Here is a 54,890-nt window from a genome sequence, read left to right on the forward strand (position 1 = left end):
ACGCGCCTGCACACGCCGCGCGCGGCCAGCGCCGCCATCCCCGCAGCCGCCATCTAGACTTGCCGGCACGCGTCCCGCTGACGGGACGCCCCCCAGGCAAGCAAGAGAGGCTTTGCAGGCATGGCCAATCCCGCCGACAGAAAGCAGGAACTCATCGAGCGTGTCGCCACGCGCCTCGAAGAGCGGCTGGTGCAGGGCGGTGCAGTCGCCGCGGCGTTTGCCCGCGAGTACTACGCCCGGGTGCCGCCGGACGACCTGCTCGACGACAATCTCGAAGATCTCTACGGCGCCGTGCTCGCGCACTGGAACTTCCTGCATTCGATCCCGCTCGGCGAGACCGGGCTGCGCGTCTACAACCCGACACACGACGAATACGGCTGGCGCTCGACGCACACGGTCATCGAGCTGATCGTCACCGACATGCCGTTCCTGGTCGACTCGATCAGCATGGCGCTGAACCGTCACGGCTTTACCGTGCACCGCCTGATCCATCCGGTGATGGCGATCCGCACCGACGAGGCCGGCACCATCGTCGCCATCCACGAAGCGCGCGAGGCCGAGGGCCTGCAGCTGGCGGTGATGCACTTCGAGATCGACCGCGAAACCGACACGGCGACGCTGACGGCACTGCGCGGCGAGCTCGAACGCGTACTCAGCGACGTGCGCGCGGCGGTCGAGGACTGGCCGCGAATGCTGGCACGGCTGCACGAGATCGCCGACGAGATGGACCCGGAGCGGCTGCCGCTGCCGCAGGCCGAAGTCGAAGAGGCGCGCGCCTTTCTCGACTGGGTTGCCGACAACCACTTCACGCTGCTCGGCTTCTGCGCCTACCGCCTGACCGAGGAAGCCGGCGAAACCTACCTGCGCCCGGAGGTCGGCACCGGACTTGGCCTGCGCCGCAGCATCAACAGCAATCCGCCGACGCACATCAGCGCACTGCCGCCGCGCCACCGCGCGCTGGCGCTGGCGCCGCATCCGCTGGTGCTGACCAAGGCCAACGCCCGCTCCACCGTGCACCGTCCGGCCCAGCTCGACTACCTCGGCGTGCGCCGCTTCGACGAAAGCGGCCAGGTGGTCGGCGAGTGGCGCTTCATCGGCCTGTATACCTCCAGCGCCTACCACAGCTCGCCGTTCGACATCCCGCTGCTGCGCGCCAAGGCCGATGCGGTGATCGAGCGCGCCGGCCTGCCGCGCCTGAGCCACTCCGGCAAGGCGCTGATGCACGTGCTGACCACCTTCCCGCGCGATGAACTGATCCAGGCCAACGACGACGAGCTGTTCCACACCGCCATCGGCATCCTCCACCTCGAAGAGCGCCAGCGCCTGCGCCTGTTCCTGCGCACCGACCCGTTCGAGCGCTTCGTCTCGGCGCTGGTCTACGCGCCGCGCGACCGCTACAACACCGAGATGCGGCTGAAGATGCAGTCGATCCTGGCGGCGGCGCTGAATGGCGAGGCGATCGATTTTTCGACCGAGTTCGGCGAATCGGTGCTCGCCCGCGTGCACATCACCATCAGCACCACGCCCGGCCAGATCCCCGCCTACAACGCCGACGAGCTCGAAGCGCGCCTGCGCGAGACGATGCTGTCCTGGGAGGACGACTTCAAGGCGGCACTGGTCGAAGCCCTCGGCGAAGGCCACGGCAATGCGCTGTTCAACCGCTACGCCGGCGCCTTCAGCGCCGCCTACAAGGAAGACTTCGCGCCGCGCAGCGCGGTCGGGGACATCGAACGGCTGGAGGCGGTGCGCGCCGGCTCACCGCTGGCGCTGTACCTGTACCAGCCGCCGGAGTCACCGGCCGGCTGGCTGCGCTTCAAGCTCTGCGGCCGGGCGCCGATGGTGCCGCTGTCCGAGGTGCTGCCGATGCTCGAACGCATGGGCCTGGCGGTGCTGGAAACCCACCCCTACGACGTCGAGCCGCGCGACGGCGAGCCGCTGTGGGTGCTCGACTTCGACCTGCGTGAAGCGCCCGGCGTGCGCGTCGACGTCGAGCGCGCCCGCACCACCTTCGAGGAAGCCTTCGCCCACGTCTGGGACGGGCGCATCGAGAACGACGGCTTCAACCGCCTGGTGCTCGGCGCCGGCATCGACTGGCGCGACGTGGTGATGCTGCGCGCCTACGGCAAATACCTGCTGCAGACACGGGTGCCGTTCTCGCAGAGCTACATGGAAGAGACACTGGCCAAGCACGCCGGCATCAGCGCACGGCTGGCGGCGCTGTTCCACGCCCGCTTCGACGCCGACCACCCGGACGAGGCACAGGCCGACTACCTGGTGCGCACCGTCGAAGACGAGCTGGAAAAAGTCGCCGTCCTCGACGAGGACCGCATCCTGCGCCGCTTCCTGGCGGTGATCCTGGCGACGCTGCGCACCAACTACTTCCAGCCCGACGCCCAGGGCCTGCCCAAGGAATACCTGTCGTTCAAGTTCGACCCGGCGAAGATCCCCGAGCTGCCGCTGCCGCGGCCGATGTTCGAGATCTGGGTCTACTCGCCACGCGCCGAGGCCATCCACCTGCGCGGCGGCAAGGTCGCCCGCGGCGGCATCCGCTGGTCGGACCGCCGCGAGGACTTCCGCACCGAGGTGCTCGGTCTGGTCAAGGCGCAGCAGGTGAAGAACGCCGTCATCGTGCCGGTCGGCTCCAAGGGCGGCTTCGTCGTCAAGCGGCCACCGGCCGAGCGCGAGGCGCTGATGCAGGAGGTGGTGCACTGCTACCAGACGCTGATGCGCGGCATGCTCGACATCACCGACAACCTGCTCGGCGGCCAGGTGGTGGCGCCGCTGCGGGTGGTGCGCTACGACGCCGACGACCCCTATCTGGTGGTCGCCGCCGACAAGGGCACGGCGACCTTCTCCGACATCGCCAACGGCCTGGCGCAGGAATACGGCTTCTGGCTCGGCGACGCCTTCGCCTCCGGCGGTTCAGCCGGCTATGACCACAAGAAGATGGGCATCACCGCGCGCGGCGCCTGGGAATCGGTCAAGCGCCACTTCCGTGAACTCGGCAAGGACATCCAGAACGAGGACTTCAGCGTCGTCGGCATCGGCGACATGAGCGGCGACGTGTTCGGCAACGGCATGCTGCTGTCGCGCCACATCCGCCTGCTCGCCGCCTTCGACCACCGCCACATCTTCATCGACCCCGAGCCCGACGCCGAGCGCAGCTATGCCGAGCGCGAGCGGCTGTTCGCGCTGCCGCGCTCCTCCTGGGCCGATTACGACGCCAGCCTGATCTCGGCCGGCGGCGGCGTGTTCCCGCGCACGGCGAAGTCGATCGTGCTGTCAGCGCAGACGCGGGCCGCCTTCGGCATCGAGGCCACGCGGCTGGCACCGACCGAACTGATCAGCGCACTGCTGCGCGCGCCGGTCGAGCTGCTGTGGAACGGCGGCATCGGCACCTACGTCAAGGCCGCCGGCGAGTCGCACGCCGACGCCGGCGATCGCGCCAACGACGGCCTGCGCGTCAACGGCAGCGAGCTGCGCTGCAAGGTCGTCGGCGAGGGCGGCAACCTCGGCTTCACCCAGCGCGGGCGCATCGAATACGCCCGCGCCGGCGGCCGCATCCTCACCGATGCCATCGACAACTCCGCCGGCGTCAACTGCTCGGATCACGAGGTCAACATCAAGATCCTGCTCAATCATGTCGTCGCCGACGGCGACATGACGCTCAAGCAGCGCAACGAGCTGCTGGTGGCGATGACCGACGAAGTCGCCAGCCTGGTGCTGCGTCAGAACGTGCTGCAGCCGCAGACCATCGCCATCGCCGTGCGCGAGGCGCCGGAACTGCTCGGCGACCACGCCCGCGTCATCCGTCAGCTGGAAAAGGCCGGCCGCCTCAACCGCCGCATCGAGTTCCTGCCGGCCGACGACGAGATCGCCGAGCGCGAGGCCGCCGGCAGCGGCCTGACGGCGCCGGAAATCGCCGTGCTGCTGGCCTACTCGAAGATCGCGCTCTACGACGAGCTGCTCGCCTCCGATGTGCCCGAGGACCGCCACCTGCGCGACACGCTGCACACCTACTTCCCGCAGCCGCTGCGCCAGCGCTACGCCGAGGCGATGGACCGCCACCCGCTCAAGCGCGAGATCATCGCCACCGTCATCACCAATTCCATGCTCAACCGCATGGGCTCGACCTTCATCTTCCGCGTCAACGAGCAGTGCGGCGCCACCAGCTCGGCGATCGCCCGCGCCTATGCCGCGGCACGCGACATGTTCGACATGCCGCGGCTGTGGGACGCGATCGAGGCGCTCGACAACCGCGTGCCGGCGACGCTGCAGATGGACATGATCTCGGCCAGCCAGTCGCTGCTGACGCGGGCCTGCCTGTGGCTGCTGCGCAACCGCCGCCCGCCACTCGACATCGCGCCGACCGTCGAATACTTCGCGCCGCACATCGCCCTGCTGCTGTCGATGAAGGGGCTGATGCCGGGCCGCGCCGGCGAAGCGCTGCACACCGAGACCGCGCAGCTGCAGAGTGCCGGCGTGCCCGACGAGATCGCCGAGTGGGTCGCCAGCCTCGATCCGCTGTATTCCACGCTCGACATCATCGAGGTCGCCGCGCAGACCGGCGTGCCGGCACAGCGGGTGGCACTGGTCTACTTCTCGCTGATCGACGCGCTCGAACTCGACTGGCTGCGCCAGGCGCTCGATCACCTCGGCGCCAACAACCACTGGCAGCACCGCGCCCGCACCGCACTGCTCGATGCGCTGTACACGCAGCAGCGGCGGCTGACCAAGGACGTGCTGCGCAGCGTCGATCCGGCCGACGAAACGCACACGCCGTCGCAGTGGCTCGAAGCCTGGTACACGCCGAACCGCGCCGCCCTCGACCGCTTCGCCGGCGTGCTCGCCGAGCTCAAGACCAATCCGCGGGTCGACCTGTCGATGCTGATGGTGGCGCTGGGCGAGGTCGGCGCGGTGAGCTGAGCGCGGGAAACCCGCGGCCGGACCGTCGGTCACAACGGGCACCGCCGCCTGCAGCGTGCAGGCGGCCGTCGCCCGTGCGAGCATGTGCCCGATGAAACCACCCCGTCCCCGCCTGTACCCGCTGCTCGCGCTGTTCAGCGCGCTGCTGCTGCTCAGTCTCGGTGTCGCCCCGGCGACCGGGCCGAGTCACTGGACCCAGGTCAACGGTCACCCGCTGCACTACCTGCGCTACGGCAGCGGCACGCCGGTACTGCTGCTGCACGGCGGCGGTGACTCCGGCGCGCACTCCTTTGCCCGCCAGCTCGACGAGCTGGTCGCCGCCGGCCACGAAGTGATCGCCCCCGATCAGGTCGGCCAGGGTGAAACACCGGCGCTGCCGGGGCCGCTCAGCTACACGGCGATGATGGAAGACACCGCCGCGCTGCTCGGCCAGCTCGATCTCGGCCCGGTCGATGCCGTCGGCTTCAGCGACGGCGGCATCCTCGCGCTGATGCTCGCCGTGCATCACCCGCGGCTGCTGCGCCGGCTGGTGGTCAGCGGCGTCAATATCTCGCCGGCCGGCCTGCCGAAGTCCGACCTCGATGACATGCGCGAGGACAGTGCCGCGGCGGCGGATTCCGATGCCCCGCCGACGCTCGCCGACAAGCTGCGCGAGCTGTGGCTGAACGCGCCGACCGCGCGGGAGCTCAGTCCGCAGCTGCTCGCCGGCATCCAGCAGCCGGTGCTGGTGATGGCCGGTGACCACGACGCGGTGCGCCTCGATCACATCCTGGCGATTTTCCACGCGCTGCCGCATGGCGAGCTGTTCATCGTGCCGGGCACCGGCCACGGCACCTTCCGCAGCCGCCCGGACTGGGTCAACCCGGTGCTGCTGAACTTCCTCGACCGCGTCTGAGCCTTCAGACCGGCGCTCCCAGCGCCTTGACCAGCGCATTGCGCTGGCCGACGACGCCGCTGCCGGCCAGGGCGAAACCGGCCAGCGTGCCGTCGGCGGCAACGCCGCGCGCGATCAGACCGCCGGCGAGCTCTTCATAGCGCCAGTCGACCGCGAGCCCGGCGGCCGGCGGCTCGACGACGATCGGGCAGGCCGGCGTTTTCACCACCACCGGCATCGGCGGGAAAGCGACGTGGCTCGGCGTGCCGGCCAGCGTCTGCGCCAGTGCCCGCGCCGTCTGCATGATCGGCATGACGTAGGCACGCACCCGGCCCTCGATCTCGGCGCAGTCACCGAGCGCGTACACCGCCGGCGCCGAGCTGCGCAGCCCGCCATCGACGACGATGCCGCGCGCCGTGGCCAGCCCGGCCGCCTGCGCCAGCTGCGTGCGCGGACGCAGACCGACCGCCGACAGCACGACATCGGCGAACAGCTCGCTGCCGTCGTCGAGCGTCAGCCGGTAGCCCGTGGCGGCGTGCTCGACGGCGCGCAGCGCGCGGCCGGGGCGCCAGTCGACGCCGTGGGCGACCAGCGCCGCGGCCAGCCGCTCACCGACCGCGGCCGGCGCCAGGCTCGCCAGCGGTCGCGGCGCCGGATCGAGCAGCGTCACCGCCAGACCGGCGCCGGCGAAATCGTTGGCGAACTCGCAGCCGATCAGGCCGCCACCGAGGATCGCCACCCGCGCCGCGGGCTTCAGCAGCCCCCGCAGCCGGCGATAGTCATCGAGATCGTTGACCGACAGCACCGCCGCCGCGGCATCGCCGGCGAGCGGCAGACGGATCGGATCGGCGCCGAGCGCCAGCACCAGCGCGCCGTATTCGAGCGTCCCGGCCGCCGTGGTGATGCGCTGCGCGGCGATGTCGAGCGCCTCGACACGGGTTTCGCTGAGCAGGCGGGCGCCGAGCTGCTCGGCCATCTGCGCCGCCGGCGCATTGATCAGCCGCTCGGGCTCCTTGTGCTGGGCGAAGGCGTTGGACAGCATCGGCTTGGCGTAGAAATCGCCGTGATCGGCACAGACCAGCGTCAGCGGGCTGTGCGCATCGTGTTTGCGCCATTCACGCGCGAGGGTATAGCCGGCGAGGCCGGCGCCGATGATGACGAGCGGCTGCATGCAGTGATCTCCGGGCAGGCGGCGGCGCGGGGCTGCCCCCGCCGCCGGATCAGGTTTTTTCAGACTTCGACCATCTCGAAATCGGCCTTGGAGACGCCGCAGTCGGGGCAGCACCAGTCATCCGGCACGTCTTCCCAGGCCGTGCCGGGCGCAATGCCGTGCTCCGGGTCGCCCGAGGCTTCGTCGTAGATGTAACCGCAGACGACGCATTGCCAGACTTTCATGATCTCGACTCCTGACTTGAATGATGTGATTGGTGTATTGACGCGGACCTGATGGGTTTACGCAGCCAGGCCTCAGACGGACTCAGCGTCGACGCGCGCGAGCTGTTCGCGATAGTGCGCGGCATGCCGCTCCTCGACCTTGGCCAGCGCGGCGAAGCGCTTGGCCGCCCGCTCCAGCGCCGCGGCGAACTGCGCCGCGTGTTCGCGCGATTCAGCGATCTGCTCGTCGATTTCGGCGACCGCCTCGGCCTTGCCTTCGGCCACGGCGGTGTCGCGGAATTTCGGATACATCTCGGTGTATTCGTAGGTCTCGCCGGCAATGGCGATCTGCAGGCACTTCGCCGCCGTCAGCTCGGCCTTCGGGTAGAGCAGGTCGAGGTGGCCGAAGGCGTGCAGGACTTCCTGCTCGGCGGTGGCCTCGAACACCTGCGCGGTGGCCTCGTCACCGAGCTGGCGGGCGATGCGGGCGAAGTAGCGGTATTTGATATGGGCCATCGATTCGCCGGCGAAAGCGGCTTCGAGGTTTTCCCAGGTCTTGATCGCGGGGCGCTGCTGCTGGCTCATCGTGGTGCTCCCTATGGGCTGGCTGGACCGCCGGCGGCGGTGACATGGCCTGCATTCTGGGGAGCCCGTATCGATAGATCCAATTGAAAGATTGTTCAGATCAAATAGCCAAAACCTAAACAGTCTCAGCCGCGATCACCGCGTCGGTCGCGCAGACACCAGTCGCGATCGACGCGCTGGGCAATCGCCAGGCCCTCGCGCACCGCCGCCAGGTCGGGAAACGGGCCGAACACCGCACCGAAGCGGCCGAACCACCAGCCGCCCCGCGCGTACCAGGGGAAGGGGTAATCACGCTGCCTGTCCACCGCCGCCTCCGCGCACGGCGATTTCTGTTCCGTGCCCAATCAGTTAGCGGCGGCGCCAGGAAAAACTTGAGCGCCAGCGGCTCAGACGCTCAGACGCTCAGACGCTCAGACGCTCAGACGCTCAGACGCTCAGACGCTCAGACGCTCAGCACCAGCTTGCCGCTGACCGCGTTCGATTCGAGCAGGGCGTGCGCGGCGGCAGCCTCGGCCAGCGGCAGGCTGGCGTGGATCAGCGGCTTGAACCGCCCTGCCGCCAGCAGCGGCCAGACCTCGGCACGCAGCTCGGCGGCGATCGCAGCTTTATCGGCGGCCGAGCGCGGGCGCAGCGTCGAGCCGGTGACGGTCAGGCGCTTGGCCATCACCGTCCACAGATTGATCTCGGCCTTGTAGCCGTGCAGGCCGGCGATCATCACCAGACGGCCCTCGACCGCCAGCGCACTGAGATTGCGCGGCAGGTAGTCGCCGCCGACCATGTCGAGGATGACGTCGACGCCGCGGCCGCCGGTCGCCGCTTTCACCGCTTCGGCGAAATCCTGCTCGCGGTAGTCGATCGCCAGCTCGGCGCCGAGCTGGGTGCAGGCCGCGCACTTGAGCGCGCCGCCGGCGGTGGCGAACACCCGCGCGCCGCGGGCGCGGGCCAGCGGAATCGCCGTGCTGCCGATGCCGCTGGCACCGCCGTGCACCAGCAGGATCTCGCCGGCGGCCAGCCGGCCGCGCTGGAAGACGTTGCTCCAGACGGTGAAACAGGTCTCCGGCAGCGCCGCCGCCTCGATCGCGCTCAGGCCCTGCGGCCACGGCAGCACCTGGCCGGCCGGCGCCGTGCAGTACTCGGCGTAGCCGCCACCGTTGACCAGGGCACAGACCGCCTCGCCGACACGCCAGTCGCCGGCCTCGCTGCCGACGGCAACGATCTCGCCGGCGACTTCCAGCCCCGGCAGGTCGGAGGCGCCCGGCGGCGCCGGGTAGGCGCCGGCACGCTGCGCGCAGTCGGGACGGTTGATGCCGGCAGCGGCGACGCGGATCAGCACCTCGCCGGCGGCCGGCTGCGGCAGCGGTCGGGTGCAGGGTTTGAGCACGTCGGGACCGCCGGGCGTGGTGATCTCGATGGCGGTCATCGTGGTGGGCAAGGCATTCATGTGCACTAAGCTCCAACGGCTGGTCGACCGCTCATCTTCGGTGCTGCCTGCAAGCGGGGGCAAGCAGGCGGTGCGACCACCTAACTTTACGATTAGGATGAGCACAGCATCCTGCCCCGGTGGACAGTTCCCATGGAGAAACGACGCATTCTGTTCGTTGATGACGAAAGCGCCGTGCTCAAAGCGCTCGAAACCATGCTCGAACCGATGCGTGAGCTGTGGAGCATGGAGTTCGTGAGTGATCCGCGGCGTGCGCTCGAACAGCTCGCCCGCGGGGCGTTTGACGTGGTCGTCTCCGACACCTCGATGCCGGTGATGGATGGCAGCGAGTTCCTCGCCGAAGTCATGCTGCGTCACCCTCAGGTCGTGCGCATCATCCTCGCCCGCCAGACCGACCGCGACCGCACGCTCGACGCGCTGCACGTCTCGCATCAGTTCCTCGCCAAGCCCTGCGACGCCTCGACGCTGCGCGCCACCGTCAGCCGCGCGCTGGCGCTGCGCAAGTTCCTCGACGGCGATACGCCGCTCAAGGCGCTGGTGTCGCGGCTCGACTCGCTGCCGAGCATGCCGGCGCTGTACCGCGAGCTGGTCGATGCGCTGCAGGACGTCGACATCAACTTCAGCGAAGTCGCCCGCATCATCGAGCAGGACCCGGCAATGGCGGCGAAGATCCTGCAGCTGGTCAACTCGGCGTATTTTTCGCTGTCGCGCCACGTCAGCGACCTCGACACCGCGCTGATGCTGCTCGGCCTCGACACCATCAAGTCGCTGGTGCTGTCGGTGCAGGTGTTCTCGCAGTTCGAGGAGGAAACCCTGCGCACGCTGTCGGTCGAGCGGCTGTGGCGGCACTCGGTGCGCACCGGCGCGCTGGCGCGGGCCCTGGCGCAGGCGGAAAAAGCCCCGCGCGAAATGATCAACGACGCCTTCACCGCCGGCCTGCTGCACGACACCGGCAAGCTGATCCTCGCCGCCAACATGCCCAACATCTACGCCAAGGTCGTGCATCTGTGCGCCGAGGAAAACCTCGCGCCCTGCGAGGCCGAGCGCCAGCTGTTCGGCGCCGCCCACGCCGAAACCGGCGCCTACCTGCTCGGTCTGTGGGGGCTGCCGGAAACCATCGTCGAGGCGGTGGCCTATCACCACCATCCGCAGGACCGCGAAACGCTCGATCGCAGCGCGCTGACCTTCGTGCACGTCGCCAACGCCCTCTCGCAGCTGCCGGACGCGCCGGCGGCCATACTCGACACCGGCTATCTGGGCGAGCTTGAGCTGCTCGACCGGCTGCCTGCCTGGGCCGAGCTGAGCGAATCGGTGCTGGCGTGAAGCCGCGAGCCGCTGCAGCGACGCCGTTCCATGCATCTTGTGCACTGCACCATCCGCCGATTACCCTGCCGCGCATTTCGACCCGCCGTTCCTGCCGTGCCCTGACGGCTCATCGTGATACCGGCGCCACTGCCGGCGCCGGCTGAGGAAGCATCCATGTTCCTGCTCAAGCGACTGGTCTCCCACCTCGCTCGCCCCCTGCTCGCCGCCCTGTGCGCGGCCTCCCTGCTCGCCGGCTGCGCGCAATCGGGCCTCCAGACCCCGGTTGGCCCCAGCTCGCAGGAGGCCCAGGCCGCCGAACTGCACGACCGCGTCCGCCAGGTCTGGGTGGTACCACGTTCGCTGCAGAAATCACCGCGGGCGCTGAGTGCGCGGCTGCTGATCAACTGTGACGATGCCGGCAACGTCAAAACCGTGAAGCTGCTCAAGCGCACCGGTGCACGCGACGTCGACGCCTCGCTGGTCAAGGCCGTGCTCGACGCCTCGCCGCTGCCGATGCCGGCCGACAAGGCCCGCGCCGCCCAGTTTCACTCGCTCGAACTGACGCTCGATACAGCCGACCTGCTCACGGCCAAGCAGCCGCACTGAGCCAGCTCACGGCGAACCTCGTGTCGGCGTCCTAGTCTTACAGGTGAGACTCGGGTAAAGGACGCGACACATCATGGTGGAACAGACGACGGTCCGCGAGGCGCCGCAACGGCCTTGGCATGCCTGCAGTTCAGAAGAGGCGCTGACGGCGCTCGATTCAAGCCCGCGCGGCCTCGCCGAGGCCGAGGCGGCGGCGCGGCTGCGCTCGCACGGCGCCAACCGCCTGGCGCCGCCGCGCCCGGTCAGCCCGCTGCTGCGCTTCCTGCGTCAGTTCGACAACGTGCTGATCTACGTGCTGCTGGCCTCGGCGGTGACCTCGGTGCTGCTCGGCCATTACGTCGACGCGACGGTGATCCTCGCAGTCACCGTGCTCAACGCGCTGGTCGGTTTCATACAGGAGGGCAAAGCCGAATCGGCGCTGGCGGCGATCCGCAACATGCTCTCGCCGCATGCACTGGTCTATCGCGACGGCCACCGCCGCGAGATCGCCGCCGAGGCGCTGGTCCCCGGCGACGTGGTGCTGCTCAGCTCCGGCGACAAAGTGCCCGCCGACCTGCGCCTGCTGCATGTGAAGAACCTGCGCGTGCAGGAGGCGGCGCTGACCGGCGAGGCCGAGGCCGTCGACAAGCACGCCGCCGCCATCGAGGCGGCCGCCACGCTCGGTGACCGCAGCTGCATGGCCTACTCCGGCACGCTGATCGCCACCGGCCAGGCCGCCGGCCTGGTCATCGCCACCGGCACGCACACCGAAATCGGCCGCATCAGCACGCTGCTGGCGCGGGTCGGCAGCACCACGACGCCGCTGCTCGAACAGATCAACCGCTTCGGCCGCTGGCTGACGCTGCTGATCCTCGCCATCGCCGCGGCGACCTTCGCCGTCGGCGCGCTGTGGCGCGGCTACGCGCTGAGCGACATGTTCATGGCCGCGGTCGGCCTGGCCGTCGCCGCGATCCCCGAAGGGCTGCCGGCGATCATGAGCATCACCTTTGCGCTCGGCATGCAGCGCATGGCGGCGCACCACGCCATCGTGCGGCGCATGCCGGCGGTGGAGACGCTGGGCTCGGTGACGGTGATCTGCTCGGACAAGACCGGCACGCTGACGCAGAACGCGATGACAGTGAAAAGCCTCAGCGCCGACGGCCTGCAGGCGCGCGTCGACGGCGTCGGCTACGCGCCGCAGGGCGCGATCGTCGGCGATGACGGCCAGCCGCTCGCGGCCTCGGCGCAGAGCACGCTGCAGCAGCTCGCGCGCATCGCCGAGCTGTGCAACGACGCCCAGCTGCGCGAGCGCGACGGCGCCTGGCAGGTCGAGGGCGATCCGACCGAAGGTGCGCTGCTGTGCCTGGCGCGCAAGGCCGGGCTCGATACGGCGAGCGAGCGCAGTGCCTGGCCGCGACTCGACAGCATTCCCTTCGAATCCGAACACCGCTACATGGCCACGCTGCACGCCAGCCCGCACGGCGGCGCCGAAATCTATGTCAAGGGCGCGCCGGAGGCGGTGCTGGCGATGTGCGCCAGCCAGCGCCGCGCCGACGGTGACAGCGGCGTGCTCGATGCGGCCGTCTGGCAGGCGCACATCGATGCGCTGGCGGCACGCGGCCAGCGCGTGCTGGCGCTGGCCCGCTGCGCGCTCGCCGAAGTACCGCAGGTGCTGACGCCGGCGCAGCTGCACGGTTGCCTGCAACTGGTCGGCCTGCTCGGCATCATGGACCCGCCGCGACCGGAGGCGATGGCGGCAGTGCAGCGCTGCCAGAGCGCCGGCGTGCGCGTGAAGATGATCACCGGCGATCACGCCGCCACCGCCTGCGCGATCGCTCACGAGCTCGGCATCGGCCGCAACGGCCGGGTGCTGAGCGGCGCCGAGATCGAGACGCTCGATGAAGCGGCGCTGCGCGCGCAGGTGCGCGAGGTCGACGTCTACGCCCGCGCCAGCCCCGAGCACAAGCTGCGCCTGGTCAGCGCCTTGCAGGCCGAAGGCGAAGTGGTGGCGATGACCGGCGACGGCGTCAACGACGCACCGGCGCTCAAGCGCGCCGACGTCGGCGTGGCGATGGGCGACAAGGGCACCGAGGCGGCCAAGGAAGCCGCCGCCGTGGTGCTCGCCGACGACAACTTCGCCACCATCGCCCGCGCCGTCGAGGAAGGCCGCACGATCTACGACAACCTGAAGAAGGCCATCGTCTTCTCACTGCCGACCAACGGCGCGCAGGCCTGCGTGATCCTCGCGGCAATCCTGTTCGGCGTGTCGCTGCCGATCACGCCGGTACAGATCCTGTGGGTGAACATGGTCGTCGCCGTGGCGCTGTCGCTGGCGTTGGCCTTCGAGCCGGCGGAGGCCGACGTGATGAGCCGGCCGCCGCGCCGCCGCGATGCGGCGCTGATCGACGGCTTTCTCGCCTGGCGTGTGGCGCTGGTCTCGGTGGTGCAGACCATCGGCTGCCTGCTGCTCTACCTCAACGAAACCGCTGCCGGCGTGGCGCCGGAAGCCGCGCGCACGCTGGCGGTCAATTCGCTGGTGGTCGGCCAGATCTTCTACCTGTTCAACAGCCGCTACACGATCGCCCCGTCGAGCGGCTGGGCCGGCTTGACCGGCAACCGCGTGGCGCTGCTCGGCGTCGGCACGCTGCTGCTGCTGCAGCTCGCCTTCACCTACGCACCGCCGATGCAGGCACTGCTCGGCACCGCCGCGCTCGGCCTGCGCGAGTGGCTGATGGCGATCGGTGTCGGCTTCAGCGTCTACGTCGTCGTCGAGCTGGAGAAATGGACGCTACGCCGGCGGCTGGCGCGGCACGCGGCCTGAATCCGCCGCAGCGAGGGCGGCGAGCTGGCGGTCGTGGGCGGGCGCCAGCGCCGACACCGCCAGCAGCGCGCCGAGCAACGCCATCGCCATATCGCTCTGCGTATCCCAGACGTCGCCCTGGGTGCCGAGGAACGCCTCGGCACCGCCGCCCATCAACACCGCGGCCAGCCACTCGATCAGCTCGTAGGCGGCACTGATCGCCAGACAGGTCGCCACCGTAAAGAACGCCACCCAGCCACGGCCGTTGACCAGGCGGTGGCGCAGCACCAGCTCGCGGGTGACGATCGCCGGCACGCATCCCTGAGCGAAATGGCCGAGCTTGTCGAAATTGTTGCGCGACTGGCCGAGCGCGTCGCGCAGCCAGTCGAAGGCCGGCACCTCGGCGTAGGTGTAGTGGCCGCCGACGAACAGGATCGCGGCGTGGCCGAGCATCAGCCAGCAGGCCAGCGGCGTGAAGCGAAAGCGTCGCCAGCAGGCGGCGACGAGGCCGAGCGCGATCCACGCCGGGGCGACCTCCAGCCACCAGGTCGGCCAGTCGTGCGGTCGCCACGCCGACCAGCCGGCCACCAGCGCAAAGCCGAACAGCCAGCCGCCGAGCGGCCAGTGCAGAACCCGTTCGCGGCTCATCGTGCCGGCAGTTCGCGGAAGGTCTGGGCGACGGCGAGCAGCAGCGGCTTCAGCTGCGGGAATTCCTCGCCGCGGCACCAGCCGACGATCTGAAAATCGTTGCGCGCGGTGCGCACGCCGGTCAGCAGGTAGCCGACGCGGCTGCCGGTCTCGCGGTTCATGCCGATCACCTCGACCACCTGCCCTTTCAGCGGACCGATGTCGACGCTGCCGCGCGGCGTCACCTGCACCTGATCGAGCCCGGAGGCGAGAAAATCGGTGGCGATGCGCATGAAGTCCGCGTCCGGCAGGTCCGGCTGATGCGGCTCGCGCAGCACGATGGTGTACTGGTTGAGCAGGCGCGAGCCGACCTGCAGCTGCGCGGTCGGATGCGTCAGGTCACGCAGGTCGAGCCAGCCGTCGGCCAGCGTCAGCTGACTCTGGCCGTCGCGGGCAACCACCACCTGCGGCGCAGCCGCGGCAACGCCCGTGAGCAGCAGGCCGCCGAGCGTCAGCGACAGGCAGGCACATCGATGCAGCTTCATGACTTCCCTCCGGGGTTCGGCTTTGCGAAGCGTAGGCGGCGAGCGCAGCGCCCGGCGAGGTAGAACCGCGCCTGTCTCTTCGCAAGAACACTTTGTCAAAAGATTTAACAGCCCGGCCCATTTCAAACCGCTAGCCTGCTGTTCGAGTGGTGATTCTCGGACGAAAAAGGGCAAAGCCGGAGGATTAGTCGCGGATGACTTCGCAGACGCAACTGCACGCGTGCCCGTGGGCGCTGCGCCGAGCCGAGGCTCAGACCGCGATCCTGCGCATGATCGCCACCGGCGCCGCGCTCGCCGACACGCTCGATGCGCTGGCACGGCTGGTGGAAAACCTCTGCCCCGACGTGCTCTGCTCGATCCTGCTGTTCGATGCCGACGGCGGCCGCCTGCGGCATGGCGCCGCGCCCAGTCTGCCCGCGACCTATCGGGCCGCCGTCGATGGCGCCGCCATCGGCCCGCAGGTCGGCACCTGCGGCACCGCCGCCTGGCGCAACGCCGCGGTCTTCACCGGCGACATCGAACATGATCCGCTGTGGGCGGGCTACAGCGGACTGGCCCTGCCGCACGAGCTGCGCGCCTGCTGGTCGACACCGATCCACGATGCCAGCGGCGCACTGCTCGGCACCTTCGCCTGCTACTGGCGCCACACGCTGACGCAGCCGGGCTCCGAGATCGAGGTAATCGTCGATGACGCCACCCAGCTGGCCGCGGTGGCGATCGAGCGCGCGCAGGCCGAACAGCGCCAGCGCCGCACCGAGCGGCTGCACCGCGCCGTCATCGACAATCTACCGGTAGCGCTGTTCGTCAAGGACGGGCGCCCCGAACGCTTCGGCCGCTACCTGCTGTGGAATCCGGCCGCGGACCGGCTGTTCCGGCAGAGCAGCGCCGACGCCATCGGCCGTACCGTGCACGACATGCACCCGGTCGAGCAGGCTACGTTTTTCGAGAGCAAAGACCGGGAGGCCTTCGCCTGCGGCCAGGTCAGGCATATCCCCGACGAGCCGGTCGACGTGCCCGGCCTTGGCACGCGCCGGCTGTGCACGACCAAGGTGCCGGTATTCGACGAGGACGGTCGCCCGGAACTGCTGGTGTGCATCAGCCAGGACATCACCGAGCGGCTCGACGCCGAATTGCGGCTGCAGCGCAGCGAGGCGCAGTACCGCGCGGTGTTCGAATCGGTGCCGGACGCACTGCTGATCATCGCCCTGCCCACGCTGCACATCCTCGACGCCAACTCCGCCGCCAGTGCGCTGTTTGCGCGCACCCACGACGAGCTGCTCGAACGTGCGCTGCCCGCGCTGATGCCCGCGGACGCGCACGCGCTCAGTCACGAGCTCGGCGAAAGCATCAGTGCCGGTCAGGTGCTGGTACGCGAGACAGCGATCCTGCGCCGCGACCTGCAGCGCACGCCGGCTGAAATCGTCGCCCGGCCGATCGAGTACCACGGCCGCGCCTGCGCTCTGGCGGTGGTGCGCGACATCAGCACCCGCAAACGCAACGAGGCACGCATCCGCCGGCTCGCCTATTACGACGTGCTGACCGGCCTGCCCAACCGCCAGCTGTTCGATGAGCACCTGCAGCAGGCGATCCAGCGCGCAGCCCGCGAGCAGACGCAGTTCGCCGTGCTGTTCATCGATCTCGACCGCTTCAAGACCATCAACGATCTGTTCGGCCACGCCGGCGGCGATCGCCTGCTGCAGGCGGTGGGCGCGCGGCTGGAGGCGATGCTGCGCGCCGAAGACTCGGTGGCACGGCGCGGCGGCGACGAGTTCGTCGTCCTCGTCGACCGCCTGCGCTGCGCTGAGGACGCCGCGGTGGTGGCGCGCAAACTGATCGATGGTCTGCAGGAGCCGGTCGCCTTCGACGACCGCCACTGGCAGACCGGCGCCAGCATCGGCATCAGCCTCTACCCGCTCGACGGCAGCACGCCGGAAGCGCTGCTCAAGGCCGCCGATACGGCGATGTACCACGCCAAGGATCGCGGCCGCGGCCAGTTCCAGTTCTTCCGCTCCGAACTCGACGCCCACGTGCGCGAGCGGGTGACACTGGAAGCCGACCTGCGCCGCGCACTCGACGAGAACAGTTTCACGCTGGAATTCCAGCCGCAGGTCAATGCCGCCGGCATCATCGTCGCCGCCGAGGCACTGCTGCGCTGGCAGCACCCGCAGCGCGGCGTGCTGCCACCCGACTGTTTCATCCCGATCGCTGAAGAAAGTGGCCTGATCGTGCCGCTCGGCCGCTGGGTGCTGCACTCGGCCTGCCGCGCCGCCGCGCTGTGGCCGGCGCCGCAGGGCGTGCGCGTCGCCGTCAATATTTCGGTCGAGCAGCTGCGCGATCCACGGCTGGTCACGGATGTCGCCTCGGCGCTCGCCGCCTCGGGGCTCGACCCGCACCGCCTGGAGCTGGAGATCACCGAGAGCGTGCTGATCGACGAGCCGGAGGCGATGCTGGCCTCGCTGGAGGCGCTGCGGGCGCTCGGCATCCGCGTGGCGCTCGATGACTTCGGCACCGGCTATTCCTCGCTCTCCTACCTGCGCCGCCTGCCGCTCGACACCCTCAAGCTCGACGGCAGCTTCATCGCCGACCTCGAACGCGACACGCCGGATGCGACGATCACCTACTCGGTGATCGAACTGGCCCATCGCCTCGGGCTGGAAGTCATCGCCGAGCGTGTCGAAACCCCGGGACAGCGCGCGCGGCTGTGTGAGCACCAGTGCGATCTGCTGCAGGGCTATCTGCTGTCGCGCCCGCTGTCGACGCAGGCTTTCAGCGCGCGGCTCGCCGAGTCCCGCATCTCAGTGTGAGGAAGGGGTCGACTCGTGCAGCACATCACTGAGGTAGTGCAGCCGCTTCAGTGAGACGTCGATCTTCTCGCGCAGCTGGGCGTCGTCTTCATAGTCGAGCATGTCCGGGTAGAAGAAGACGTTGAAGCTGTCGATGTAGCGGATGTTGCGGTTGACATCGAGCACGAGGTTGTCGAGCCCGTAGAGGTCGATCAGCCGGCCGCGCCCTTCGTCGTACCAGCTGTACGCGACGGAGATGAACTGCGCGAGCTGCACGCGCGCTTTCGGGTCGCGCGCCAGCAGCGGCATCACGTCATCGGCGAACACCGGATTGGCGATGTTGAACCAGCGCTGCACCGCCTCGGCGACCACCACCATGTTCGGCACGCCGTCGACTTCGGTGGCGATGAACACCGCCTGCGGCACCATGTCGCCGAGCTGGGTGCGCAGCATGCGCCAGTCGCGCAGCAGCAGGCGGATTTCCGGGTAACTGAGTTCGAGCGTCGGGCGCTTGATGACGAAGTCGATTTCGCTGACCTCGCCGTCGCGCACCCGCCGCCGCGTCACCCGCCAGACGTCACAGTGATTGCCGACGGTGGAAATCAGCGTCGCGCGCAGGCCCTGTGTGTCGATGCAGCCGATCGTACCGGGCAGGCGCAGGTTTTCGGATCCCATCGACGCAGTCCTCGTGGCAGGCAATGGTCAATCATCGCCGATCACGGCGAATTGTCACGCTGCGATGGCGTGACCACGGCGAGCGACGACGCGCCCGCAGCCAGCCTCAGCCACACTTGGAGTCGCCGCAGTTCAGGCAGGTCATGCAGCCATCCATGACGATCACGGCCTTGGTCTGGCACTTGCTGCACAGGCTGGCGCTGGCGGGGAATTCGCCGCTCTCCACCGCAGCCGGCCCGGCCTGGCGCACGCTGGCCTCGTACTGCGCACGCTTTTCGGCGATCAGCTGCTTCTGGTGCTCGTCGAGGCCGTCATCCTTGAGCAGGCCGATCAGGCGCAGGTGCGACTCGATGACGTCGCCGATCTCCGCGACCAGCGAGGGCATGTATTTGCCACCACGCTTGAAATAGCCGCCCTTCGGGTCGAACACGGACTTGAGCTCCTCGACCAGGAAGGTCACGTCGCCGCCCTTTCGGAACACCGCGGAAATGATGCGGGTGAGCGCGACGATCCACTGGAAGTGGTCCATGTTCTTCGAGTTGATGAACACCTCGAACGGGCGCCGTGTCTCATGGCGCGTGCCCGGGTTGAGCACCACATCGTTGATGGTGATGTACATCGCATGCTCGGACAGCGGCGTCTTCACCTTGTAGGTGGAGCCGAGCAGCATCTCCGGGCGCTCCAGCGCCTCGTGCATCTGTTCGAGCGAAAAACCGAGGGCTTCCTGTATCGGTGCTTCTTCAGCGGCGGCGGCTTCCTTGTCCGCCTCGTCCTTGCTGAGGACGGAGTAATTGACGATTTTGCTGTCGATCTTGACGGCCATGGTTATCCCAATCTCGATGGCGGCGCCGGGCGCCGCACAATGGTCTGATGCGATGACTGCCGCCGCCCATGAAGCGGCGTGCTCTCAGGCGTGCGGCGGGCGTTGCGCCTGCTGTGCCCGGCGGATCTCGGCGCGCCGCTGCCGCGCCTGCGCCGCGAGGAACTTGACGCAGTAGCGGCAGAAGTTCGCGCAGCAGCGGGCTTCGAGCTCGTCGTCAGTCAGATCGGCGAGTTCGTCATAGGGATGCGGAGCGGGCACGGAGTCGGTCACGAGACTTTGTTGGCCTCATCGAAGGCGGCGGCGAGGTACTGGCCGAACATCGCGAACGAACGCTCGGCGGCCTGCGCATTGTAAACCGTGCCGAAGTCCGGGTCGTTGGCATCCGGGTTGGTGAACGAATGCATGACGCCGCCGAACTGCACGACGGTCCAGTCGACACCGGCCGCGCTCATTTCCTGCTCGAAACCGGCGACGACGTCCTGCGTGACCAGCGGGTCGGCCGCGCCGTGAAAGGCCACCACCGGGCAGCTGATCTGTTTGGCCTCGGCCGGGTCGCGGGTCGACAGATTGCCGTGGAAACTCGCCGCCAGCAGGATGTCGGCACCGCTGCGCGCCAGCTCCATCGCCGCCAGGCCGCCGAAGCAGTAGCCGGCGATGGCGATGCTGCCGGACTCGACATCGGGCTGCATGCGAACCCACTCCAGCGCCGCCTGCAGGCGCGCGCGCAACAGGTCGCGGTCGTTGACGTAGAGCATCATCGTCTCGGCACAGGCCTCGCGGCTGGTCGGTCGCACGCCCTTGCCGTAGACGTCGACGGCGAGCGCATGGTAGCCGAGCCGTTCGGCGATCTGCCGTGCCCGCGCCTGCACATGCGCGCCGATACCACCCCATTCGTGCACCAGCAGCACCGCCGGCCGCGCCTGCGGTGCGCTCGGCGAGGCCATAAAGCCCTCCAGCAGCACATCGTCGTGGGTGTATTCGACGCTGCGGGTCATGATCGTGCTCATCGTCCTGCATTCCTCCATCGTTCAACTGCGATTCATTCGACGTCATCGAGCCAGAGCGTGCTCGCTGCCCCGACCAGCGCCATCAGCGCCATCAGCAGCAGTGCGCCGTGAGCACCGAAGGCATGGGCCACGGCGCCAGTGATCAGGCCGGCGAGCAGCAGCAGCGCACCGGCGAGGGTATTCGACATGGCCACGTACAGCGCGCGGCGCTCACCGCCGAGATCGACGACCCAGACCTTGCGCCCGAGCTGCACACCGGCGTGGGCGGCAGTGAGCACGGTGTAGACGCCGGCATACCACCAGAGCGAATCGGTCCACGCCGCCAGGCCGACCGTCAGCAGACAACACAGGCCGGCGAGCGCACCGGCGGCGGCCATCACCTGCCGGCTGGAGCGGTCGGCCCAGCGCCCCCACAGCGGGCTGGCGACGAATGTGCCGAGATTGCTGGCGACCAGCAGCAGGCCGAGGCCGGCGAGATCCTCGCCGCTGCGCTGATGACAGATGACGACGACATACGGCAAAGCCAGCGCGCTGCCAAGCAGCAGACCGCGACTGAGGTTGAAGCGCAGAAAGGCGCGGTCGTCACGCAGCAGCGTCCAGCCTTCGAGCAGCGCCGCACCGGCGCTGACACCGCCCTCGGTCGCCCCGGCCTCCTCGCGGATCGCCAGTGCGCAGGCGGCGTTGAGCAGCCAGCCGGCGGCCGCGAGCAACAGCAGCGCCGCCAGCACGCCGCGCGCCGGGCTCTCGCCAAGCAGCGGCAGCGCCAGACCGATCAGCAGCGCGACGATGCTGGAGATGCCATCGCTCCAGCCGAGCAGCGAGCCGCGCCGCGACTTGCCGATGGTCTTGCCCATGACGTCCTTGGTGGCGATCGAGCTGACGCCGCGACCGAGCGCCAGCAGCAGCAACAGCGCCAGCACCGTCCACACGCCGAGCGGCCCGTCGCCGAACAGCGCGATCAGCGCCATGCCCAGTGCGGCCAGTGCCTGGGTCAGGCCACCCAGCGCCCAGGCGTACTTGCGCCGCGCCAGCCCGCGCACCAGCGCCGCCACCAGCAGCTGCGGCACCAGCGAACCGGCCTCGCGGATCGGCACCAGCCAGCCGATCAGCGCCGAGCTGCCACCGAGCTGCGCCAGCAGCCACGGCAGCACCAGGCGCGCGCTGGCGATCTCATCGGCCAGTTTGTTGCCGAGCGAGGCGAGCAGATGACGGAAATAATTGCCGGGCTGTTCACGGCAGGCGCTGTCCGGGATGTCCTTGCACAGGCGGACGTCGTCGCCGCCACTGAGCAGCAGGAAGGCACGATTGAGCCGCTGCGGCATCGCCGTACCTGCATCCGCCGTCGCTTCGCGCGCCGTCATGCCTTCACCTCGTCAGCCATGTGCCGCGAGCAGGCCAAAGCTCGCGAACAGGAACAGCAGCAGCCAGCGCACGCCGACCACCGCCAGCATCATGCCGAACGAACCGACGATGCTGGTGCGCAGCGTCAGGTGATAAGCCAGCGCCACCAGGGCAATCGCCAGCAAGGCGCCGAGCCCGCCCGGCAGCAGCGCCTGGCCGATGTTCGCCATGAACTCGGTCAGCAGCGCCGCGATGATGCACCAGCCGTAACTCGCCCGCGCCGACGGCACGAAGCCTGCCGCCAGCCGGATCACCAGTGCGTTGACCAATACCGACACCAGCGCGAACAGCAGGCCGGCAGAGGACGCCGGCACCGCCCAGTAGTAACTATGCGACTCCCAATGCATCGTCTGCTCCCACCTGACCATCGATACCACGACAGATCACGCACGCGACGGATATGTTCAGTCCGTCGCGCCGGGCCTGACGCACACACCTGCCGCCGGCTCAGAACTTGCCGTAGTAGCCTTCCTTCAGCGCATCGAACAGGTTTGCGGCGGTGTGCAGCTCACCGTCGTATTCGATTTCTTCGTTGCCCTTGACCTCGACCACCGAACCATCGGCCAGCACGAAGCGGTAAATGGTGTTCTCCAGGTCCTTGTCTTTGACCAGCACACCCTGGAACGCCTCCGGGTTGAAGCGGAAGGTGGTGCAGCCTTTCAGCCCCTGCTCGTAGGCGTAGAGGTAGATGTCCTTGAAGTCCTCATACGCAAAATCGGTCGGCACGTTGGCGGTCTTGGAAATGCTCGAATCGACCCATCGCTGCGCCGCCGCCTGCACGTCGACGTGGGCTTTAGGCGTGATGTCATCGGCAGCGATGAAGTAATCGGGCAGCTGCTCGGCCGGCTCCTGCGAATACGGCATCGCCTGTTCGTTGATCAGCTCGCGATAGGCCAGCAGCTCGAAGGAGAACACGTCGATCTTCTCTTTGCTCTTCTTGCCCTCACGGATGACGTTGCGCGCATAGTGATGCGCGAAGCTCGGCTCGATGCCGTTCGAGGCATTGTTCGCCAGCGACAGCGAGATCGTGCCGGTCGGCGCGATCGAGGTGTGATGCGTAAAGCGCGCACCGGTGGCGGCGAGCCGCTCGACCAGCTCGGCATCGACGCCGGCCAGCCGCTGCATGTAGCGGCTGTATCTGGCGTGCAGCACGCGCCCCGGAATACGGTCACCGAGCTGGTAGCCGTCGCGCAGCAGCTCCGGGCGCTTGCGCAGCATCTCGCCGTCGACCTCGTAATCCCGCAGCAGTACCGGCGCCGGACCTTTTTCCTCGGCCAGTTCGAGCGCCGTGCGCCAGCCGGTCAGCGCCATCTCGCGGGTGACTTCCTCGGTGAAGCGCAGCGAATCAGCCTCGCCGTACTTCATGCGCAGCATCGTCAGCGTCGAGCCGAGGCCGAGATAACCCATGCCGTGACGACGCTTGCCGGTGATCTCCTCACGCTGGCGCGCCAGCGGCAGACCGTTGATCTCGACGACGTTGTCGAGCAGCCGCGTGAACACGGCGACCACTTCACGATACGTCTCCCAGTCGAAGCGCGCCCGCTCGGTGAACGGTTCGAGCACGAAGCGCGTCAGGTCGACCGAGCCGAGCAGGCACGAGCCATACGGTGGCAGCGGCTGTTCACCGCAGGGATTGGTGGCGCGGATGTTCTCGCACCACCAGTTGTTGTTCATCTCGTTGACCTTGTCGATCAGGATGAAGCCCGGCTCGGCGTAGTCATACGTCGAAGACATGATCACGTCCCACAGCCGGCGGGCACGGATGGTCTTGTAGACCTTGCAGGCGACCAGGCCGGACTCGTTGACGATCAGGCCCTCATGTGTCGGCCATTCACGCCAGACGACGTCGGCACGGGTGAGATCGGTGGCGTCGGCCTCGGCTTCCTTCGCCCGGATCGGGAACGACAATTTCCAGTCGACGTCAGCCTTGACCGCCTCCATGAATTCCTGCGTCACCAGCAGCGACAGGTTGAACTGGCGCAGGCGGCCGTCTTCACGCTTGGCGCGGATGAATTCCTGCACGTCCGGATGGGTAACGTCGAAGGTACCCATCTGCGCACCGCGGCGGCCGCCGGCGGACGATACGGTGAAGCACATCTTGTCGTAGATATCCATGAACGACAGCGGCCCGCTGGTGTAGGCACCGGCGCCGCTGACGTAAGCGCCGCGCGGACGCAGTGTCGAAAATTCATAGCCGATGCCGCAACCGGCCTTCAGCGTCAGTCCGGCTTCGTGGACCTTTTCGAGGATGTCATCCATCGAATCCTCGATGGTGCCGGAGACAGTGCAGTTGATCGTGCTGGTCGCCGGCTTGTGCTCCCAGGCACCGGCGTTGGAGGTGATGCGCCCGGCCGGAATCGCCCCGTGGCGCAGCGCCCACAGAAAACGCTCGAACCATTGCTCGCGCAGCTCAGGTGTCGCCTCGACCTCGGCGATGGCCCGCGCCACGCGCTGCCAGGTCATATCGACCGTTTCATCGATGACGCGGCCGTCCTTTGCCTTCAAACGATACTTTTTGTCCCAGATGTCGTAGGAAGCCGGCTGCAGCGGAATATCAGCGACACCACGACGGACGATATCGACGGGCTTCAGGCGGGCATGCTTGTTCGACACGGAGTCGTTCTCCTCAAGAAAACGCGGAATGCAAAAAAACGCAGCGGAAACTGCACCGTCGCAACGATGGGCCGCATCGTACGCACAGCAGAAATGAGGGATGGCGCTTATCGAACCACAATATGCTGTGTCCGTGTAGTCTTGAAATCTCGACTTATTGTGTTCTGCTTACAGTGGCCGCGTTACCTGACAGGCCGTGACCACCGCCCGGCGACTGGCACGTAATTCTACGGGGATGCTATAAGCGAGGGCAGTCTGCCCCTTGGCCATGGACAGTAGCCGCACAGGTATAGAGGACGACCCGATGAGACCCCTGATTGCCACCGCCGCCGTACTGGCGCTTGCTGGTCTGGGCGCCTGCGCCCAGGCACCGATACCGCAAACCTACCCCGTGAGCCAGCAGCTAAGGATGCAGTCGGCCGCTCATTGGGACACCCTCGCGCAGCATGTCGCACAGCGTTTGAACCAACAGCTACCCGGCGGGGATCGAGGCATTGCGCTCTATGTCGCACCTCCGGCACAAAAAACCGAATTCGACGTGGCTTTGCATGAGCTGCTGATCACCCACCTCGTACAGTACGGTTTCAGCATCAGCGAATCCCCCTACAGCGGCGCACTGGCTGTATCGCTTGAAACGCAGGTCATCACCGCACCAGATGCGGATACGGAAATCATCGTCAACACATCAGTAATGGACGGACAGCAATTCCGAGCTCGCCTGAGTGACATTTTTTACGTCAACAGCGCTAACGAAATTCAGTACGTTGGCGCACCGGTCAGACCCGACCTGTCCCGCCGCCTGGAGGTCGTAGGTTCATGATGCGCTCTTACCACTTCGCACGCTGGGCAGTTGCCATGCTGCTGGCGGGCGCGCTGCTGAGCGGGTGTGCCACCACCCGCAGTGAGGTCAATGACGGTGATCTGGTCGTTGCCAGCTATACCGCCGCGGATCAGCTGGTCGCTGGAGCCCCCTGGCTGCTGACGGAGAGCCAGCCCGTGCTGGTCGCCAGCCTTGCCAATATCAATGCCCTCGAAAACTCCTCGGCCTTCGGTCGCATCGCCTCTGAGCAGCTGTCCTCACGCCTCGCGCAGAAAGGTCTGACCGTCATTGAGATGAAGATGCGCAAGAACGTCTTCATCGAGAATGATTCCGGCGAATTCGTGCTGTCACGCCAGGTCCGCGACCTCAGCCGTGCACACAACGCGACGGCAGTGCTGGCGGGTACTTATGCCGTCGGTCGCGATACCGTGTTCGTCAATACACGTCTGATTCGCGTGCTCGATGGTGTCGTGCTCGCCTCCTACGACTACACCCTGCCGATCGGCCCCAACACCCGCTCACTGTTGGTGACTCAGTAAAGAAAATAAATTGGCAAAAGGCTTGCCAAAATTGGCGATGGTCATTATACTTTCTCTTATCAGTTGCGGGGTGGAGCAGTCTGGTAGCTCGTCGGGCTCATAACCCGAAGGTCGTAGGTTCAAATCCTGCCCCCGCTACCAAAATTCGAAGGCCGGTCACTTAGGTGATCGGCTTTTTTTTATGGCCCATGCTCCAAGTCTCCACTGCAGCTGCAGTGACTCGTGCCCGCAGCGCGTTGAACATCGCGAACGCGCCTCTCCTCCTTTCAGGGCACAACGCCGGGCAATGCCTGCCATGCCCCCTTCCGCGCTGCCGCGACACCATCACATCGCAACCGTATTGTGATCTAAACATCCCATAATACGGTAAATGATTCCTTCCTATGATACTGCGGATCGTTTCTCACGCCTTGTAAACAGCAGGGCTCTTTCCGTGTGATTCCGCTCACAAGCGGTCGGTCGCTCCACGTCTATATGTCGAAAGCTGGACCTCCTGTCGGGACACAGCTGGCCATATCGAGGTAGCCGATGACGATCCGCACCACCTTGTTCGCCCTCACCCTGACGCTCTCCGGTCTGCTGCTTGCCGTCACTGTCGATGACGCCTGGCAAGCACAGACCATGCGCACGGAAGCACAGTACAGCCGGGCTGCCAACATGGCCGCCAACGCCCTCGCCGAAGCCACAACGAGCTGGGCACGCGAACGAGGCGCAACGCATGGCGCACTCCAGGGCCCCGAGCCGGTGGCGGAATCCCTGCGCAAGAGCATTCTTGCCCACCGCCATGATGCCGACACCGCTTTCGCCGATGCACTGCAGCTGTTGCACGACATGCCGCTCAATACCGAAGTGAAGCGGCGGCTCGATGAAGCGCGTGCCAGCGCGCAGCAGTTGCAGCAGACACGTGAACTGGCTGATCAGGCGTTCACGCTCCCCAAAACCGAGCGCGATGCAGCGTTGCTGAAGGACTGGATTCCGCTGGCCACTCACGCAATCGAAGCAGCAGAACGCCTGTCACTCGAACTGGATCAACCCAGCCCGTCACCGCATTCACGCCTGATAAACCTGCAGGCCATGCGGCACTTCGCCTGGCAAATGAGTGAATACATGGGGCGCGAGCGCGCGGTGGTCGCCGGGCTGATTGCCGCCGGCAAGCCGATGCAGCAGACGGAAATGGAATTACTCGGTCGCCTGCGTGGACGCGTTGAACTGGCTTGGGAGCGCGTGCAGCAGTTGGCCATGCAGCCCGGCATGCCGGCATCGGTGCGCAACGCAGCCGCCAGCGCCAACGAAACCGTCTTCGTGCAATTTCAGGATGTTCGCAAAGCCGCTTACGCCGCCGGGATTGCGGCTCAAGCCTATCCGTACAGCAGTACCGACTGGTTCGCCCGTTCAACTCAGGCGATCGATTCGATCGTCGCCCTCGCACAGGCCGTGAGCAGTGCCGCCGCCGACACGGCCGATGAGATCGACGCCCGCAGCCGCAGCGTGTTCGACGCAAATCTCGCTTTCGCTGGCGGCGGCGTACTGCTGTTGCTGGCAACGCTCTGGCTGATCAGTCAGCGCGTGGTCAAGCCATTACGCGCCCTGACGCGAACGACGGTGCAACTTGCCGAGGGGCAGCTGGACATCGAAGTCCCCAATACCGCCCGCCGCGATGAAATCGGCAACCTCGGACGCGCCGTCGAGGTGCTGCGCCGCAATTCGCTCGAAGCGGAGCAGCTGCGCAGCGAGCAGGAACACCAACGCTCTGCGCACGAAGCGGCAGTGGAACAGCACCATCGCGACCAGGAAGCCGCCCGTGCCGCCCGGGAAGCCGAGAAGGAACAGATTCGCGAGGCCGAGGAACTGCGGCGAGCCGAACGCGAAGCGGAAAAGGAGCGCGAACGGCAGGCACAACAGGCGAGGAGCGAACACATGGCGCAGCTGGCCCGCGCCTTTGACGCCGCAGCCAGCAGCATGCTCGACGCCGTATCCCAGGCTGTCGGCGATCTGCAGCGCTCGGCGCAGATGCTGGTCGGCACGGCCGACGGCACCCAGCAGCGCGCCGAAGCCGTGACACGAGCCGCCAAACAGGCAACCGTCAACGTCGGCAGCGTCGCCGCCGCGGCTGAACAACTCAACGCCTCGATCAAAGACATCGCCCGCCTGGTCAGCGAATCCGCCGGCATCGTCAACCGCGCCGTCGCCGAAGCGGACTCGACGCGCTCAACCGTGAGCGGACTGGTCGAAGCCGCAGAGCGCATCAGTCAGGTCATAGGCCTGATCGAGTCGATCGCCGAGCAGACCAATCTGCTGGCCCTGAACGCCACCATCGAGGCCGCGCGCGCCGGAGAAGCCGGAAAAGGCTTTTCGGTGGTGGCCACCGAGGTCAAGGAACTGGCGCGCCAGACCGGCGACGCGACGCATCAGATCGCCAGCCAGATCGGCAGCCTGCAGCAGGCGACCCGCGGCACGGTCGGTGCGATCGCCTCGATCGCCGACACGATCGTCGCCCTCAACGACATCGCAACGGCAATCGCCGCCGCCGTCGAACAGCAGCAGGCGGCGACACAGGAAATCGCCCGCAATGTGCATCTGACCGCCGACGGTGCCGAAGCCGTGCAGCAGCACATCGGCGAGGTCGGTTCAGCCGCCAGCGCCACCCACGCGGAAGCCGACCGGGTACTCGCCGCGGCCGGAACGCTCGCCGAGCAGGCGGACGGCCTGCGCAGCGAGGTTGGCCGCTTCCTCGATGACGTGCGCCGCAGCTGAACGGCCGGGCTCACACGCCGTAGCGTGCCACGGCACCGAGGCCGATGCAGACGATACCGAGCAGCAGATTGAGCAGCACCAGGGCGCGCATGCGCCCCGCGAGTGCCCCGGCACGCGGCTTGTCGGCCGCCGCTGCGGCACGGCGCAGTGCGCGGTACACGAACAGGTGGATCACGACGAAGATCAGCCCCATCAGCACACCGAGTCCGGCCATCGCGTGCAGCGCCGGCGGCAAGGCGGCGAACCCGCCGCGCCCGGCGATCAGCGCAAAGCCCGAGGCCAGTGTCAGCGGCATTGCGCCCCAGACAATGGCAAAAAATCGCCCCGCCACCGCCAGTTGCAAAGGACCGAGGCGGTCAGCCGGCAGCTGCGCCGTGAGCAGCAGCGGATGCAGCACGAAGCGCATGAAAACCATGCCGCCAATCCAGACCGTGACCGCCAGCAGATGCAGCGCCAGTAACGAGGACATCGGTGGTTTCTCCGTTGCAATGACCGCAAAAAGAGCCGCTGAGCTCAGCGCTGTGCGCGATCGAGCCAGACTTCCAGCCCCTGGGCGTTGAGCTCCACATCGAGTGCGAGCAGTTCGCGGATCTTTGTGCTGCCGAGCGTCACGCCGTGCGCAGCCGCGCGGGCACCGAAATAGGCGAACATGCCCTCCACCAGCGCGCTGTGACGCTCAGGTCGACCATTCGCGTCATGTGCCAGCTCGACCAGGGCGTCGATCTGCTCGATGAGCTGCGCGGCCAGCTGCTCGACGCCGGTGACGCGGGAATAGTGCGTCAGGAACATGGCCTTAGGCTTGAACGTCAACAGACGGGCAATCGAAGTTTTCATCGCTTCGGGCTCGAACTGCACCGGTGTCGAGGTCGGGAAGATGAACGGCCCCTGCTCGGTATCGAGCTCCCGGTAGGAGATGCCGAACGTATCGCCGGTGAAGCACGCAGCGGCGCGCGCATCCCACACGCACAGGTGGTGACGGGCGTGGCCGGGCGTATCGAGACAGACCAGCGGGCGCCCGGCCAGATCGATGACGTGACCGTCGGCGGCTTCGATGACACGCTCGGCAGCCACCGGCAGCAGTTCACCATAGGTGCGACGCACGGTATCGGCGCCGTACACGGCACTGGCACCGGCGACCAGCGCCGTCGGGTCGACCATGTGGCGGGCGCCGCGCGGATGCACCACGAGGCGAGCATTGGGCAGCGCGGCCATCATCGCACCAGCGCCACCGGCATGGTCGAGATGCACGTGGGTGACGATCACGTAGTCGACGGCTTCGCGGGGGATGCCTTTGTAATCGAGCACCCCGAGCAACTGCGCTACCGAATAATTGGTACCGACATCGATGAAAGCGGCGCGGCCCTGCTCGACGAGCAGGTGACTCGCGTCGAACAACGGCCGCTCGAAACCGGTATCGATGGCGGTGATGCCATGGTCGTAGTCGATGAAACTCAGCGAAAGCGCGTCCTGCGTTTCAATGGCGACAGCGGTCGGATGGTTCACGCGAAACCTCGGAAAGAACGTGACAGTTTCGCGATTGTAAACGCGATGCTGCAACGCAACCTACGAGCTCTGCGATCCTTGAGTCGCCGCGGCCTGTACAGGCTCGACCGGCTCGATGCGCAACACCGGCCCGTCGACACCGCAGACGCGCACCCGCGCCCCGGCCGGTGCATCATCGCCGCGGATTTTCCACAGCGTATCGTCGATGCGCACACGGCCTTCGCCATTGACGATCGGCTCGACCAGCGTCAGCACACGACCACGGTAGGCCTCGCCGCGACGATTCAGCGTCGGTGCATCGCTCTGCGTCGGATTGCGCTTGAGCCACATGCGCCAGCCGACGATCGCGGCCACGGCCAGCACCGCGAACACCAGCCATTGCCAGTCGGCGCTGATCCCTGGAAACGCCGCGACCAACAGGCCGACGATGGCGGCAGAAACGCCCAGCCACAGAAAAAAGAAGCCGGGCGCGAGCACCTCGACGATCATCAGCACCACGCCGAGCAGCCACCAGTTCCAGTAGGCGGGTTCGAGCAGCCACTCAGTCACGGTTTTGCACTCCCTTTGCCAAGACTTTCCTGTGCGATCTCGGCGATGCCGGCGATCGAGCCGAGCACGCCGGTGGTGTCGAGCGGCATCAGAATAACCTTCTGGTTCGGCGCCGCCGCGATCCGGCCCAGCGCGTCGACGTATTTCTGCGCCACGAAGTAATTGACCGCCTGCACGCTGCCCTTGGCGATCGCCTCGGACACCATCAGCGTCGCCCGTGCCTCGGCCTGCGCCAGACGTTCACGCGCCTCGGCCTCGCGGAACGCCGCTTCGCGCGCGCCTTCAGCTTCGAGGATCACCGCCTGCTTCTGCCCCTCGGCTTTGAGGATCTCGGCTTGGCGCTTGCCTTCGGCTTCGAGGATCGAGGCGCGCTTGTCACGCTCGGCCTTCATCTGCCGTGCCATCGAGTCGACCAGATCCTTGGGCGGCGCGATGTCCTTGATTTCGATGCGGGTGACCTTGATGCCCCATGGTGCGGTCGCGTCGTCGACCACCGACAGCAGGCGACCGTTGATCTCATCGCGCTTGGACAGCAGCTCGTCGAGGTCCATCGAGCCCATGACGGTACGCACATTGGTCATCGTCAGATTGAGAATGGCGAATTCGAGCTGGCTGACTTCGTAGGCGGCGCGCGGCGCGTCGAGCACCTGGTAGAACACCACGCCATCGACGGTCACCATCGCGTTGTCCTTGGTGATGATCTCCTGCGAGGGTACGTCGAGCACCTGCTCCATCATGTTCAGCTTGCGGCCGATGCGATCGACCAGCGGGATGATGAAGTTCAGGCCCGGACGCAGAGTCTGCGTGTATTTGCCGAAACGCTCGACGGTGTATTCCATGCCCTGCGGCACTGACTTCACCCCGAACAGAATCAGCAGCACGGCAAAGGCGACGAACCCGATGACGAAAACGCCGAATGCGCTCATGACGGCTTGCTCCTCCTTGTCGGTAATGCCCTGAGGCTACCCGTTGACGCCAGCGGCGACCATCACAGCGAAAAAAATACACCCGCCTCGCATCCGCGCTGCCGAGGCCGCCGTAGAGGTCTGTGCCGAACGTTTTCGGCCCCGTCGAACAACTTACACAGACCTGTTTTAAGGAGCCTCACCATGAGCCACGTCGCCACCCGTTCCGGTATCGCCCTCGCCGCCGCCGCTGCCGCGCTGTTCTCCGCCGGCCTGTTCACCACCTCGGCTGCCCATGCCGGTGAAGGCACGGTGAAGTGTGCCGGCATCAATTCCTGCAAGGGCACCTCGGAGTGCGCCAGCGCGACCAATGCCTGCAAGGGCCAGAACTCCTGCAAGGGCCAGGGCTGGCTGGGGACCAAGTCCGCCAGCGAGTGCACCTCGCATGGTGGCAAGGTCCTCTAAGACCGAGTGCACCGCCGGGGCCAGTCCGCCAGGCCCCGGCGGTATTTTCCGAGGCGTTGTGCAGGAGTGAGCCATGGCGCTGAACGGTTTCGGACTCGGACTGCGCGCCGAGCATTACCTCGACATCCTCGCCACGCGGCCTGCGGTCGACTGGTTCGAGGCGCTGACCGAGAACTATCTGGTGCCCGGCGGCAAACCGCTGCATTTTCTCGAACGGGTACGCGAACACTATCCACTGGTGCTGCACGGCGTGTCGCTGTCGATCGGCTCGACGCAGCCGCTGGACCGCGATTACCTGCATGCGCTGCGCGCACTGTGCAAACACATCGAGCCCGAATGGGTTTCCGATCACTTGTGCTGGACCGGCACTGCCGGCCTCAACCTGCACGACCTGCTGCCGCTGCCCTACACCGAGGAAGCCGTGGCCCACGTCGCCGCGCGGGTGCGTCAGGTGCAGGACGTTCTCGGCCGCCGCATCCTGTTGGAAAACGTCTCCAGCTATGCCGAATTCGCTGCCGCACCGCTGCGCGAGTGGGAATTCCTCAGCGCGGTGGCGGAAGCCGCCGACTGCGACATCCTGCTCGATATCAACAATATCTATGTCAGTGCCCGCAACCACGGTTTCGATCCGCTTGCTTACCTCGACGGCGTACCGGCCGCGCGAGTCCGCCAGCACCACCTCGCCGGCCACACCGACCTCGGTGATCTGGTCATCGACACCCACGACGCGGCGGTCTGTGATCCGGTGTGGGCTCTGTATGCCGCGGCCGTGCGGCGCTTCGGGCCGGTACCGACGATGATCGAGCGTGACGGCAACATCCCGCCGCTCGCCGAGCTGCTGGACGAGCTCGACCTCGCCCGCCGCATCGCCGGCGCCGAGCTCGCGGAGGCCGCCTGATGTCCGTCTCCCTCGCTGAACTCGAAACGCTGTTCCAACGCCATATCCTCGATGGCGACCCGCGCGTGCTCCGCCATGTCCGTGCGAGTGCCGCGCTGTCCGCAGCACGCCGCCTTGAGGTCTACCACGACGCTTACCGTCTGCGCCTGTGCGAAGCGGTTTCCAGCGATTTCCCGGCGCTGCACACGCTGCTCGGCGACGAGGATTTCACCGCACTGCTGCTTGCCTATATCGCCGCGCGACCGTCGCACTATCCTTCGATCCGCTGGTTTGCCGGTGAACTGGCCGATTTCCTGTCGACGCAGGCGCCGTGGTGCGGACAGCCGGTACTGGCCGAAATGGCCCGCTTCGAATGGGCACTGGCTCACGCCCACGACGCCGCCGATGCCCCCAGTATCGGCCGCGAGGCACTGGCCGAGCTGGATGCCGAAGGCTGGGCAACGCTGCACCCACGCTTACACCCCAGTGTGACGCTGCTCAGCTGCCACTGGGACACGCCGCCGCTGTGGCAGGCGATACACGAACAGGAAGCTGCGCGGGCACCGCAGGCCGTGGACACTCAAGGCTGGGTGGTTTGGCGTGATCGCGAGCTGCGCGCCCGCTACCTGTCGCTGACGCCGCCGCAGGCGCTCTGGCTGGCAGCCTGCGCACACGGTGATGATTTCGCCGCGAGCTGTGAACAACTCAGTGAACAACTGGGAAAACCCGATGCCGACACGCTTGCAGCCCTAGCGCTGGAGGCCTTGTGCTGCGCGCTCGATCACGGTCTGATCTCAGCGATCTGAAACCGCACGGGCCTGGGAGCCGATGGAACAGGAAGAAGCCGAAGCCGCACTGCTGGCCGTGATTCAGCGCCTGCATTTTGATGAAAAAGGGCTTTTCAATGGCTTGCGACCATGCTCCGACGTCATCCACCGCCTGTTTCCGCTGATCTCGCGCGGCGAGCGGGTAATGCTGGCCTTCGTGCTGACGGTCTATGCTCCGAACCTGCGTCGCGAGCTGCTCGGTGACTACGATCTGCTCGCCGAGCTGCAAGCCGCCGATGCACGCAACCGCGCACTGATTGCCGAGTGGGTCGAGACCCCCTTCTTCGTCGGTACCGACTGAATCATCGAACGTCTGCGATTGCGCAGCGCACACGGCAGCGGGCTGAGGCAGGCTTGCCTGCATGAAACGTTTGCTGCCTCTCGCCCTGCTGCCTCTGCTCGCGCTCGTCGCCTGCGAGCGCGCCACCGAAACCCGCGACCGTGACGGGCGCACACCGCTGATCCGTGCCGCCGAGTCCGGCGACAACGCGCTGGTACGCTCGCTGCTGAGCGAACGGGCCAACGTCAACGCCGTCGATCATTGCGCCTGGTCACCGCTGATGAAAGCCGCGCTGCAGGGTCACGTCGATACCGTGCGCACACTGCTCGCCCACGGCGCCAGTGTCGAAACGCGTGACAACGCCGGCTACTCAGCGTTGATGGTGGCGGCGGGTAACGGCCACGCGGCCGTCGTCGATCTGCTGATCGAGCATGGTGCGCTGGTCGATGCGAGCGAGCCGATCAACGGCCAGACGGCGCTGCAATGGGCCGCGCAGCGCGGCTTCACCGAGGTCGTCGCACGTCTGCTGGCCGCAGGTGCCGATCCGTCGCGGACCGACCGTCACGGCCGTGACGCCGCCCAGTACGCACGCGACGCCGGCCAGATGCAGCTCGCCGACGATCTGCAGGCACGGCGCCAGGCACTCACTCACTGAAGTGAACTACTCCGCCGGCCCCAGCGTAAAGCGGCAGCCGTCGCTCCACACAGCGAGCATGCTGCGCCCGTCTTCTTCGAAGGACTCGGCCAGACCGGCGAGCTCGATGAACAACGCTCGCGACAGCAAGGCACGCAAGCCGCCTCGCACCAGCAAATACGGCGAGGGTTCACCGTCGGCGGCGTAGTGCACATCGATTGGATGCGCCGGACCCGCCACGACGCGATCACCAACATTGGTGGTAAACGTAAGCTGCTGCTCACGGCCGCTACCGCTAACCTCCAGGAGGCCGGTGACGAAGGGCACGTCATCGACGCGGATACGCCACTTTTCGACCGGCGTCACCAGGTAGTACTCACCATCCGCATCGCGGCGCAGAATGCCGGCGAACAATCGCACCAGAGCCTCACGGGCGATGCGCTCGCCCTGGTGATACCAGTCGCCATTGCGCGCGATGCGCATGTCCATGTCGCCGCACAGCGCTGGATTCCAACGCTCGACCGGCGCCGGGCCACGCTGCCTGATTTCGGTCGCCAAATCCTGCAAGGTCTTCGTCTGCATCTCTCCCTCCCCAGCCCGGGTGTTCAAGCCGCTGAGCGGCCGCTAAGCTCCGGGGCCTCCCGATTCTGGATCTCATCAAAGGTATCCGCTCATGCCACGTGCTCGCGCCCGTCACATCCTCGTCGATTCCGAAGCCGTCTGCCTCGACCTGAAGCGCCAGATCGAAGCCGGTGCCGATTTCGCCGAGATTGCCCGCCTGCATTCGAGCTGCCCGTCCAAGCGTCAAGGCGGTGACCTCGGAGAGTTTGGCCCAGGGATGATGGTCAAGGAATTCGATGAAGCCGTTTTCACCGGTGAAGTCGGCAAAGTACTCGGACCGGTCAAAACCCAGTTCGGCTGGCATCTGCTCGAAGTCACCGCACGGAGCTGAGCGATGTCACGCGTCATCACTAAAAGCGTCGCTGCCGCGGCGCTGTGCGTCACGCTCTCCGCCTGCGGCAGTTTCTTTTCCGACGCACAAAGCCGTCACGAGACGCCGACGCTGCCACCCGGCACACCGAATCCGATTGCACTGGCAAAACTCGACGGCTTGTGGACAGGAACCGGCAAAGCCGATGGCCTCACCGTGCGCATTGCCCGTGCTGGCTCATCCACCCCGAGAGCGCTGTATGGCTTTCGCGGCGAACAACCGATCGAGCCGCAATGCAGCGCCGCCGACGCCACCCTCAACTGCACGCTGCCTGCCGGGCTGACGACGACCTACACCGCCAATGCCGACGGCAGTGTCGACTTCACGGCAAAGGGTCCGAACCCCGGGGACGAGTTGATCGCGGCCAAGCTGCAACGCGCGCAGTAAGCAGCGTTATGGCCAGGCACCATCCATGCGAAACACCAAGAGATCCGTTCATGCATTCGCCGCTGCGCAGTGCTTCGTTCGTCGTGCTGCTGTTCGCGTTGGAAGGCTGCAGCTGGCTACCCAGCTGGCTGGGTGGCGCACCCGCAGTGGTAAATACGACCATTGCCAGCCCGCTGCTGATCGAGGATGCCGGCCTGCTGGCAACCCGCGACCGACGCGCTGAAATCGGCATTCGCCTGAACAACGCTTCAAGCCGACCGCTTTGGGTCGGCGTACGTGTCCAGACGCCGGGTGGCCGCACCGATTGCGTGATATTGAAAGAGCTGCCGCCGCAGGCGCACCAGCTGTTCACCTGCCCGCAGACAAAAGTGTTTGCCGACGTCGATTATGCGGTCGTCATCGACAGCTACCGCGATCCGGGCCTAAACGAACGCCTTGCCCCCCTGCAGACCTTGCTACGCTTTAACGCGAATGATTTGAACACTATTGGCCAGCCTTGATCAGTTTCGTTGAATTTGTCATTGACGCAGCGCAACAGAAGTGCAGCCGATTGACAAATTTTGATGCCGATCAATGAAAGAACTCTCACATTGTGAGCAAATGTCACTAAGGGAGCACATGACAACCACTAGCACTAGGCAAGGAAACAGTAGGAGGAGAAATCATGGTCACTTTCGATTCACCGTTCGAACGTTGTCCGGTTTGCCACAATTACGTCCTGCTTGATTCCACGCAGCAGGAATGCGCTTGCGAACACGGCTGTGCGAAAAACCAGATCTGCCCGCTCGGTCGCTTCTTCTCAGGTCAGCAATACAAAGATGGCGCTGTTACCAGCCAGAGTACGGCTGGCCTGCCAATGCAGGCGGCCATGAAAAAAAGTGGATCGACATCTCTCTATCGGGTGGCATGAAGGGCCATATCAATTTGAATCATTCATTCACTACAACAACAAACAAAAGCAAAGAAGCAACATAAAATTAAAAGGCGGGATTACAAATCCCGCCTCTTTTTTATTTTCGTTGATACGCGCCTGAAACTCAGGAGCCATCTTCCTCCGCGACAGATTCGGCTGCTGCTCGACGTCGGCGCTCCAGCATTCGCGAACAGAACACCCCTATCTCAAACAACAACCACATCGGAACTGCCAGCAACGTCTGCGAAATGACATCAGGCGGTGTCAACACGGCGGCAATCACGAAAGCGCCGACGATGACATACGGGCGTTTCGCAACGAGCTGATCGATCGTCAGAATCCCTGCCATCACCATGATGACCGTCGCGACCGGTACTTCGAAACAAACACCGAATGCAAAGAAAATCGTCAGCACGAAGTCCAGATAATGATTGATATCAGTCATTACGGCGACACCCTGTGGTGCCGTACCAGTAAGAAACGCAAAAAACACCGGTAAGATGACGTAATAGGCAAATGCCATACCGATATAAAACAAAGCCGTGCTGGCAGCGACCAGGGGTAGCGCAAGCCTCTTTTCACGCGGATACAGGCCCGGGGCAACGAACGCCCACACCTGATAAAGAATCCAAGGCATCGCCACAAAGATCGCCAATACCAGACACAACTTTAACGGTGTGAGGAACGGCGATATCACGTCGATCGCAATCATGCTGGAAGAGGCCGGCATGTGTGCGAGCAGTGGCTGCGCAAAGCGACTGTAGATCGCATTGGCGAAGGGCAGCATCGTGAGCAAGACGACGAGCACACCCAGCACCATGCGTAACAGGCGCGAACGCAATTCCAGCAGATGCGCCAATAAGGGTTGTTCGGTTTGCTGCGGTTCCGCCACGATTCAGCTCTTGTCTTTCAGTTCGTCTGCGGAGACCGCTCTGCCGTGCCCGTGCCCTTCAGGCATGGCACTCGGCACATGGTTCGCGTCTGCAGAATGTCCTGTCAGCATGGCGCTACTCTCGGTGGACACGGGTGTATTCGCATCCTGTGCCACCTGCTGCACGCCTGCAGGCGGCACCTCAATGCTCTGCACCGAGGAACGCAAGTCGGACTCCAGCGTGCGAATCTGCTGTTGCAGGTCACGGATCTGGTCGACAGTGCCACTTTGCGCCATCGACTGCTTCATTTCTTCCAGACGCAACTCCCGCTCGACCTCGCCCTTGACGGTCGCAACGATATGGCGCGCCCGGGCAATCCACTGTCCAGCCTTGCGCGCCACGCCCGGGAGTCGCTCCGGACCGACGACCAGCAAGGTCACGACGCCGATCAACACCAGTTCCCAGAAACCGATTTCGAACATCGCTGCACGCCACCGCGTCAGTCAGAACAGAAGATTCAGACCTTCGGCTTGTCGTTCTCGTGGGTCGCCTGACCTTCGATCACGCGCCCCTGCTCGATGGACGCAGGCTTTTGCCCGTCGGCCTCGCTGCTTTTGCTTTCCTCGGCCATCGCATCCTTGAAGCCTTTGACCGCCGCACCCAGATCCGCCCCGACATTGCGCAGCTTCTTGGCGCCAAACACCACCAGAACGATGGCCAGGACGATCAACCAGTGCCAAATGCTTCCGAAACCCATGTCTTGTCGACCTCTCTCAAATATCTTCGGCACAAACCCGCCGGGGCTTCAGCACATGGGCCGCTGTCAGTTCACTCAGTCGTGCGGACGGGCGGCTTTCTCTGCAATCCCCGACAGGCCGAAACGGCGATCCAGCTCAGCCAGTACGGCCTGCGGCCCCAAGCCCTGATGTGCGAGCAGTACAAGCGTGTGAAACCACAGATCCGCGACTTCGTAGACGATGTGTTCGGCATCCCCGTCCTTGGCGGCCATGACCGTCTCGGTCGCTTCCTCGCCAACCTTCTTCAGAATGGCGTCGAGCCCTTTCGCATACAGCTTCGCCACATAAGAAGAACCGGCATCCGCATGTTTACGTTCTTCCAGAACGACAGCCAGACGCGCCAGCACGTCGTCTTCATGCAGCAGGCTCATCGATAGATCTCTTCAGGACTCTTGACGACCGGCTCGACGACAGCCCATTCGCCATCGTCCAGACGGTTGAAAAAACAATTATGCCGCCCGGTATGACAGGCGATGCCCCCCAGCTGTTCCACTTCCAGCAACAACACGTCGCCATCGCAATCGAGGCGGATCTCCAGGACCTTCTGCACATGCCCCGACTGCTCGCCCTTGTGCCACAGCCGCTGACGGGAACGGGAGAAATACACGGCCTCGTTCTTCTCGACTGTCAGCGCCAGGGCTTCTCGGTTCATCCAGGCGAACATCAATACCTTGCCGCTCTCCGCTTCCTGCGCGATCACCGGCACCAGGCCATCATCGGTCCAGCGGATCGCATCCAGCGCCGCAGTGGAAATGGCCATCACAACCGCACCTCGATACCACGGGCCGCCAGATGCTGCTTGGCCTGCTCAATCGAATACTCGCCAAAATGGAAAATACTCGCGGCGAGCACGGCATCGGCTCCGGCAATCTGTACGCCGTCGGCGAGATGATCGAGATTCCCGACACCACCGGAAGCGATGACCGGTACCGGCACAGCGTCGACGACGGCGCGTGTGAGCTCAAGATCGAAACCGAGCTTCGTCCCATCGCGATCCATGCTGGTCAGCAACAGCTCACCGGCACCGTACTCCGCCATCTTCGCAGCCCACTCGATCGCGTCGATGCCGGTCTGCCGGCGACCGCCATGCGTGAACACTTCCCAACGCAAAGGCTCGCCCGACTGACTGACACGCTTGGCATCAATGGCAACGACGATGCACTGATTGCCAAAATAATCCGCCGCTTCGCGCACCAGCTCCGGATTCGCCACGGCGGCGGTGTTGATCGACACTTTGTCCGCACCGGCATTGAGCATGCGCCGGACATCGGCCACCGCGCGGATGCCGCCGCCGACCGTCAGCGGAATGAACACCTGCCCGGCCACCTGCTCGACGACATGGACCATGGTCTCGCGCTCGTCGGAGCTCGCCGTGATGTCGAGGAAGGTGATTTCATCCGCACCTTCGGCATCGTAGCGTCGCGCAATCTCGACGGGATCGCCGGCATCACGGATTTCGACGAAATTAACGCCTTTGACAACTCGGCCCCGATCAACGTCGAGGCAGGGGATGATGCGTTTGGCCAGACCCATTTCAACTCCGCGAATCGACGTACGCCTGCGCCTCGGCGAGGTCCAGCGTACCTTCATAGAGCGCTCTGCCGAGAATCGAACCGGCAACGCCCTCGGACTCGACGGCGCACAGCGCACGTATGTCATTCATGTCCGTCACGCCGCCGGAAGCGATCACCGGAATCGACACCGCCTGCGCCAGCCTGACGGTCGCCTCGACGTTGACCCCCTGCATCATGCCGTCGCGGCCGATGTCGGTATAAATGATCGCTTCAACGCCATCGCGCTCGAAGCGCTGTGCCAGATCGACGACATTGTGTTTGGACAATTTCGACCAGCCGTCGATCGCCACTTTGCCGTCCTTCGCATCGAGACCAACCATGATGTGCCCCGGGAACGTCATGCAGACATCAGCGATGAAGTGGGGTTCCTGCACCGCCTTGGTACCGATGATCACGTACTGCACACCGGCATCGAGGTAGGTCTCGATGGTTTCCTCGGAACGGATGCCACCGCCGACCTGAATCGGTAAATCCGGAAGCGCATCGGCAATGTGGCGAATCACCTCAGCGTTCTGTGGCTTGCCGGCGAAAGCGCCGTTCAAATCCACCAGGTGCAGTCGCCGGGCGCCAGCCTCGAACCAGCGCCGCGCCATGGCAACCGGATCATCGGAAAACACCGTGGAATCTTCCATCCGCCCCTGGCGCAGGCGGACACACTTGCCGTCTTTCAGATCGATCGCCGGAATCAGCAACATGGCGGCAGTCCTCGTTCCCCTTGTCTGTCTCGTCGGAAATGGCGGTTACGGCAATCAGCGGTCGCGGGACGGATCCCAGGCGGCAAAATTGGCTAACAGCCGCAGGCCCGCTGCAGCACTTTTTTCAGGATGAAATTGCGCTGCAAAGACGTTGCCACTCGCCAAAGCCGAAGCGAATTCGAAGCCGTATTCGGTCGTTCCGGCGACGATGCCGCGATCCTGCGGCAATAGATAGTAACTGTGCACGAAATAGAACCGCGCGCCCTGCTCGATACCCGCCCATAACGGATGGGGAGCAGTCTGCTGCACGCGACTCCAGCCCATGTGCGGAATCTTCAGCCGCTCGCCGTTCGCAGGATTGCTCAAACCGTCGGGAAAACGTCGGACATCACCGGCAAAGACCCCCAGACCGGCCACGCCGCCATTTTCATCGCTGTGCGTCATCAAGGCCTGCGGCCCCAGACACATGCCAAGCAGCGGTTTGTCATGTGCGGCCTGACGCAGGGGCTCGACCAGATCGAGGCGAGCCAGCTCGCTCATGCAATGCCCGATGGCACCCTGCCCCGGGAAAACCACACGATCGGCGGCGCGCACGACGGCTGCATCCTGAGTAAGCACAATACGGGCGCTCGGCGCCACGCGCTCAAGCGCCTTGGCCACCGAATGCAGATTGCCCATTCCGTAGTCGACGACGGCAATGACGGACATGAGGGAATTTCCAGCCGGCTGAAAGTGATCTTGAAAAAGCGATGGCGGCTCAGAGCGAACCTTTCGTCGAGGGCATCACGCCCTGCATCCGCGGATCGGGCTCGGCCGCCATGCGCATCGCTCGGCCAAAGGCCTTGAAAATCGTTTCGGCGACATGATGCGCATTGCGGCCACGCAAATTATCGATGTGCAGCGTCACGCCGGCGTGATTCACAAATCCCTGAAAGAATTCGCGCAGCAGGTCGACATCGAAGTCGCCGATACGTGCGCGGGGATACTCGACAAAATACTCAAGTCCCGGACGTCCCGAAAAATCGATCACGACGCGCGACAAAGCTTCATCAAGCGGTACATAAGCATGCCCGTAGCGCCGGATACCCTTTTTGTCACCAAGCGCCGCCCGTACGGCCTGCCCAAAGGTGATGCCGACATCTTCGACGGTGTGATGGGCATCGATGTGCAGATCGCCTTTGCAGCTGATGTCGAGATCGATCAGGCCATGGCGCGCCACCTGGTCGAGCATATGTTCGAAGAACGGCACGCCGGTATCGAGGCGCGCTTCTCCACCGCCATCGAGATTGAGAGAAACGCGGACCTGCGTCTCAAGCGTGTCGCGCCGGATCTCGGCGGTGCGTGCGGCCATGAGCTATAGATTCCCGGCAAGGCAGTCGTTTATCAGGGGAGTAAGAATACCCTGCTGCCGGCAGACTGGAAACGACTACACCGATTCAGCAATGCATCGGGGGTGCTTCGTTGCGTCAGATCAATGATTCTGGTGCAATGATTCGGCAATCAGCCCGCCCCGGTGCCCGCGATGAACGACTGCTCGACGAAGCCACTCGACCTCGCGATGCTGCGTCTGGCATGCCAGAACTGCAGTCTCCACGAATTATGTCTGCCGGTCGGTATCCATCAAGAGGATGTCGCCCGTCTCGACGAAATTATCCGTCGCAAGCGCCCGCTTGCGCGCGGAGATCATGTCTATCGCCTGGGCGATGAGTTCCGCGCCGTGTACGCGATCCGTGCCGGCTCGGTGAAGACCTACGCGATGACTGAAACCGGTGGCGAACAGATCATCGGCTTCTACCTGCCGGGGGAAATCATCGGGCTCGATGCCATCCATTCGGGTATGCATCCGTCCAGCGCGAAATCCCTCGAAACCACCAGCATCTGCGAGATTCCGTTCAGTCAGCTCGAAGAGCTGGCCTCGGCCATCCCGACGCTCGCGCGCCAGCTCGTGCGCATCATGAGCCGGGAGATTCATTCGGACGACGAACTGTTGACGCTGCTGGGCAAAAAATCGGCGGAGGAACGCCTCGCCTCCCTGCTGATGAGTCTGTCCTCGCGCCTGCAGCAGCGGGGTTTTTCAGCGCGGGAATTCCATCTGTCGATGTCGCGCAACGATATCGGCAACTACCTCGGGCTCGCCGTCGAGACCGTCAGCCGCCTGTTCACCCGCTTCCAGCAGATCGGCCTCGTCACCGTCAACAACAAGCACATCCGCATCGACAACCTCGATGCCCTGCGTGAAATGGCGGGCATCGTCGGCGGCGGCGCCTGCGGCGAAAAGATCCGCACGGGCAGCACTTAAGCGCCTGCCCCAGGACAGGCCGCACGCCGTTTGCGGCCCTCCACACAGAAGTGTGTGAAATCACACACCTCAAACGGGTCCCATTGACCCTCGTCATTTTTATGTCTATGCCCCCTTCGCATAGTGCCGGAGCTTGATTTTGGTGCATTGCGACGGTCTCCCCTGTGTCGCAATGCGTCCGGCAATCGCGGGGGACGAGGCCAGCCCGCTCGTCCTGGAAGTTTCGTGACCTGAGGGAGCCTTATGGACGCCCAAACGACTTACAACTACAAGGTCGTGCGCCAGTTCACCATCATGACCGTCATCTGGGGCATCGTCGGCATGGCCGTTGGTGTCCTGATTGCGGCACAGCTGGTCTGGCCTGCACTGAACTTCGATATTCCGTACCTCACGTTCAGTCGTCTGCGCCCGCTGCACACCAATGCGGTGATCTTCGCCTTCGGCGGTTCCGCACTGATCGGCACGTCGTTCTATGTCGTGCAACGCACCTGTCAGACCCGGCTGCTGTCGGACGGTCTGGCCGCGTTCGTATTCTGGGGCTGGCAGCTGGTCATTCTGCTGGCGGCGATCACGCTGCCGCTCGGCATCACGACCAGTAAGGAATACGCCGAACTTGAGTGGCCGATCGATCTGCTGATCACGGTCGTGTGGGTCGCTTATGCCATCGTGTTTTTCGGCACGATCGCCAAGCGCAAGACCCCGCACATCTACGTCGCCAACTGGTTCTATGGCGCTTTCATTCTGACCATCGCGCTGTTGCACGTGGTCAACAGCGCTGAACTGCCGGTCAGCCTGACCAAGTCGTACTCGGTGTATCCGGGCGCGATCGACGCCATGGTGCAGTGGTGGTACGGCCACAATGCCGTGGGCTTTTTCCTGACGGCCGGCTTCCTCGGCATGATGTATTACTTCGTGCCCAAGCAGGCGGGGCGCCCTGTCTACTCCTACCGCCTCTCAGTCGTGCACTTCTGGGCCCTGATCTCGCTGTACATGTGGGCCGGCCCGCACCACCTGCATTACACCGCGCTGCCGAACTGGACGCAGTCGATCGGCATGGTGTTCTCGCTGATGCTGCTCGCACCGAGCTGGGGCGGCATGATCAACGGCATCATGACGCTGTCGGGCGCCTGGCATAAGTTGCGCACCGATCCGATCCTGCGCTTCCTGATCGTTTCGCTGTCCTTCTACGGCATGTCGACCTTCGAAGGTCCGATGATGTCGATCAAGACCGTCAACGCCCTGTCGCACTACACCGACTGGACCATCGGCCATGTGCACTCCGGCGCCCTCGGCTGGGTGGCCCTGGTCACCATCGGCACGACCTACGCCCTGCTGCCGCAGCTGTTCAATCGCCGCATCTACAGCACGAAGCTGATCGAAGTGCACTTCTGGACGGCAACGATCGGCATCGTGCTCTACATCGCCTCGATGTGGATCGCCGGTGTCATGCAGGGCCTGATGTGGCGCGCGGTCAATGAGGACGGCACGCTGACCTACAGCTTCGTCGAGTCCCTGGTCCGCATGTATCCGTACTACACGGTCCGCTTCCTCGGCGGACTGCTGTTCCTGATCGGCATGCTCGTCATGGGCTGGAACGTCCTGAAGACCCTGCAGGGCGAAGAACTGCCCGCCAACACGCCCGCCCCCCAGGCTGCCTGAGGAATATCGATCATGGCACATGACACCCAAGCTGCGCCGATCGGTCACGAGAAGGTCGAGCGCAACGTCGGCCTGATGGCCGTCCTGATCGTCATCGTCGTCGCCTTCGGCGGCCTCGCGGAAATCGTCCCGCTGTTCTTCATCAAGGACACCACCGAGCCGGTGGCCGGCCTCAAACCGCTGACCGCGCTGCAGCTCGAAGGCCGCGACATCTACATCCGCGAAGGCTGCTATCTCTGCCATTCGCAGATGGTCCGCCCGTTCCGCGCAGAAACGGAACGCTACGGCCACTACTCCGTCGCCGGAGAGTTCGTCTACGACCACCCGTTCCAGTGGGGTTCGAAGCGCACCGGCCCCGACCTGGCACGCGTCGGTGGACGCTACTCCGATGACTGGCACCGCGTGCACCTCAACAACCCGCGCGACGTGGTCCCCGAGTCGAACATGCCGGGCTTCCCCTGGCTGTTCGAGAACAAGCTCGACGGTGAGCTGACCGGGAAGAAAATGGCAACGCTGCGCACGCTCGGCGTGCCCTACACCGACGCCGACATCCAAGGCGCCAAAGCAGCCGTTCAGGGCAAGCCCGAGATCGAGGCGCTGGTCGCGTACCTGCAGAACCTCGGCACTGTGATCAGCAACAAGAGGTAAGTGCTGTGGACTTCCTGACGATCATTCGCAGCGCCTTCACCGTGATGATGTTTCTGATCTTCATCGGGATCGTCGTCTGGGCCTGGAGCGGCCGCAGCCGCAGGCGCTTCGACGAAGCCGCCAATCTGCCCTTCGCGGACGAGGATGTGGCGCGCAGATCGGCGGAAGACCAGCGCTGAGGAGACGCCAATATGAGTCTTAGTGTCAGCCTTTTCATCATCCTCATCGTGGTCGGCAACACGCTGGCCATGTGGTGGCTGATCCGCTGGACGGCCAAACCCAAGCCGGGCGAAGCCACACAGGGCGAAGTCACCGGCCACGTCTGGGATGGCGACCTCGCCGAGTACAACAATCCGATGCCACGCTGGTGGCTGTGGATGTTCTACCTGACGATCGTCTTCACCGGCGTGTACATGGCCCTCTACCCGGGCCTGGGCAGCTTCAGCGGCGTACTCGGCTGGACCGAAGAAGGGCAGTGGGCCGATGAAATGAAACAGGCCGAAGCTCAGTACGGCCCGATCTTCAAGAAGTACGCGAGCATGGACATTCCAGCCGTTGCTCAGGACCCGAAAGCGGTGAAGATGGGGCAGAGACTGTTTGCAACCTACTGCGCCAGCTGCCATGGCTCCGATGCACACGGCGCCGTCGGCTTCCCGAATCTCGCTGACAAGGACTGGCTGTGGGGCGGAGAGCCCGCGCAGATCGAGCAGACCATCACGGCCGGCCGCATGGGCGTCATGCCGGCGTGGGGACCGATCCTCGGTGCGGAAAAAGTCGATCAGGTCGCCAATTACGTGGTCACGCTCTCCGGCCGCAAGGCTGACGATGCAGCCAAAGCCGAAGCGGGCGCCGCGGTGTTTGCACAGAACTGCGCGGCCTGCCATGGCGCCGAAGGCAAGGGCAATCCCATGCTCGGTGCGCCCAACCTGACCGACAACGTCTGGCTCTACGGCGGCTCACTGAAGACGATCGTCAAAACCGTCACCGATGGCCGCCAGGGCCGGATGCCGGCGCATGGCGAGTTCCTCGGCGGCGACAAGGTCCACCTGCTCGCGGCCTACGTCTACAGCCTGTCGAACACCAAGTAAAAACGGCCCCGCCTCTGCTGCTCATCTACGCTCCGATTGCGTGGATGAGCAGCCTCTCCGGCAGAAGCACCGCTGTTCACATGAGCAGCGGTTTTCATCATTCGGCACTCAATCACGACCAAGCAACCAACTTCATGCGTCGCCGGGCTGTTTGTGGGGGGACAAGATGATCAGCAAGGTCCAACACGTTGCATCCGTTCTCTGGCCGTCGTTCGTGCTCGCCGGCATCGGCACAGTCGTGCTGTCGACAATCTTCGATCCACTGGCGGTATCACACTGCCTTGGCGTCGAAGGCATTTCCCGCACGGGCAGCTATTCGCTCGGCTTTTTCAGCTTATGGTCGATGAATATCGCCTCATCCGTTTTAACGCTTTATTTTCGCCAGCCCGTGCATACGCCGGCGGAATGTCCGGTACGTGATTTCGATCCGGACCGTGGATAACACCTCACCGCATCACGGGACATTATTTTCGCTTTGCGCATGCCTCTGACTTTTCGCAATGCCGCCATGTCGCCGCTGACGCAAGCTGTTCAGGTAAAAATCCACTCCGATCCACGGCTTGGCATACATTCGAGGATGGATAGATGTCGGTAGTATCCCCCGACGGCAAACAGTCAAAAGACAGCTTTTATGTCAAACGGGCAAAGATTTACGCCCGGGCAACCAGCGGTCGCTTTGCCCGCCTGCGGGTACTCGCCGTGCTCGCCCTGCTGGGGCTGTATTACATCCTGCCGTGGATTCCATGGGATAACCGCCAGGCAATTCTTTTCGACTTGCCCGCACGCAAATTTTACGTATTCGGCTGGGTTTTCTGGCCGCAGGATTTTTTCTTTCTCGCCCTGCTGCTGATCATCGCCGCGCTGTCACTGTTTTTTTTCACGGCGCTCGCCGGGCGGCTCTGGTGCGGTTATGCCTGCCCGCAGACGGTGTGGACCGAAACCTTCATGTGGATCGAAAACTGGGTCGAAGGTGAGCGCAATGCGCGCATCAAACTCGACCGCGGCCCGTGGACGGGCACGAAGATCCGCAAGAAGGTCACCAAACACGCGCTGTGGTTCATCTTCGCCCTGTGGACCGGCTTCACATTCGTTGGCTTCTTCACCCCGATCACCGACCTGGCCGCGCGCCTGTATCCATTCGATCTGGGCCCGTGGGAGACGTTCTGGATCTTCTTTTATGCCTTCGCCACCTGGGGCAACGCGGGTTTCATGCGTGAACAGGTCTGCCTCTACATGTGTCCGTATGCACGCTTCCAGAGCGCCATGTTCGACAAGGACACATTGATCATTTCGTATGACACCGAAAGGGGCGAACCGCGTGGTGCCCGCAAACGTGGCACTGACCTCAAGACAAGCGGTCTTGGCGACTGTGTCGATTGCACCTTATGCGTACAGGTCTGCCCCACCGGAATCGATATCCGTAACGGCCTGCAATACCAGTGCATCGGCTGTGCGGCATGCATCGATGTCTGTGACGAAGTCATGGACAAGATGAACTACCCGCAAGGACTGATCCGCTACACGACGGAACATGCCCTGCTGCACAAACAGCCGCATGTCGTACGCCCCCGCATGATGGTCTACGGCGCGCTGCTGCTGGCACTGACCATCGGTCTGTTGTATGCGATCAGCATCCGCATACCGTTACAACTGGACGTCATCCGTGACCGTAATGCTCTGTACCGCATGACGGACGAGGGCCTGGTCGAAAACGTATACACGCTCAAGCTGATCAACATGGATGAGTCACCGCACCGTTATGCCCTGGCAGTTTCCGGCATCCCCGGCCTGAAGCTCTCCGAGCAGGTCGGTGAGATCAGCGTCGACAGCGGTGAAGTGCGCGTCATCCCGGTGCGACTCAGTGCAGATCCGCAGGATCTGCGTACCGCCTCAAGCGAAATTCATTTCGACATACAGGCAAGCGATGCACCCACCCTCAAGACCACCACGACCGGGCGCTTCCTCGGCCCGGCCAGTCGCTGAGAACCAAGCCGATGAAAGCTGCTGCGCCCACCTCCACACCGTGGTACTGCCAAGGCTGGCCCTGGTTGTTGATCGCCCTGCCCGCCACGGCTGTCATAGCCGGTTTCGTCACGCTGTGGCTGGCCATACGCAGCCCTGAAGCCGTGGTGGTGGACGACTATTACAAGGCCGGTCTGGCAATCAATGTGGACCAGAGCCGCAGCCAGCGCGCTCATGCCTTAGGGTTGGAGGGCCGGCTGTCGATCGACACGGAAGCCAATCGTCTCGACCTGCATCTGTCTTCGACAACGCATGCGCCGCTGCCGGAGACAGTCACGCTGCGCCTGCTGCATGCGACCCGTGCTCACATCGACGTGACCATGAACATCCGTCGCACTGCGGAAGACGAGTACACCGCCAGCCTTTCACCCCTGTCTGCCGGCCACTGGTACGTACAGGTACTCGGCACTGACTGGCGCCTGGACGGCGAGATCCGGGAACCGCTGCACAGCCCGGCCATCAGCCTCGCCCCCTCGGAATAAAAAAGGCTCACCCCAGCTCTTACCACGACATATCCCCAGAGCGAACGACGCGGCCGTCGGAACTCACCGACGGCCGCGTCGTGCATATTCACTCCGCGGGAAAACTCAGTGGTGTCTGGCCACCTGTGGCAACCGCTTCTTCGCAGAACCGGTGCGCAAGTCATAGGTTGGATGGCTGGAGCTGAAACGCGCGAGCACACCTGCCAGCGCTGCAGCATGCTCGGTTCTGCCGTGGCTCTCGGCGAGTTCGAGATCCTCCATGATGTAGCGCTTGATCAACCACTGTCCGGTGTGTGTCTGCATCAGGCACTGGCCCAGTTCCGCCGCCACCACCTCCGGCACACGTTCGTGCTCTGCAAGTGCGTGAATCGCTTCCTCAGACAGTTCACACAAATCCAGACATTCCTGTTCGGTCAACATCTCACACCTCCTCACCTTCACCTTTCCGCGTGCTCGCCACATGCTGGTGCGCATCGCACCAATACGGCGCCCGCTAGCAGTAAAGACTTTTGCACCTTCCCTGCTGCTACTACTGATGCCTCATCCAAAGATAGATCTAATAGACTGATTTAGAATGGCTATTTTCGTGACATGCGAAATGTTTTATTGCACCGAACAAAAAACATGTCGCGACATGAAAACGCTTGATCATTGCAGCAAGCAATGTGCCTTCATCTACAGGTTTACAGAGCCATCCAAAGATGATTGAATAGCGCGCCTCAGACGGGCCGTTAGCTCAATTGGTAGAGCAGTTGACTCTTAATCAATTGGTTGTAGGTTCGAGTCCTACACGGCCCACCATCTTTCAGCCTGCTCGTGTTCAGCAGCATCAGCTGCACGAGCTGCGCCATCCTTAAAATCAATCAGCAAAGTCTCCATTTCGTTCCGCGCCAGCGGAGCCGATTTGCTTTGACTTGCCCCAAATGATTTCCACGCCAGCGCCCGCCCATGATTTTCCTGATAGCGGGCGCAGCAAGGCTCCGCTTTTCTTCAGCGTTCCCAGCCGCCTCTCCACGCACCGACAAAGCCGTCGCCGCTCAGCATTGCCCGCGGCATGCCAGTATCAGCGCCACATGGCATGAAATTCAGCCAGATTTCAGCTCGCTGACGACACGATCCGGCGCGATCCTTTTCCTTCAGCCGCCCGGCAGATACCGACGTTGACCTGAGCATGCGCTGCATTGAGCATCCGCAGCTCAATCGCTGCGGTACGGTGGCGACAGGGATGCTGACAGGGTGCAATGGAACGATGACATCAGCGCGAGTTCTGCTTGTCGAAGACGATGAACGTCTGGCGGAATTGATTGGCGAGGCGCTGGTACGCGCTGGCTATGCCGTTGAAAGCACGGGGCGCCTGCAGGACGCCAGACGCATGCTGCGACGCCAGGCGCCGGAGCTGTTGCTGCTCGACCTCGGCCTGCCCGACGGCGACGGACTGGAAACGCTGGCCCAGCTGCGGGCACAGGGTGAATCACTCCCGGTGATGGTCATGACTGCACGCGACGGCCTCGACGACCGGGTCAGAGGGCTCGATGCCGGTGCCGATGATTACCTGGTCAAACCTTTCGCCGTCGACGAACTGCTGGCGCGCTGCCGCGCGCTGCTGCGACGGCCACAGGCGCTCGGCAGCGCACGCCTGTCCTGCTCCGGCGTCAGCGTCGATTCACGCACCCGCGATGCCGCGATCAACGGCCAGCCGCTGGCACTGACCCGGCGGGAAACCGATCTGCTGGCGGCCCTGCTGCGCCACCCCGGCACGACGCAGGCGCGCATGGTGCTTGAAGATGCCGTCTATTCCTGCGATGACGAAGTCGGCCCCAATGCCCTGGAGGCGCTGGTTTCCCGTCTGCGCCGCAAGCTCGATGGCGGCGGCGCCCGCGTCGCCATCGTCACGGTGCGCGGCCTTGGCTATCAGCTGCGGGCACTGCACTAGGCACAGAGTTAATGAGCCCGACCACCCCGCAGCAGACCTCGCTGGTACATCGACTGACACGGCGCCTGCTCGGCCTGGCGCTGCTGGCGATCGGCGTACAGTTCGTCATCGTCGCGGCCGATTACGCCCGCTCACCGGAAGAGCTGGTGATCTCGATCGCGCTGTCGCGCGCGCGCCAGCTCGCCCGCGAACTCGACACCAGCCACGGCCCGCTGCATCTCGACCGCAGCCTGCTGCACATCCCCGCCTTCGGCCGGGCAGCCCGCCGCTACGGTTATCGCATTCAGACACTCGACGGCCATCTGGTCTCCGCCTCCCATGCGGAACTGCTGCCCCCACCGGAACCACCGCTGGCCGCCGGCGAAATTGAATACCGCCGCATCGACACCCCTGCCGGCGCCATCGGCGTTGCCCGCCTGCGCAGCGGCGAGGCGATGATCGAAGTCGCAATCACCGCCAAGCCGAGCCTGCTGTATCTGGACGTGCTGCCACACCAGCTGCTCGATCACCTGATCGTGCCGATGCTGCCCCTGGCGCTACTGCTGATCATCGGCAATCGCCTGACCGTGCGCGACTGCCTGACGCCCCTGGTACGGGCCGCGCGCACGGCGAACGAACTGCAGCTCGATCAGGCCGGCTGGCGCCTGCCGCAGGACGGACTGCCCGCCGAAGTCTCCGCGCTGGTCGGGGCACTGAACACCACGCTGGCCCGCGTCGAACAGCAGTGGCAGCAGCAGCGCGACTTCACCGCCGATGTCGCCCACGCCCTGCGCACACCGCTGGCAGCCCTGCGCCTCGAACTCGAACGCCTCGGCCATGCACCGGACAGCCGCATCGCCCGCGACCTCGCCCGCATGCAGCGCCTCGCCGAGCAGCTGCTGGCGCTGGCGCACCTGCGGGCACTCGACCCCGGCGCCCTGGGCACGGTGGACCTCGCTGAACTGGCGGCCGATGCCGTTGCCCGCCGCAGCGCACTGGCCGATGCCCGCGGCTGCGCACTCGAACTGGAACTGGCCGATGCGCGACCGGTGCGCGGCCACGCCGAAGCGATCGCCATCGCACTCGACAACCTGATCGACAACGCCCTGCAGGTCACCCCCGACGGTGGCGCCATCACCGTGCGCGCCGGGCCGGGCGAAGAACTGGCGGTCATCGATAGCGGCCCCGGGGTGGCACCGGCCGTCCGCCAGCGCCTGTTCGAACGCCACGCCCAGGGCGAACGCGGCCGCGGTGCCGCCGGCCTCGGGCTGGCGATCGTGCGCGAAACCATGCTGCGCCTCGGCGGCGACGTCGCGCTCGAAAACGCCACACCGGGCGGCGCCTGCGTTCGACTGCGCTTCCGACGGCCATCGGCGACACCCGTCGCGTAGATCGAAGCCTGCGCATCGTCAGGGCCGCGTCAGGCTGAGAACGGATACTCGTGACCTTGGTGCCGAGCCTGCGGCCGGCGCCCGGGTTTCGCATGAATCAAGGAGATGCACGATGTCACGCCAGGATACACGCCTCGTCGCCCTCGCCCTCGGCATCGCCCTCAGCGGTGCAGCCTTCGCCGCTGACTGGCAGGCGCTGCCGGACACCGCGCCGGCGCCGGCCGACAACCCAACGACGCCAGCCAAGGTCGAACTCGGCCAGATGCTTTATCACGACGCCCGCCTGTCGCAGAACGGCACGCTGTCCTGCGCGTCCTGCCACTCGGTGATGGGTGGCGGCGTCGACAACCGCCCGACCTCGATCGGCGTCGGCAACCAGCACGGCGGCCGCAACGCGCCAACGGTCTGGAATGCCGCGTTCCACGCCACGCAGTTCTGGGACGGCCGCGCGCCCTCGCTCGAAGAGCAGGCCAAGGGCCCGATCGCCAACCCGATCGAAATGGGCATGCCGGATGTGCAGGCTGCCGTCGACCGCGTGCGCGCGATCCCCGGCTACAAGCCCTACTTCGACAAGGCCTTCGGCACCGGCGACACCGTCACCGTCGACAACCTGGCCAAGGCGATCGCCGCCTACGAGCGTACGCTGATCACGCCGAACAGCCCCTACGACCGCTTCGTCAAGGGCGACAAGGCCGCGCTCAGCGCCCAGCAGCAGCGCGGCATGGAACAGTTCGCCGCGATCGGCTGCACCGCCTGCCACTCCGGTGCCGCCTTCAACGGCCCGCAGCCGGCGCCGGGCAAGTCGGTATTCCAGAAATTCCCGCTGTTCGCCGACGGCAACCCCTACATCGCCAAGTACAAGCTGACCGATGACCAGGGCCGCTACGACGTCACCAAGAACGATGCCGACCGCCACATGTGGCGTGTGCCGACGCTGCGCAACATTGCCTGGACCGCACCGTACTTCCACAACGGCGAGGTCAAGACCCTCAGCGAAGCCGTGCGCGTGATGGCCAAGTCGCAGCTCAACCGCGAGCTCGACGACGCCACCGTCGGCGACATCGTCGCCTTCCTCGACGCGCTGAGCGGACCGTTCCCGAAGCAGGAAATGCCGCAGCTGCCGCCGGCACCGACGGCGATGCTTGAGTAATTTTCCCGCCACGGCGCGACAGATGCAGCACGGCCGGCACCATGCCGGCCGTCTGTTTTTTTAAGCCTCAGCGTGCGGCGGCGGCCTCACTGGCCAAGCGACGGACTGCATCCCAGTCGGCCGCCGCCACCAGCGCACGCGGCGCCAGCCACGAGCCGCCGACGCAGGCGACATTAGGCTGCGCCAGGAAGTCACGGAAATTCTCCGGGCTGATGCCGCCGGTCGGGCAGAACAACAGCTCGGGAAACGGCCCGGCAATCGCCTTGAGCATGCCGATGCCGCCGGCCTGCTGTGCCGGGAACAGCTTCAGCGCATCGAAACCGGCTTCCATCGCCGCCATCGCCTCGGACGCGGTCATCACCCCCGGCAGCAGCGGCAGTTCACTGTCACGCGCCGCGGCGGCCAGTGCCGGCGTCAGCCCCGGACTGACCGCGAAGCGCGCTCCGGCGCGCAGCGAGGCAGCGAGATCCGCGGCGTTGCGCACCGTGCCGACACCGACGATCGCCTCCGGCAGCTCGGCGGCGATGCGCTCGATCGCCGCCAGTGCCGCCGGCGTGCGCAGCGTGACCTCCAGCACCGGCAGGCCGCCATCGACCAGCGCCCGCGCCAGCGCGACGGCGTCGGCGGCATCGTCGATGACGAGGACCGGGATCACCGGGGCGGTTCTCATGATGCTACGGGTATCCATGCGCGGCGCTCCTGTTCAAGCGGTGAAGGGGAAGTTGGCGGCGCCGTCCTCGGCGCCGGCAGCCAGCGCGCGGAAGCCGGCGAACAGCTCGCGGCCGAAGCCGTGCTGATGCGCCGACAGTTCAGCCACCGCCGGCGCGCGCGCGGCCAGCGTCCCGGCATCGACCTGCAGCGTCAGCTCGCCGGTGACGGCATCCAGGCGCAGCAGATCACCGTCCTGCACACGGCCGATCATGCCGCCGGCGAGGGCCTCCGGCGTGACGTGGATCGCCGCCGGCACCTTGCCCGAGGCGCCGGACATGCGCCCGTCGGTGACCAGCGCCACCTTGAAGCCGCGGCCCTGCAGCACTGACAGCGCCGGCGTCAGCTTGTGCAGCTCCGGCATGCCGTTGGCGCGCGGCCCCTGGAAGCGCACCACGACGACGACGTCGCGCTCCAGCTCGCCGGCCTTGAACGCGGCGAGCACATCGTCCTGATCGGCGAACACCAGCACCGGGGCCTCGACCACGTAATGCTCCGGCGCCACCGCCGAGACCTTGATGACGGCGCGACCGAGGTTGCCGTCGAGCACACGCAAGCCGCCATCGGCGCTGAACGGCTGCGCCGCCGGGCGCAGCACCGCGTCATCGCCGCTCGCCGCCGGCGCCTCGCGCCAGCACAGCCGCGTACCGTCGAGCCACGGCTCCCGCGCGTAGTGCGCCAGGCCGGGGCCGGCGACGGTGTTGACGTCTTCGTGCAGCAGGCCGGCGCCGAGCAGCTCGCGGATCAGAAAGCCCATGCCGCCGGCCGCCTGGAAGTGGTTCACA

At 65.4% G+C, this 54,890-nt stretch carries 60 protein-coding genes and 2 tRNA genes (1 of these 62 cut by a window edge); 31 read left to right on the forward strand and 31 right to left on the reverse strand.

All coding sequences use genetic code 11. From position 1 onward, the window contains the following. Positions 1-120 precede the first annotated feature (120 nt). Both C7443_RS04080 and C7443_RS04085 read left to right on the forward strand, forming a co-directional pair. Positions 121-4,926, forward strand: a complete 4,806-nt coding sequence (locus tag C7443_RS04080; RefSeq protein WP_110017288.1) for an NAD-glutamate dehydrogenase — start codon at positions 121-123, stop codon at positions 4,924-4,926. A gap of 91 nt (positions 4,927-5,017) precedes the next feature. Beyond that, positions 5,018-5,821: an alpha/beta fold hydrolase gene (locus C7443_RS04085; RefSeq protein WP_170123486.1), complete on the forward strand. Its 804-nt coding sequence runs from the start codon at positions 5,018-5,020 to the stop codon at positions 5,819-5,821. Positions 5,822-5,825: 4 nt separating this feature from the next. Here C7443_RS04085 and C7443_RS04090 read toward each other — a convergent pair whose 3' ends face one another. The 5 genes from C7443_RS04090 to C7443_RS04110 all read right to left on the reverse strand — a co-directional run bounded on the left by C7443_RS04090 (position 5,826) and on the right by C7443_RS04110 (position 9,179). Beyond that, positions 5,826-6,971: an FAD-dependent oxidoreductase gene (locus C7443_RS04090; RefSeq protein WP_110017290.1), complete on the reverse strand. Its 1,146-nt coding sequence runs from the start codon at positions 6,969-6,971 to the stop codon at positions 5,826-5,828. A 59-nt stretch (positions 6,972-7,030) separates the two neighbouring features. Next, a complete protein-coding gene (locus C7443_RS04095; protein ID WP_110017291.1) occupies positions 7,031-7,195 on the reverse strand; it encodes a rubredoxin in 165 nt (54 codons plus the stop codon). A 72-nt stretch (positions 7,196-7,267) separates the two neighbouring features. Next, on the reverse strand, positions 7,268-7,759 hold the full coding sequence (locus tag C7443_RS04100; RefSeq protein ID WP_110017292.1) for a rubrerythrin family protein: 492 nt from the start codon (positions 7,757-7,759) through the stop codon (positions 7,268-7,270). A 125-nt stretch (positions 7,760-7,884) separates the two neighbouring features. Next, on the reverse strand, positions 7,885-8,064 hold the full coding sequence (locus C7443_RS04105; protein ID WP_110017293.1) for a hypothetical protein: 180 nt from the start codon (positions 8,062-8,064) through the stop codon (positions 7,885-7,887). Between the two features lie 137 nt (positions 8,065-8,201). After that, the gene (locus C7443_RS04110; RefSeq protein WP_110017575.1) at positions 8,202-9,179 is read right to left on the reverse strand and encodes an NAD(P)H-quinone oxidoreductase; all 978 of its coding nucleotides are present in this window, start codon (positions 9,177-9,179) and stop codon (positions 8,202-8,204) included. Positions 9,180-9,332: 153 nt separating this feature from the next. On the opposite strand from C7443_RS04110, the gene C7443_RS04115 reads away from it, so the two are divergent. From C7443_RS04115 to C7443_RS04125, 3 genes are all read left to right on the forward strand, one after another. Further along, positions 9,333-10,523, forward strand: coding sequence for a response regulator (locus C7443_RS04115; protein WP_110017294.1), 1,191 nt, complete (start codon positions 9,333-9,335; stop codon positions 10,521-10,523). A gap of 156 nt (positions 10,524-10,679) precedes the next feature. Then, positions 10,680-11,111, forward strand: a complete 432-nt coding sequence (locus C7443_RS04120) for a TonB family protein (protein WP_110017295.1) — start codon at positions 10,680-10,682, stop codon at positions 11,109-11,111. Between the two features lie 73 nt (positions 11,112-11,184). Next, positions 11,185-13,911, forward strand: a complete 2,727-nt coding sequence (locus tag C7443_RS04125; protein WP_110017296.1) for an HAD-IC family P-type ATPase — start codon at positions 11,185-11,187, stop codon at positions 13,909-13,911. Here C7443_RS04125 and C7443_RS04130 read toward each other — a convergent pair. After that, on the reverse strand, positions 13,879-14,538 hold the full coding sequence (locus tag C7443_RS04130) for a DUF2238 domain-containing protein (RefSeq protein ID WP_110017297.1): 660 nt from the start codon (positions 14,536-14,538) through the stop codon (positions 13,879-13,881). The two genes, C7443_RS04125 and C7443_RS04130, sit on opposite strands and share 33 nt — an antisense overlap. Further along, complete coding sequence (locus C7443_RS04135) at positions 14,535-15,062, reverse strand: hypothetical protein (protein ID WP_110017298.1); 528 nt, start codon at positions 15,060-15,062, stop codon at positions 14,535-14,537. The genes C7443_RS04130 and C7443_RS04135 overlap by 4 nt, the downstream gene beginning before the upstream one ends. A gap of 194 nt (positions 15,063-15,256) precedes the next feature. Here C7443_RS04135 and C7443_RS04140 point away from each other — a divergent pair, with 194 nt between their 5' ends. Next, a complete protein-coding gene (locus C7443_RS04140) occupies positions 15,257-17,866 on the forward strand; it encodes a putative bifunctional diguanylate cyclase/phosphodiesterase (protein ID WP_110017299.1) in 2,610 nt (869 codons plus the stop codon). On the opposite strand, the gene C7443_RS04145 is transcribed toward C7443_RS04140, so the two are convergent. The 7 genes from C7443_RS04145 to C7443_RS04180 form a co-directional block, all read right to left on the reverse strand. After that, positions 17,858-18,520 carry a hypothetical protein gene (locus tag C7443_RS04145; protein WP_146213229.1) on the reverse strand — a complete coding sequence of 221 codons (663 nt, stop codon included), beginning with the start codon at positions 18,518-18,520 and terminating at the stop codon, positions 17,858-17,860. The two genes, C7443_RS04140 and C7443_RS04145, sit on opposite strands and share 9 nt — an antisense overlap. Positions 18,521-18,626: 106 nt before the next feature. Beyond that, positions 18,627-19,343: a TSCPD domain-containing protein gene (locus C7443_RS04155; RefSeq protein WP_110017302.1), complete on the reverse strand. Its 717-nt coding sequence runs from the start codon at positions 19,341-19,343 to the stop codon at positions 18,627-18,629. An 84-nt stretch (positions 19,344-19,427) separates the two neighbouring features. Beyond that, on the reverse strand, positions 19,428-19,601 hold the full coding sequence (locus C7443_RS20070; RefSeq protein ID WP_170123487.1) for a hypothetical protein: 174 nt from the start codon (positions 19,599-19,601) through the stop codon (positions 19,428-19,430). A gap of 8 nt (positions 19,602-19,609) precedes the next feature. Then, positions 19,610-20,350, reverse strand: a complete 741-nt coding sequence (locus C7443_RS04165; protein ID WP_170123488.1) for a dienelactone hydrolase family protein — start codon at positions 20,348-20,350, stop codon at positions 19,610-19,612. A 32-nt stretch (positions 20,351-20,382) separates the two neighbouring features. Continuing rightward, positions 20,383-21,711, reverse strand: coding sequence for an MFS transporter (locus tag C7443_RS04170; protein WP_246004538.1), 1,329 nt, complete (start codon positions 21,709-21,711; stop codon positions 20,383-20,385). Between the two features lie 12 nt (positions 21,712-21,723). Next, complete coding sequence (locus C7443_RS04175; protein WP_110017305.1) at positions 21,724-22,098, reverse strand: hypothetical protein; 375 nt, start codon at positions 22,096-22,098, stop codon at positions 21,724-21,726. A gap of 100 nt (positions 22,099-22,198) precedes the next feature. Continuing rightward, a complete protein-coding gene (locus tag C7443_RS04180) occupies positions 22,199-24,364 on the reverse strand; it encodes an adenosylcobalamin-dependent ribonucleoside-diphosphate reductase (protein ID WP_246004539.1) in 2,166 nt (721 codons plus the stop codon). Between the two features lie 304 nt (positions 24,365-24,668). Between C7443_RS04180 and C7443_RS04185 the strand changes: the two genes are divergently transcribed. The 4 genes from C7443_RS04185 (at position 24,669) to C7443_RS04200 (ending at position 28,477) form a co-directional block, all read left to right on the forward strand. Next, positions 24,669-25,184 (forward strand): hypothetical protein, encoded by a 516-nt coding sequence (locus tag C7443_RS04185; protein ID WP_146213230.1) that lies wholly within the window; start codon positions 24,669-24,671, stop codon positions 25,182-25,184. After that, on the forward strand, positions 25,181-25,723 hold the full coding sequence (locus C7443_RS04190) for a FlgO family outer membrane protein (protein WP_110017307.1): 543 nt from the start codon (positions 25,181-25,183) through the stop codon (positions 25,721-25,723). The genes C7443_RS04185 and C7443_RS04190 overlap by 4 nt, the downstream gene beginning before the upstream one ends. Positions 25,724-25,787: 64 nt before the next feature. Continuing rightward, positions 25,788-25,864 (forward strand) — tRNA-Met (locus tag C7443_RS04195). A gap of 387 nt (positions 25,865-26,251) precedes the next feature. Then, entirely contained in the window at positions 26,252-28,477 is a 2,226-nt protein-coding gene (locus C7443_RS04200) for a methyl-accepting chemotaxis protein (protein WP_110017308.1), read from the forward strand. Between the two features lie 10 nt (positions 28,478-28,487). Here the strand turns inward: C7443_RS04200 and C7443_RS04205 are convergent, their stop codons facing one another. The 4 genes from C7443_RS04205 to C7443_RS04220 form a co-directional block, all read right to left on the reverse strand. Beyond that, positions 28,488-28,946 carry a CopD family protein gene (locus tag C7443_RS04205; protein ID WP_110017309.1) on the reverse strand — a complete coding sequence of 153 codons (459 nt, stop codon included), beginning with the start codon at positions 28,944-28,946 and terminating at the stop codon, positions 28,488-28,490. Between the two features lie 44 nt (positions 28,947-28,990). Beyond that, positions 28,991-29,923, reverse strand: coding sequence for an MBL fold metallo-hydrolase (locus C7443_RS04210; protein ID WP_110017578.1), 933 nt, complete (start codon positions 29,921-29,923; stop codon positions 28,991-28,993). A 117-nt stretch (positions 29,924-30,040) separates the two neighbouring features. After that, the gene (locus tag C7443_RS04215; RefSeq protein WP_246004540.1) at positions 30,041-30,529 is read right to left on the reverse strand and encodes an NfeD family protein; all 489 of its coding nucleotides are present in this window, start codon (positions 30,527-30,529) and stop codon (positions 30,041-30,043) included. Then, positions 30,526-31,455: an SPFH domain-containing protein gene (locus C7443_RS04220; protein WP_110017310.1), complete on the reverse strand. Its 930-nt coding sequence runs from the start codon at positions 31,453-31,455 to the stop codon at positions 30,526-30,528. The genes C7443_RS04215 and C7443_RS04220 overlap by 4 nt, the downstream gene beginning before the upstream one ends. Positions 31,456-31,638: 183 nt before the next feature. Between C7443_RS04220 and bufA2 the strand changes: the two genes are divergently transcribed. From bufA2 to C7443_RS04245, 5 genes are all read left to right on the forward strand, one after another. Beyond that, positions 31,639-31,899, forward strand: a complete 261-nt coding sequence (bufA2, locus tag C7443_RS04225) for a BufA2 family periplasmic bufferin-type metallophore (protein WP_110017311.1) — start codon at positions 31,639-31,641, stop codon at positions 31,897-31,899. A gap of 73 nt (positions 31,900-31,972) precedes the next feature. Further along, entirely contained in the window at positions 31,973-32,797 is an 825-nt protein-coding gene (bufB, locus tag C7443_RS04230) for an MNIO family bufferin maturase (RefSeq protein WP_110017312.1), read from the forward strand. Beyond that, the gene (locus C7443_RS04235) at positions 32,797-33,582 is read left to right on the forward strand and encodes an HvfC/BufC N-terminal domain-containing protein (RefSeq protein WP_110017313.1); all 786 of its coding nucleotides are present in this window, start codon (positions 32,797-32,799) and stop codon (positions 33,580-33,582) included. The genes bufB and C7443_RS04235 overlap by 1 nt, the downstream gene beginning before the upstream one ends. Before the next feature lie 22 nt (positions 33,583-33,604). Further along, positions 33,605-33,904, forward strand: coding sequence for a hypothetical protein (locus C7443_RS04240; RefSeq protein WP_110017314.1), 300 nt, complete (start codon positions 33,605-33,607; stop codon positions 33,902-33,904). 61 nt (positions 33,905-33,965) lie between these two features. After that, positions 33,966-34,538, forward strand: coding sequence for an ankyrin repeat domain-containing protein (locus tag C7443_RS04245; protein WP_110017315.1), 573 nt, complete (start codon positions 33,966-33,968; stop codon positions 34,536-34,538). A gap of 6 nt (positions 34,539-34,544) precedes the next feature. On the opposite strand, the gene C7443_RS04250 is transcribed toward C7443_RS04245, so the two are convergent. Beyond that, on the reverse strand, positions 34,545-35,099 hold the full coding sequence (locus C7443_RS04250) for a DUF1285 domain-containing protein (RefSeq protein WP_110017316.1): 555 nt from the start codon (positions 35,097-35,099) through the stop codon (positions 34,545-34,547). A gap of 91 nt (positions 35,100-35,190) precedes the next feature. Here C7443_RS04250 and C7443_RS04255 point away from each other — a divergent pair, with 91 nt between their 5' ends. The 4 genes from C7443_RS04255 (at position 35,191) to C7443_RS19795 (ending at position 36,805) form a co-directional block, all read left to right on the forward strand. After that, on the forward strand, positions 35,191-35,469 hold the full coding sequence (locus C7443_RS04255; protein ID WP_110017317.1) for a peptidylprolyl isomerase: 279 nt from the start codon (positions 35,191-35,193) through the stop codon (positions 35,467-35,469). A 3-nt stretch (positions 35,470-35,472) separates the two neighbouring features. After that, positions 35,473-35,895 carry a hypothetical protein gene (locus tag C7443_RS04260; protein ID WP_110017318.1) on the forward strand — a complete coding sequence of 141 codons (423 nt, stop codon included), beginning with the start codon at positions 35,473-35,475 and terminating at the stop codon, positions 35,893-35,895. 50 nt (positions 35,896-35,945) lie between these two features. Then, entirely contained in the window at positions 35,946-36,395 is a 450-nt protein-coding gene (locus C7443_RS04265) for a hypothetical protein (protein ID WP_110017319.1), read from the forward strand. Positions 36,396-36,559: 164 nt separating this feature from the next. Then, positions 36,560-36,805: a hypothetical protein gene (locus C7443_RS19795; protein WP_146213231.1), complete on the forward strand. Its 246-nt coding sequence runs from the start codon at positions 36,560-36,562 to the stop codon at positions 36,803-36,805. A gap of 127 nt (positions 36,806-36,932) precedes the next feature. Here C7443_RS19795 and tatC read toward each other — a convergent pair whose 3' ends face one another. The 9 genes from tatC to hisB form a co-directional block, all read right to left on the reverse strand. Further along, positions 36,933-37,700 (reverse strand): twin-arginine translocase subunit TatC, encoded by a 768-nt coding sequence (gene tatC, locus C7443_RS04270; protein ID WP_342774204.1) that lies wholly within the window; start codon positions 37,698-37,700, stop codon positions 36,933-36,935. Between the two features lie 3 nt (positions 37,701-37,703). After that, positions 37,704-38,162: a Sec-independent protein translocase protein TatB gene (gene tatB, locus C7443_RS04275; protein WP_110017321.1), complete on the reverse strand. Its 459-nt coding sequence runs from the start codon at positions 38,160-38,162 to the stop codon at positions 37,704-37,706. 35 nt (positions 38,163-38,197) lie between these two features. Further along, positions 38,198-38,437, reverse strand: coding sequence for a Sec-independent protein translocase subunit TatA (gene tatA, locus C7443_RS04280; protein WP_110017322.1), 240 nt, complete (start codon positions 38,435-38,437; stop codon positions 38,198-38,200). Between the two features lie 75 nt (positions 38,438-38,512). After that, positions 38,513-38,848 (reverse strand): phosphoribosyl-ATP diphosphatase, encoded by a 336-nt coding sequence (locus tag C7443_RS04285; RefSeq protein ID WP_110017323.1) that lies wholly within the window; start codon positions 38,846-38,848, stop codon positions 38,513-38,515. After that, positions 38,845-39,237: a phosphoribosyl-AMP cyclohydrolase gene (gene hisI, locus C7443_RS04290; protein WP_170123489.1), complete on the reverse strand. Its 393-nt coding sequence runs from the start codon at positions 39,235-39,237 to the stop codon at positions 38,845-38,847. Before hisI ends, C7443_RS04285 begins: the two co-directional genes overlap by 4 nt. Continuing rightward, positions 39,237-40,010 carry an imidazole glycerol phosphate synthase subunit HisF gene (gene hisF / locus C7443_RS04295; protein ID WP_110017324.1) on the reverse strand — a complete coding sequence of 258 codons (774 nt, stop codon included), beginning with the start codon at positions 40,008-40,010 and terminating at the stop codon, positions 39,237-39,239. The genes hisI and hisF overlap by 1 nt, the downstream gene beginning before the upstream one ends. A 1-nt stretch (position 40,011) precedes the next feature. Next, positions 40,012-40,746 carry a 1-(5-phosphoribosyl)-5-[(5-phosphoribosylamino)methylideneamino]imidazole-4-carboxamide isomerase gene (hisA, locus tag C7443_RS04300; RefSeq protein WP_110017325.1) on the reverse strand — a complete coding sequence of 245 codons (735 nt, stop codon included), beginning with the start codon at positions 40,744-40,746 and terminating at the stop codon, positions 40,012-40,014. A 54-nt stretch (positions 40,747-40,800) separates the two neighbouring features. Continuing rightward, the gene (gene hisH / locus C7443_RS04305; RefSeq protein ID WP_110017326.1) at positions 40,801-41,454 is read right to left on the reverse strand and encodes an imidazole glycerol phosphate synthase subunit HisH; all 654 of its coding nucleotides are present in this window, start codon (positions 41,452-41,454) and stop codon (positions 40,801-40,803) included. Positions 41,455-41,503: 49 nt separating this feature from the next. After that, complete coding sequence (gene hisB / locus C7443_RS04310; RefSeq protein WP_110017327.1) at positions 41,504-42,097, reverse strand: imidazoleglycerol-phosphate dehydratase HisB; 594 nt, start codon at positions 42,095-42,097, stop codon at positions 41,504-41,506. 171 nt (positions 42,098-42,268) lie between these two features. Between hisB and fnr the strand changes: the two genes are divergently transcribed. From fnr to C7443_RS04350, 8 genes are all read left to right on the forward strand, one after another. Next, a complete protein-coding gene (gene fnr / locus C7443_RS04315) occupies positions 42,269-43,045 on the forward strand; it encodes a fumarate/nitrate reduction transcriptional regulator Fnr (RefSeq protein ID WP_110017328.1) in 777 nt (258 codons plus the stop codon). Positions 43,046-43,288: 243 nt separating this feature from the next. Continuing rightward, positions 43,289-44,704: a cytochrome-c oxidase, cbb3-type subunit I gene (gene ccoN / locus C7443_RS04320; protein ID WP_110017329.1), complete on the forward strand. Its 1,416-nt coding sequence runs from the start codon at positions 43,289-43,291 to the stop codon at positions 44,702-44,704. A gap of 12 nt (positions 44,705-44,716) precedes the next feature. Continuing rightward, the gene (gene ccoO / locus C7443_RS04325; RefSeq protein WP_211346146.1) at positions 44,717-45,352 is read left to right on the forward strand and encodes a cytochrome-c oxidase, cbb3-type subunit II; all 636 of its coding nucleotides are present in this window, start codon (positions 44,717-44,719) and stop codon (positions 45,350-45,352) included. 5 nt (positions 45,353-45,357) lie between these two features. Beyond that, a complete protein-coding gene (locus tag C7443_RS04330) occupies positions 45,358-45,531 on the forward strand; it encodes a cbb3-type cytochrome oxidase subunit 3 (protein WP_110017330.1) in 174 nt (57 codons plus the stop codon). A gap of 12 nt (positions 45,532-45,543) precedes the next feature. Next, positions 45,544-46,440, forward strand: coding sequence for a cytochrome-c oxidase, cbb3-type subunit III (gene ccoP / locus C7443_RS04335; protein WP_110017331.1), 897 nt, complete (start codon positions 45,544-45,546; stop codon positions 46,438-46,440). Between the two features lie 166 nt (positions 46,441-46,606). Further along, positions 46,607-46,882, forward strand: coding sequence for a hypothetical protein (locus C7443_RS04340; protein WP_110017332.1), 276 nt, complete (start codon positions 46,607-46,609; stop codon positions 46,880-46,882). 143 nt (positions 46,883-47,025) lie between these two features. Next, complete coding sequence (gene ccoG / locus C7443_RS04345; protein ID WP_110017333.1) at positions 47,026-48,423, forward strand: cytochrome c oxidase accessory protein CcoG; 1,398 nt, start codon at positions 47,026-47,028, stop codon at positions 48,421-48,423. 11 nt (positions 48,424-48,434) lie between these two features. Then, the gene (locus tag C7443_RS04350; protein WP_110017334.1) at positions 48,435-48,944 is read left to right on the forward strand and encodes a FixH family protein; all 510 of its coding nucleotides are present in this window, start codon (positions 48,435-48,437) and stop codon (positions 48,942-48,944) included. Between the two features lie 105 nt (positions 48,945-49,049). On the opposite strand, the gene C7443_RS04355 is transcribed toward C7443_RS04350, so the two are convergent. Then, positions 49,050-49,364 (reverse strand): hypothetical protein, encoded by a 315-nt coding sequence (locus C7443_RS04355; RefSeq protein ID WP_211346147.1) that lies wholly within the window; start codon positions 49,362-49,364, stop codon positions 49,050-49,052. Positions 49,365-49,669: 305 nt separating this feature from the next. On the opposite strand from C7443_RS04355, the gene C7443_RS04360 reads away from it, so the two are divergent. The 4 genes from C7443_RS04360 (at position 49,670) to C7443_RS04375 (ending at position 53,397) form a co-directional block, all read left to right on the forward strand. Further along, positions 49,670-49,745: transfer RNA gene (locus C7443_RS04360), tRNA-Lys, on the forward strand. Positions 49,746-50,193: 448 nt separating this feature from the next. Beyond that, entirely contained in the window at positions 50,194-50,877 is a 684-nt protein-coding gene (locus C7443_RS04365) for a response regulator (RefSeq protein ID WP_110017335.1), read from the forward strand. A gap of 11 nt (positions 50,878-50,888) precedes the next feature. Then, positions 50,889-52,247 carry a sensor histidine kinase gene (locus tag C7443_RS04370; RefSeq protein ID WP_110017336.1) on the forward strand — a complete coding sequence of 453 codons (1,359 nt, stop codon included), beginning with the start codon at positions 50,889-50,891 and terminating at the stop codon, positions 52,245-52,247. Positions 52,248-52,359: 112 nt separating this feature from the next. Next, a complete protein-coding gene (locus C7443_RS04375) occupies positions 52,360-53,397 on the forward strand; it encodes a cytochrome-c peroxidase (protein WP_110017337.1) in 1,038 nt (345 codons plus the stop codon). Positions 53,398-53,464: 67 nt separating this feature from the next. Here the strand turns inward: C7443_RS04375 and eda are convergent, their stop codons facing one another. Both eda and edd read right to left on the reverse strand, forming a co-directional pair. Further along, the gene (gene eda, locus C7443_RS04380; RefSeq protein WP_110017338.1) at positions 53,465-54,085 is read right to left on the reverse strand and encodes a bifunctional 4-hydroxy-2-oxoglutarate aldolase/2-dehydro-3-deoxy-phosphogluconate aldolase; all 621 of its coding nucleotides are present in this window, start codon (positions 54,083-54,085) and stop codon (positions 53,465-53,467) included. 15 nt (positions 54,086-54,100) lie between these two features. Then, a protein-coding gene (gene edd, locus C7443_RS04385; protein ID WP_110017339.1) for a phosphogluconate dehydratase crosses the window boundary here: on the reverse strand, positions 54,101-54,890 show its 3' end. 1,034 nt of this gene lie beyond the right edge of the window; 790 of the gene's 1,824 nt are visible here — the last part of the coding sequence; its start codon lies beyond the right edge, outside the window; it ends in the stop codon at positions 54,101-54,103.

The sequence above is a fragment of the Plasticicumulans acidivorans genome (assembly GCF_003182095.1).
In the GTDB taxonomy this organism is placed as follows: domain Bacteria; phylum Pseudomonadota; class Gammaproteobacteria; order Competibacterales; family Competibacteraceae; genus Plasticicumulans; species Plasticicumulans acidivorans.

Excerpts from the sequence above, each read along its gene's own strand:
- C7443_RS04080 (WP_110017288.1), top strand. The coding sequence starts at position 121 with ATGGCCAATCCCGCCGACAGAAAGCAGGAACTCATCGAGCGTGTCGCC.
- C7443_RS04085 (WP_170123486.1), top strand. The coding sequence starts at position 5,018 with ATGAAACCACCCCGTCCCCGCCTGTACCCGCTGCTCGCGCTGTTCAGC.
- C7443_RS04090 (WP_110017290.1), bottom strand. The coding sequence starts at position 6,971 with ATGCAGCCGCTCGTCATCATCGGCGCCGGCCTCGCCGGCTATACCCTC.
- C7443_RS04095 (WP_110017291.1), bottom strand. The coding sequence starts at position 7,195 with ATGAAAGTCTGGCAATGCGTCGTCTGCGGTTACATCTACGACGAAGCC.
- C7443_RS04100 (WP_110017292.1), bottom strand. The coding sequence starts at position 7,759 with ATGAGCCAGCAGCAGCGCCCCGCGATCAAGACCTGGGAAAACCTCGAA.
- C7443_RS04110 (WP_110017575.1), bottom strand. The coding sequence starts at position 9,179 with ATGACCGCCATCGAGATCACCACGCCCGGCGGTCCCGACGTGCTCAAA.
- C7443_RS04115 (WP_110017294.1), top strand. The coding sequence starts at position 9,333 with ATGGAGAAACGACGCATTCTGTTCGTTGATGACGAAAGCGCCGTGCTC.
- C7443_RS04120 (WP_110017295.1), top strand. The coding sequence starts at position 10,680 with ATGTTCCTGCTCAAGCGACTGGTCTCCCACCTCGCTCGCCCCCTGCTC.
- C7443_RS04125 (WP_110017296.1), top strand. The coding sequence starts at position 11,185 with ATGGTGGAACAGACGACGGTCCGCGAGGCGCCGCAACGGCCTTGGCAT.
- C7443_RS04130 (WP_110017297.1), bottom strand. The coding sequence starts at position 14,538 with ATGAGCCGCGAACGGGTTCTGCACTGGCCGCTCGGCGGCTGGCTGTTC.
- C7443_RS04135 (WP_110017298.1), bottom strand. The coding sequence starts at position 15,062 with ATGAAGCTGCATCGATGTGCCTGCCTGTCGCTGACGCTCGGCGGCCTG.
- C7443_RS04140 (WP_110017299.1), top strand. The coding sequence starts at position 15,257 with ATGACTTCGCAGACGCAACTGCACGCGTGCCCGTGGGCGCTGCGCCGA.
- C7443_RS04145 (WP_146213229.1), bottom strand. The coding sequence starts at position 18,520 with ATGGGATCCGAAAACCTGCGCCTGCCCGGTACGATCGGCTGCATCGAC.
- C7443_RS04155 (WP_110017302.1), bottom strand. The coding sequence starts at position 19,343 with ATGGCCGTCAAGATCGACAGCAAAATCGTCAATTACTCCGTCCTCAGC.
- C7443_RS04165 (WP_170123488.1), bottom strand. The coding sequence starts at position 20,350 with ATGAGCACGATCATGACCCGCAGCGTCGAATACACCCACGACGATGTG.
- C7443_RS04170 (WP_246004538.1), bottom strand. The coding sequence starts at position 21,711 with ATGACGGCGCGCGAAGCGACGGCGGATGCAGGTACGGCGATGCCGCAG.
- C7443_RS04175 (WP_110017305.1), bottom strand. The coding sequence starts at position 22,098 with ATGCATTGGGAGTCGCATAGTTACTACTGGGCGGTGCCGGCGTCCTCT.
- C7443_RS04185 (WP_146213230.1), top strand. The coding sequence starts at position 24,669 with ATGAGACCCCTGATTGCCACCGCCGCCGTACTGGCGCTTGCTGGTCTG.
- C7443_RS04190 (WP_110017307.1), top strand. The coding sequence starts at position 25,181 with ATGATGCGCTCTTACCACTTCGCACGCTGGGCAGTTGCCATGCTGCTG.
- C7443_RS04200 (WP_110017308.1), top strand. The coding sequence starts at position 26,252 with ATGACGATCCGCACCACCTTGTTCGCCCTCACCCTGACGCTCTCCGGT.
- C7443_RS04205 (WP_110017309.1), bottom strand. The coding sequence starts at position 28,946 with ATGTCCTCGTTACTGGCGCTGCATCTGCTGGCGGTCACGGTCTGGATT.
- C7443_RS04220 (WP_110017310.1), bottom strand. The coding sequence starts at position 31,455 with ATGAGCGCATTCGGCGTTTTCGTCATCGGGTTCGTCGCCTTTGCCGTG.
- bufA2 (WP_110017311.1), top strand. The coding sequence starts at position 31,639 with ATGAGCCACGTCGCCACCCGTTCCGGTATCGCCCTCGCCGCCGCCGCT.
- bufB (WP_110017312.1), top strand. The coding sequence starts at position 31,973 with ATGGCGCTGAACGGTTTCGGACTCGGACTGCGCGCCGAGCATTACCTC.
- C7443_RS04235 (WP_110017313.1), top strand. The coding sequence starts at position 32,797 with ATGTCCGTCTCCCTCGCTGAACTCGAAACGCTGTTCCAACGCCATATC.
- C7443_RS04240 (WP_110017314.1), top strand. The coding sequence starts at position 33,605 with ATGGAACAGGAAGAAGCCGAAGCCGCACTGCTGGCCGTGATTCAGCGC.
- C7443_RS04245 (WP_110017315.1), top strand. The coding sequence starts at position 33,966 with ATGAAACGTTTGCTGCCTCTCGCCCTGCTGCCTCTGCTCGCGCTCGTC.
- C7443_RS04250 (WP_110017316.1), bottom strand. The coding sequence starts at position 35,099 with ATGCAGACGAAGACCTTGCAGGATTTGGCGACCGAAATCAGGCAGCGT.
- C7443_RS04255 (WP_110017317.1), top strand. The coding sequence starts at position 35,191 with ATGCCACGTGCTCGCGCCCGTCACATCCTCGTCGATTCCGAAGCCGTC.
- C7443_RS04260 (WP_110017318.1), top strand. The coding sequence starts at position 35,473 with ATGTCACGCGTCATCACTAAAAGCGTCGCTGCCGCGGCGCTGTGCGTC.
- C7443_RS04265 (WP_110017319.1), top strand. The coding sequence starts at position 35,946 with ATGCATTCGCCGCTGCGCAGTGCTTCGTTCGTCGTGCTGCTGTTCGCG.
- C7443_RS19795 (WP_146213231.1), top strand. The coding sequence starts at position 36,560 with ATGGTCACTTTCGATTCACCGTTCGAACGTTGTCCGGTTTGCCACAAT.
- tatB (WP_110017321.1), bottom strand. The coding sequence starts at position 38,162 with ATGTTCGAAATCGGTTTCTGGGAACTGGTGTTGATCGGCGTCGTGACC.
- tatA (WP_110017322.1), bottom strand. The coding sequence starts at position 38,437 with ATGGGTTTCGGAAGCATTTGGCACTGGTTGATCGTCCTGGCCATCGTT.
- C7443_RS04285 (WP_110017323.1), bottom strand. The coding sequence starts at position 38,848 with ATGAGCCTGCTGCATGAAGACGACGTGCTGGCGCGTCTGGCTGTCGTT.
- hisI (WP_170123489.1), bottom strand. The coding sequence starts at position 39,237 with ATGGCCATTTCCACTGCGGCGCTGGATGCGATCCGCTGGACCGATGAT.
- hisF (WP_110017324.1), bottom strand. The coding sequence starts at position 40,010 with ATGGGTCTGGCCAAACGCATCATCCCCTGCCTCGACGTTGATCGGGGC.
- hisA (WP_110017325.1), bottom strand. The coding sequence starts at position 40,746 with ATGTTGCTGATTCCGGCGATCGATCTGAAAGACGGCAAGTGTGTCCGC.
- hisH (WP_110017326.1), bottom strand. The coding sequence starts at position 41,454 with ATGTCCGTCATTGCCGTCGTCGACTACGGAATGGGCAATCTGCATTCG.
- hisB (WP_110017327.1), bottom strand. The coding sequence starts at position 42,097 with ATGGCCGCACGCACCGCCGAGATCCGGCGCGACACGCTTGAGACGCAG.
- fnr (WP_110017328.1), top strand. The coding sequence starts at position 42,269 with ATGAACGACTGCTCGACGAAGCCACTCGACCTCGCGATGCTGCGTCTG.
- ccoN (WP_110017329.1), top strand. The coding sequence starts at position 43,289 with ATGGACGCCCAAACGACTTACAACTACAAGGTCGTGCGCCAGTTCACC.
- ccoO (WP_211346146.1), top strand. The coding sequence starts at position 44,717 with ATGGCACATGACACCCAAGCTGCGCCGATCGGTCACGAGAAGGTCGAG.
- ccoP (WP_110017331.1), top strand. The coding sequence starts at position 45,544 with ATGAGTCTTAGTGTCAGCCTTTTCATCATCCTCATCGTGGTCGGCAAC.
- C7443_RS04340 (WP_110017332.1), top strand. The coding sequence starts at position 46,607 with ATGATCAGCAAGGTCCAACACGTTGCATCCGTTCTCTGGCCGTCGTTC.
- ccoG (WP_110017333.1), top strand. The coding sequence starts at position 47,026 with ATGTCGGTAGTATCCCCCGACGGCAAACAGTCAAAAGACAGCTTTTAT.
- C7443_RS04350 (WP_110017334.1), top strand. The coding sequence starts at position 48,435 with ATGAAAGCTGCTGCGCCCACCTCCACACCGTGGTACTGCCAAGGCTGG.
- C7443_RS04355 (WP_211346147.1), bottom strand. The coding sequence starts at position 49,364 with ATGTTGACCGAACAGGAATGTCTGGATTTGTGTGAACTGTCTGAGGAA.
- C7443_RS04365 (WP_110017335.1), top strand. The coding sequence starts at position 50,194 with ATGACATCAGCGCGAGTTCTGCTTGTCGAAGACGATGAACGTCTGGCG.
- C7443_RS04370 (WP_110017336.1), top strand. The coding sequence starts at position 50,889 with ATGAGCCCGACCACCCCGCAGCAGACCTCGCTGGTACATCGACTGACA.
- C7443_RS04375 (WP_110017337.1), top strand. The coding sequence starts at position 52,360 with ATGTCACGCCAGGATACACGCCTCGTCGCCCTCGCCCTCGGCATCGCC.
- eda (WP_110017338.1), bottom strand. The coding sequence starts at position 54,085 with ATGGATACCCGTAGCATCATGAGAACCGCCCCGGTGATCCCGGTCCTC.